Consider the following 50,529-nt stretch of genomic DNA (forward strand, 5'->3'; position numbering starts at 1 on the left):
GTCGCAGCCCGCGGCTCGGTGGCTCTCGGCGGGCTCACCTCGGCTGCGGTCGGCATCGGCAGCGCGTGCTTCGGTCCGCTGCTGGGCGCCGCTGCCGATCGCCGTGGTCAGCGGATCGTGCTCGCCGTCGTCGCTGTCGCCAACGCCGCGGCCCTCGTGGTGTTCACGTTGGTCGTCTACTCGTCCGCCGCCGAGCCGTTCGTGCTGCTCAGCGCGTTCGCGATCGGCGCCACCGCTCCGCAGGTCTCTCCGATGTCGCGGTCGCGGCTGGTCACGATCATCGCCGAGCGCGTCCCGGCCGAGCGGAGAGCGCGTACGACATCGTCGACGATGTCGTACGAGTCCGCGGCCGACGAGACGGTGTTCGTGTTCGGGCCGTTCCTGGTCGGTGTGCTGGCCACCGCGATCGCTCCGTGGATGCCGCTCGTGCTCGCCGCCGCACTCATCCTCGTGTTCGTGGGAGCGTTCGCCCTGCACCCCACCGCCGCTCATGTGTCGACGCAGCGCGGCGCCGACGGCCGCGCCACGTCGCGGGTGTCGGCGCTGTTCCGGCCCCGGCTGCTCATCGTCGTGGCCGGCATGCTCGGCGTCGGCGTGTTCTTCGGGGCGATGCTCACCTCGCTCACGGCGTTCATGACCGAGCACGGGCGCCCGGAGGAGGCGGGGCTGCTCTACGGAGCGCTCGGGGTGGGATCCGCGATCCTGGCGCTCAGCGTGGCATTGCTGCCCGCCCGGTTCTCCCTGCCTGCTCGCTGGCTGCTGTTCGCGGGCATCTTGTTCGGGGGGAGCCTGATGCTGCTCTGGGTGCGGGACCCTCTGACCATGCTCGTCGCGCTGGCCGTGATGGGCTGCGGGATCGGTCCCACTCTGGTGACCCAGTTCAGCCTGGGCGCCGCATTCGGACCCGTCGATCGGTCGGCCACCGTCATGACGATGCTCGGATCCGCGATGATCGTCGGGCAGGCCGCCGGCGCCGTGGTCACGGGCCAGGTCGCCGACGCCTCGGGGGCGCAGGCGTCCCTGCTGCTGCCGGTGATCGCGGCGGGCCTGGTGCTGCTCACGGGCCTCGTGAACGCGGTGCTGGCGCGGGGCGGACGCAGCGCTTCCTGACGCGGGACGACGTCGGGGCGCATCGGGTGACTAGCCTGGAGGAGGCATCCGCCGCTGCCGTGAGGAGCGTTCCCATGACTTCGTCCACACCCACCGCCTCGTTCGTGATCGTCGCGAACCGACTGCCGGTCGACCGTGTTCCGGGCCCCGACGGCGAGGTGATCTGGCGCCGCTCGCCGGGCGGTCTCGTCGCCGCACTCGAGCCCGTCATGCAGTCCGTCGACGGCGCCTGGGTGGGCTGGGCCGGACAGCCGGACCTCGACCTCAAGCCGTTCACCGAGGGCGGCATCCGGCTGCTGCCTGTGGCGCTCTCGACGCAGGACGTCGAGGAGTACTACGAGGGGTTCTCGAACGACACGATCTGGCCGCTCTACCACGATGTCATCTCCTCGCCGCAGTACCACCGCGAGTGGTGGGACGCGTACGTGCGGGTGAACCGGCGGTTCGCGGAGCGGGCCGCGAGCGCGGTCGCCGAGGGCGGCACGGTATGGGTGCACGACTACCAGCTGCAGCTCGTTCCCGCGATGCTGCGCGAGCGCCGTGCCGACGTCACGATCGGCTACTTCCACCACATCCCGTTCCCCGCGCACGGGCTCTACGCCCAGCTGCCCTGGCGGGACCAGGTGCTGCAGGGTCTGCTGGGCGCCGACGTCGTCGGCTTCCAGCGCGCGCAGGACGCGACGAACTTCCTCGCCGCCGTGCGCCGCCGGCTGCGGCTGGACGTCAAGGGCTCCACCGTGTCCGTGCCGTACGGCGGCCCCCGCACCACCGTCGCCCGTGCCTTCCCGATCTCGATCGACACCACGCCCTACACCGAGCTCGCCGCCAGGCCCGATGTGCGCGCCCGTGCCGCGGAGATCCGCGAGGGCCTCGGCAGCCCGAAGAAGATCCTGCTCGGGGTCGATCGGCTCGACTACACCAAGGGGATCCGGCACCGGATCAAGGCGTTCGGGGAGCTGATGGACGCCGGGCGGATCTCCGTCGAGGACGTCACCCTCGTGCAGGTTGCCAGCCCCAGCCGCGAGCGGGTGGACGCGTACGTGCAGCTGCGCGACGAGATCGAGTTGGCCGTGGCGCGCATCAACGGCGACCACGACACCATGGACCACACGGCGATCCGCTACCTGCACCAGGGGTTCCCGCGGGAGGAGATGGTAGCGCTCTACCTCGCCGCGGACGCGATGCTCGTGACGGCGCTCCGAGACGGCATGAACCTCGTGGCGAAGGAGTACGTCGCCACCCGCGGGGATCACCGCGGCGTGCTGGTGCTCAGCGAGTTCACCGGTGCCGCCGATGAGCTGCGCCAGGYCGTGCTCGTGAACCCGCACGACATCGAGGGGCTCAAGGACGCGATCATGCAGGCTGTGGAGATGCCGCCGCGGGAGCAGTCCCGGCGCATGCGGGCCCTGCGCAAGCGGGTGCTCGAGAACGATGTGAACGCCTGGTCGCGGGAGTTCCTCGCGGCCCTCGAGAACGTACGGAGTGCACGATGACCCGCGACTGGACCGCTGCCGAGACCGATCCCGCGCTCGCCGCGATCGCCCGCACCCCGCGACTGCTGGTGGCGCTCGATTTCGACGGCACCGTCTCGCCGCATGTGGTCGATCCGATGGCGGCGAGAGCGTTGCCGGCGGCCGTGGCCGCGGTGAACCGGCTCGCCGCCCTTCCGGAGACATTCGTCGCGTAYGCGTCGGGSCGSAGCCTGCACGATCTGCGGGAGATCACCGAGCACGAGGACGGATCCMGGATCCTGCTCGCCGSATCTCACGGTGCGCAGTTCTGGTTCCCCGACACRGGGGAGGAGACCGACCTCTCCACCGAACCGGGGGACCGGGACGAGGTGATCGCCGAACTGCGCGAACTGATCGGAGACCTCGACGGCGTCGTCTACGAGCCGAAGACGTTCGGGTTCGGCGTGCACACGCGTTCGGCCGCGCCCGGGCAGGAGGAGCTGGCCTTCGTGCGCGTCGAGAAATGGGCGCCCGAGCGGATCCCCTCCTGGCGGCGGCGCACCGGGCACCATCTGCGCGAATACTCCTGGCGCGACGAGGGCAAGGACGCGGCGCTCTCGCGGCTGCGCGAGCACGTCGGCGCCACCGCCGTGCTGTTCGCCGGTGACGACGTCACCGACGAGGACGGCATGCGCACGCTCGGCGGCGCGGACCTCGGCGTGCGGATCGGCGCCGGCGAGACGGCGGCGACGCTGCGGGTCGCGGATCCGGCGGCGTTCGCCGTGCTGCTCGACGCCCTGGCGGACGCCAGAGCGGCCGCGCAATAGACTGCTTCCATGCGCGCGCAGCACGGATCCGATCGTCCGTCCGTCGCGCGCCGCGCCGGCAGGAGCACGGCCGATCATGCGTTAGGCTTGATGCACGTTCGAGACGTGATCGGCACAACCGGATCCCGGGTCGGACGCAGAGCTCCGGCGGTCTTGCTGGCCGTCGGGCGCGATGGTGATCTGATTCGGGTCGATATCGCGGCTCGCGCTCTCGGCTCACGCGCCGGGACGCCTGAGCCGGGCTCATACCGCGACGGTGTTCGTCGCGACGAAGAGCCGACTTCTCCGCGCTGCACCCGAGGCGTTCCAGCCCAGCATTCCCGACCCCTGTGGTCCGCCTCGAGCGGACCGGGGCGGAGAGTTCTCCGTGGCGGGGTTCTGTCCCGCCGCTTCCGCCGATCGTCCACCACCGCAAGGAACCCAGATGACCGCTGATACCGCTCCAGCCGTCCCTCGTCCGCCCGCCCGTCCGGCGTCGGCACCCGTTCTCACCGGCGCGCAGGCCGTCGTCCGCTCCCTCGAACTGCTCGGGGTCACCGATGTGTTCGGCATCCCCGGCGGTGCGATCATGGAGGTCTACGACCCGCTGATGAGCTCGACCGAGCTCCGGCACATCCTGGTCCGCCACGAGCAGGGCGGCGGGCATGCCGCCGAGGGCTACGCCACCGCCTCCGGCAAGGTCGGCGTGACCATCGCGACCTCGGGCCCCGGTGCGACGAACCTCGTCACGGCGATCGCCGACGCGTACATGGACTCGATCCCGATCGTCGCGATCACGGGCCAGGTGTTCTCCACGCTGATGGGCACGGACGCGTTCCAGGAGGCAGACATCGTCGGCATCACGATGCCGATCACGAAGCACTCGATCCTCGTCAAACGCCCGGAGGACATCCCCGGTGCGATCGCGGCAGCGTTCGAGATTGCCTCGACCGGTCGTCCGGGTCCCGTGCTCGTGGACATCACCAAGGACGCGCAGAAGGCGACGGCGCCGTTCGTCTGGCCGCCGAAGTACGACCTGCCCGGGTACCGCCCGGTGACGAAGGCGCACGGCAAGCAGATCCAGGCCGCGGCCACGCTGCTGGCCGAGGCCAAGAAGCCCGTGCTGTACGTCGGCGGCGGCATCATCCGCGGCCGCGCCTCGGAGGAGCTGCTCGCGCTCGCCGAGCTCACCGGCGCCCCCGTCGTCACCACGCTGATGGCGCGCGGCGCGTTCCCCGACTCGCACCCGCAGCACGTCGGTATGCCCGGCATGCACGGCACGGTGCCCGCGGTGCTGGCGCTGCAGGAGGCCGACCTGCTGGTCGCGCTCGGCACGCGATTCGATGACCGCGTGACCGGCAAGGCCGAGCTGTTCGCCCCGAACGCGAAGGTCGTGCACGTCGACATCGACCCCGCCGAGATCTCCAAGATCCGCACGGCCGACGTGCCGATCGTGGGCGGCGTGCGCGAGGTCATCACCGACCTGGAGGTGGCGTTCCGCGGCATCACCGGCGGCGCCAAGGGCGACATCGAGGAGTGGTGGGCGTACCTCGACGGTCTGCGCGCCGAGTTCCCGCTCGGCTTCACGCCGCCCGAGGACGGCCTGATGTCGCCGCAGCACGTGATCCAGCGGATCGGCGAGCTGACCGGCCCTGAGGCGGTCTACGCCGCGGGCGTAGGGCAGCACCAGATGTGGGCGGCGCAGTTCATCAAGTACGAGCGCCCCAACTCCTGGCTGAACTCCGGCGGCGCCGGCACCATGGGCTACGCCGTGCCGGCCGCCATGGGCGCCAAGGTCGCCCAGCCCGAGCGCGTGGTCTGGGCGATCGACGGCGACGGCTGCTTCCAGATGACCAACCAGGAGCTTGCGACCTGCGTCATCAACGACATCCCGATCAAGGTCGCGATCATCAACAACTCCTCCCTCGGCATGGTCCGCCAGTGGCAGACGCTGTTCTACGAGGGCCGGCATTCGAACACCGACCTGAACACCGGGCACGGGACGATCCGGATCCCAGACTTCGTCAAGCTCGCGGAGGCCTACGGCTGCCTCGCGATCCGCGTGGAGAAGGAGGAGGAGATCGACGCCGCCATCAAGCTCGCGCTCGAGACGAACGATCGCCCCGTCGTGATCGACTTCGTCGTCAGCGCGGATGCCATGGTGTGGCCGATGGTGCCGCAGGGCGTCAGTAACAGCTACATCCAGTACGCGCGCGACCACGCGCCCGCCTTCGACGAGGAGGACTGATCATGTCCACGCATGTGCTGAGCCTCCTGGTGGAGGACACCCCGGGTCTGCTGACCCGTGTCGCCGGCCTGTTCGCGCGCCGCGGCTTCAACATCGAGTCTCTCGCCGTGGGCGTGACCGAGGTTCCCGGGGTCTCCCGGATCACGGTCGTCGTCGACGTCGAGGACTTCCCGCTCGAGCAGGTGACCAAGCAGCTGAACAAGCTGATCAACGTCATCAAGATCGTCGAGCTGGAGCAGAACGCGTCCGTGCAGCGCGAGCACATGCTCGTCAAGGTGCGCACCGACAACAACACCCGCTCGAACGTGCTGGAGGTCGTGAACCTCTTCCGCGCGTCCGTCGTGGACTACGCCCCCGAAGCGCTGGTGGTTGAGGTCACCGGCGACAAGGGCAAGGTCGACGCACTGCTGCGGGCGCTCGAGCCGTTCGGCATCAAGGAGCTCGCCCAGTCGGGCCTGCTCGCGATCGGCCGAGGCGGCAAGAGCATCACCGAGCGCGTGCTGCGCGGCTGACACAGAACCACGGCCGGTCCCTCGACTGCTGAGCGTGTCGAAGCAGGCGGGCGGCCCGGCATCCAGAACCCCAACAAGGAGAAAACAACAGTGAGCACCGAGATCTTCTACGACGCAGACGCGGACCTGTCGATCATCCAGAACAAGAAGGTCGCGATCGTCGGCTACGGCTCGCAGGGCCACGCGCACGCGATGAACCTGCGCGACAGCGGCGTCGAGGTCGCGATCGCCCTCAAGGAGGGCTCGAACTCGATCGCCAAGGCGACCGAGGCCGGCTTCCCGGTCAAGACCGTCGCCGAGGCGACGCAGTGGGCCGACCTCATCATGATCCTCGCGCCGGACCAGCACCAGCGCGGCATCTACAGCGAGTCGATCGCGCCGAACCTGACCGCGGGCAAGACCCTCGCCTTCGCGCACGGCTTCAACATCCGCTTCGGCTACATCGACGCGCCCGAGGGCGTCGATGTGATCCTGATCGCTCCGAAGGCCCCCGGCCACACCGTGCGCCGCGAGTTCGTGGCCGGCCGCGGCATCCCGGACATCATCGCCGTCGAGCGCGACGCCTCGGGCACCGCCTGGGCGACTGCGCTGTCCTACGCGAAGGCGATCGGCGGCACCCGCGCCGGCGTCATCAAGACGACCTTCACCGAGGAGACCGAGACCGACCTGTTCGGCGAGCAGGCCGTGCTCTGCGGTGGCATGAGCCACCTCGTGCAGGCCGGCTTCGAGGTGCTCACCGAGGCGGGCTACCAGCCGCAGATCGCCTACTTCGAGGTGCTGCACGAGCTCAAGCTGATCGTCGACCTGATGTGGGAGGGCGGCATCGCCAAGCAGCGCTGGTCGATCTCCGACACCGCCGAGTTCGGTGACTACGTCTCCGGCCCCCGCGTCATCGACGCCGGCGTCAAGCAGCGCATGCAGGAGGTCCTCGCGGACATCCAGTCCGGCGCCTTCGCGACCCGCTTCATCGAAGACCAGGACAACGGTGCCGTCGAGTTCCTCGCCCTCCGCGAGAAGGAGCAGGGGCACCCGATCGAGGCCACCGGCAAGGAGCTGCGCGCTCTGTTCGCTTGGAAGTCGCAGGACGAGGACTACGTCGAGGGCAGCGCTGCGCGCTGACCTCGCCAGCCATACGGAGCGGGCGTCCCTTTCGGGGGGCGCCCGCTCTTCGTCCACGAGCGACGGCGCGGCGCTACACCGGGAAGGCCACGCCCTCGCCGACCACACGCAGGGCGATGCGCTGGCCGGGCCGGGTCAGAGCCGCGTTCCAGTGCCGGATCGTGATCGTGGGCGGTTCCGCGGACAACCGAGGATCGGTGTCGGTGCGCGGCTCCAGGTGGATCCGCACCGACGATTCCGCGCCGAAGTACACGCCCTTCTCCACGGTCGCGCGGATGGGCGAGTCGGCGACGAGCTGCACCTGCTCCGGCCGGAGCATCAGCTGCACGTGGCCTCGCGCCGGCGGGTTGCGCACCGGCACATAGCCGAGCGCGCAGGAGGCGAGGGACCCGTCCAGCCACGCATCCAGCACGATCGCATCGCCGAGGAACTCCGCCACGCCGCGGTCCACGGGGCGCGTGTACACCACGAACGGATGCCCGGTCTGCACCAGGCGGCCGTCGCGCATGACGGCGACCTGGTCGGCGAAGCTCAGCGCTTCGGACTGGTCGTGCGTGACGAGGATGGTCGTCGTCCCGGCATCCGTCAGTATTCGCGCCACCGCCTCGCGCGTCGCGGCGCGCAGGCCGGTGTCGAGCGCGGAGAACGGCTCGTCCAACAGCATCAGCTCGGGCTCGCGCGCAAGCGCCCGGGCGATCGCGACGCGCTGCTGCTGTCCTCCGGAGAGCTGATCGGGGCGCCGGTCCGCGACGTCGCTCGGGAGCGAGACGAGGTCCAGCAGCTCGGCCACCCGGCGGTTCCGTTCGGCTCGGCTGAGATCGTCCAGCCCGAAGGAGATGTTGCGCGCGACCGTCAGGTGCGGGAAGAGCCCGCCGTCCTGCGTGACGTAGCCGATGTCTCGGCGGTGCACGGGCACCCAGGTTCCGGGCCCGACGACCGTGGCGGAGCCGAGCACGACCTCGCCCTCGTCGGGGCGCTCGAAGCCGGCGATGATCCGCAGCAGGGTGGTCTTGCCCGAGCCCGAAGCGCCGACGATGGCCGTGATGCCGCCGGTCTGCACGGCGAGATCTACGCCGTGCAGCACGCGATGGCCTCCGTAGGAGGCGGTGACGCCGGCGACCTGCAGGTGCGCGGTCGGCAGTGGGCCCGTGCCGGGGGAGGGCACGGCGCCGACGGATCCGAGATTGTGTGCGGTCATGCGGTCTCCGCGGTCGTGGGGGCGGATGTCGTGGAGCGGCCGGCCGATGCGTCCGCGGTGGAGAGCACCGTGGACTGGCGGAACAGCAGGTAGGTCATGGGGGCGGAGAGCACGATCAGCAGCGTCGCATAGGGCGCCGCGCCGGCGAAGTCGATCTCGCTCGACAGGCTCCAGAACCGCGTGGCCAGCGTCTGCACCCCGATCGGGGAGAGCAGCAGCGTGGCGGTGAGCTCCCCGGCCACGGCGAGGAACACCATCGCCAGGGCAGCGGCCGTGGCGGGGGCCACCAGGCGCAGGGTGACTCCGATGAACGCGCGCAGCGGGCGGCGCCCGAGAGCCTGCGCCGCCTCCTCCAGACTCTGCGGCGCCTGTGCGATGCCCGCCTGCAGCGGCACCAGTGCGCGGGGCAGGAACAGCAGCGCGTACGCGAGGAGCAGCAGCGCGGTGGTCTGGTACAGCGCCGGCACGAAGAAGAGCGAGACGGTGACGAGCGCGAGCGCGAGCACGATGCCCGGCATCGAGCTCGTGACGTAGTTCGTGCGCTCCAGCAGTCGGCTGAACGCGCCGGGTCGGCGCACCGCGAGCCAGGACAGGGGGAACGCGGCGAGGACCGTGACCACGCCGCCGCCGAGAGCGAGACCGAGGGTCTGCAGCAGCGTCGGCACGAGATCGGGCGCCGTCCAGACCGCCGCACCGCCGTAGGCCAGCCATCCGCCGATCACGACGGCGGGCACTCCGAGGGCGGCGATCCCGAGTGCGAGCAGGGCGACCTGCGCCGGGAGCTGCCATCCGCGCAGCCGGATCCGGCGGGGCGGTGCCGCGGAACCGGATCCGATCCGTGCGTAGCGGGCGCGTCCTCGGGCCCGGCTCTCCAGCAGGAGCAGGGCGAAGCACAGCAGCATCAGCACGCCGGAGAGCATGCTGCCCGCGGAGCCGTTGAACGTGGACCGGTACTGATCCATGATCGCGGTCGTGAAGGTGTCGAATCGGATCAGCGCGAACGCGCCGTACTCGCTCAGCAGATGGAGCCCGACGAGCAGCGCCCCACCGAGCAGCGCCAGCCGCAGCTGTGGCAGCACGGTGCCGAAGAACACGCGCACCGGTCCGCGGCCGAGGCTCGCGGCGGCCTGCTCGAGAGCGGGATCGAGTCGGGCCAGCGCCGCGCGCACCGGCAGATACACGAGGGGGAAGTACGACAGCGTCGCCAGCAGCACCCCGGATCCGAGTCCCGCGAGCGAGGGGATCGCGGAGACCCATGCGTACGAATTCACAAACGCGGGGATCGCCAGCGGCATCGCGAGCATCGCGCCCCACGCACCGGCGCCCGCGAGCGATGTGCGCTCCACGAGCCAGGCGCCGCCGACCCCGATCACGGTGCACAGCGGCACGGTGATCGCGACGAGGAGCACGGTGTTCGTGAGCAGCTCGCCGACGCGGGGCCGGAAGATGAGCGCGGCCGATTCGGCCCAGCCGATCTGCRCCGCGGTCGTCACCACGAACAACAGCGGCAGAAGCGAGAGCGCCGCCACGACGACGCCCGCCGCGATGACGACCCAGGACCCCCGGGAGACGCCGCGGGGCGGCCGGAGCTGTCGCGCTCCGGCCGCCCGTCGGGAGGTGGTCGTCGTGGTGATGTCTGCGCCTTAGAGCAGGCCCGCCTGGGTCATCAGATCGGTGACCTGCTTGGAGTTCAGCGTAGCCGGGTCGATGGTCGGCGCCTGCAGGTCCTTGAGGGGGACGAGCTTCGGGTTGGCGGCCACCCCGGATCCGACCGGGTACTCGAACGAGGTGCCGGTCTGCAGGATCTTCTGACCCTCCGAACCGGTGACGAACGCGAGGAACTTCTGCGCGGCGGCCTGGTGCTTGCTCGACTTCAGCACGCCACCGCCGGACACAGAGACGAACGCGCCCGGATCCTGGTTCTTGAAGTAGTGCAGCTGCACGTTCTTCGAGTTCTCACCGGTCTCGGCCTGGTCGCCGAACCAGTAGTAGTGGTAGATGACGGCGCCGTCGATCTCGCCGGCGTTCACGGCCTTCATCGCGGTGGAGTTGCCTTTGTAGGCGACGGAGTTCGTTTTCATGGCCTTCAGCCACTCCTCGGCGGCGTCGGCGCCCTTGAGCTGCACGAGCGCCGAGACGATGGCCTGGAAGTCGGCGCCGGACGGGGAGGCCGCCCAGCGGCCCTTCCACGACGGGTCGGCGAGATCCATGAGCGACTTCGGGAGCTGAGCCTCGGTGAGCTTCGACGTGTTGTACGCGAACACGGTCGAGCGGGCGGCGATGCCCACCCACTTGCCGGAGGACGGGCGGTACTCGGTCGGGACGTTCTTGAGCGCCTCATCGCCCGGCGAGGTGAACAGGCCGGCCTTCTCGACCGCCGACATCGACGGCGAGTTCTCGGTGAGGAACACGTCGGCGGGGGAGCGATCGCCCTCCTGGATGAGCTGCTGCGACATCTCGGTGTCGTCGCCGTTTCGCACCTGCACCTTGATGCCGGTCGCCTTCGTGAACGCGTCGGTCCACGACTTCGTGAGCTCCTCGTGCTGCGCGTTGTAGATCGTGATGGTCTGACCGGCGAGGTCGCCGCCGCCTCCTCCCGTGCTGGAGGTCGGCGCCGGGGAGCCGCTGCAGGCGGTGAGCGCGAGGGCGACAGCGGAGGCCGCGGCGGCGGCGGAGAGCAGTCGGAGGGAACGGTTCACGGAGTGTCCTTCGTGGAGGGAGAAGCGCGGGAGTCGCGAATCCAATAATAGGTAAGGCAAGCCTCACCCAACAACCTGATGACCTTCCTGTGAACGGCACGGAATCGGCGCAGAAACCCTCGGCGGGCAACCGCGCGGAGCGGGTCAGGCCACGCCGTAGAACCGCGCGGAGTTGTCCCAGAAGATCGCGTCGACGTCGAGGCCGCGCTCGCCGGCCCAGTCCGCCACGGTCCGAGCCCAGAGGTCGCGGTTTTCGGCTCGATACTCGTCAGCCGCGCCGTTGACAGCGGAGACGGGCCAGTCGCTGCCCCACAGCAACCGGTCGGATCCGAACGCCTCGGCGGCCGCATCGAGGAAGGGGATCACCTGCGCCGGGCTCCAGAAGTCGCCGGCCTCGGCGGGCAGCCCCGACAGCTTGACGGAAACCTGCGGATGCGTCGCCAGGTCCCTCAGATCGCTCAGCCAGGCCGCGGCAGGGCGGAGCGGATCCGCCGCTGTGCCGACCGCGGGCTTCCCGAGATGGTCGAGCACGATCGGCAGTGCGGGCACGGCCGCCGCGAGGTCGGAGACGTCGGGGAGCTGATGAGCGCGCACGCACGCGTCGAAGCGGAGTCCCTGCGTCGCCAGCGCCGCCGCACCGGTGCGGAACGCGTCGCTGCGCGCGGTGCCGTCCGGCTCGTCCTGCAGGTTGTGCCGCACTCCGACCACCCCGTCGAGTGCGGTCAGGGCCGAGAGATGCACAGCCGTCTGCTCGCCGCGGTCGAGCCGGGCACCTGCCACGATGCCGACGACGCCGGTGGCCGCGGCAGTCTCCGCTACCCAGCGCACCTCATCGAGGAACTGCCTCTCGACGCACTCCGCCTGCACGAAGATCGCCGCGGCGCGCTCGGCGCCGTCGATGCCCGCGTGCTCGAGCTCTTCCGCGGCGAACCGCTGTGCCAGGGAGCCCTCGAGCCACTCGTAGTCGAGGCGGGATGGATCCCACAGATGCAGATGGGAGTCGARTACGCGCATGGGCACATCCTTCCGCAGATCGACGCCGTTATGGCGCAGACATCCGATGTTCGTGAAAAGCCCCTAGGATGACGCCATGGCAGTCACCGACGAGGCGATCGAGAAGATCAAGGCGATGATCGTGTCGGGCGAACTCGGCCCGGGCGACCGGCTGCCCCCGGAGAAGGAGCTTGCCGAGCGGCTTGGCCTGAGCCGCAACTCGATGCGGGAGGCCGTCAAGGCGCTCGAGGTGATCCGCGTCCTCGATGTGCGTCGCGGCGACGGCACATACGTGACGAGTCTCGAACCGCATCTGCTGCTCGAGGCGATCAGCTTCGTCATCGACATGCACGACGACGACTCCCTGCTCGAGCTGTTCGCCGTGCGCCGCATGCTCGAATCCCAGGCCACGGGCCTTGCCGCGACGCACGGCGACGACGAGGCGATCGCCGCCCTGCAGGCCGAGATCGCCGGCGTCGACGCGGGCGTCTCGATCGACGACCTCGTCGCGCACGACATCCGCTTCCACCAGGACATCGTGCGGATGACCGGCAACGGCTACCTGGCGAGTCTCATCGACAGCCTGTCGAGTCAGACCATCCGCGCCAGGGTGTGGCGCGGCCTCACCGAGCAGGGCGCCGTCGAGCGCACGCTCTCGGAGCACCAGGCCATCGCCGACGCGATCGCGCAGCACGACCCCTCGCTCGCGACCTCCCTCGCCACCGCGCACATCGCGGGTGTGGAGCGCTGGCTGCGCCAGGCCGCCCAGGCCTGAGCTCCCGGGCGGCCGGTCCGGGGCTACTCCGCGCGCAGGCGCAGCTGCGCCATCCCGCCGTCCACCTCGATGAAGGTGCCGGTGGTGGATCCGGACGCGGGGCTGACGAGGTAGACCACGGCGCCGGCGACCTCGTCCGGCGAGACCAGACGGCCGTGCGGCTGTCGGGCGTTGAGGGCGGCGCGCTCCGCGGCGGGGTCGGCGGCGGAGTCGAGCAGACGCCCGACCCACGGAGTGTCGGCCGTTCCGGGGTTGACGGCGTTCACCCGGATGCCTTCGCGGAGGTGATCGGCTGCCATCGCCCTGGTGAGCGCCGAGACGGCGCCCTTCGACGCGGAGTAGAGCGCGCGCTGCGGCAGCCCGGTGGTCGAGGCGATCGAGGCGGTGTTGCAGATCGCCGCGGCGGGGGAGTTCCGCAGCCACGGCAGCGCTGCGGCCGAGACGCGGGCGATGCCCGTCACGTTGATCGAGAGCACGCGGGCCCACTCGTCGTCGCCGTTCGCCGTGATGTCGCCCTGAGCGCCGATCCCGGCGTTGTTCACGACGATGTCGATGCGGCCGAACCGCTCGCCGATCGCGGCGACGGCCGTGTCTACGCTCGCGCGGTCCGACACGTCGGCCGTGAAGGCGGCGAAGCGCGGATCCGCGCCGGCCACGTCGCGGTCGAGCACGGCGACCTGCGCGCCCTGATCGTGCAGCTGCGCGGCGATCGCCGCGCCGATTCCGGATGCGCCGCCCGTGATGATCGCGACGAGTCCTTCGACCTGACCGGTCATGCCTGTGCCTCCCATGCGATGAACTCCTGACGCTGGCCGCCCAACCCCTCGATGTCGATCTCCACGACGTCCCCGGCGCGCAGGTACGGGAACTTCCCGCCGAACGCGACGCCCTGCGGCGTGCCCGTGAGGATCAGGTCCCCGGGTTCGAGCGTCATGTACTGCGAGATGTGGTGCACGATCTCGGCGACCGAGAAGATCATGTCGTTCGTGTTCGAGTCCTGCCGCGGTTCGCCGTTCACGAAGCTGCGCAGCCGCAGGTTCTGCACGTCGACCTCGTCGGGCGTGACCAGCCACGGGCCGGTCGGATTGAACCCGAAAGCCGCCTTGCCCTTCGACCACTGCCCGCCGGAGACCTCCATCTGGAACGCTCGCTCGGAGACGTCGTTGCAGACGACGTAACCGGCGATGTGCGCGGCGGAATCCGCGGGGGAGTCGAGGTACGCGGTGCGGGATCCGATCACGATGCCGAGCTCGACCTCCCAGTCGGTCTTCTCACCGCCGCGCGGGATGGTCACCGCGTCGTCGGGGCCGACCACGGTATTCGGCGTCTTCAGGAACAGGATCGGGACCGTGGGCGGTTCCGCCCCCGACTCGCGGGCGTGCGCAGCGTAGTTCTGCCCCACGCAGATCACCGCGCTCGGGCGTGCGATCGGCGACCCGATGCGGAGCGTGTCCGCGTCGGCGAGCTCCGGCAGGGTGCCGGCGTCGAGCGCGGCACGCGTGCGCTCGACAGGACCCGCGGCGAGGAAATCACCGTTCACATCGGAGGTCACGGACCGAAGATCGTACGTACGGTCCTCGGCGATGACGACCGGGATCTCGGATCCGGAGTCGCCCAGACGCGCGAACTTCATGATTCTCCTGCCTTGTTACGGGGATGAGCGGATCCCCCGCCAGAACGGCGAGGGCGAACGCATCCCGCGTTGACAGTATAGACATCCGATGTTTACACTCCAACTGTCGAGAAGCGATCCGGTCGTCCGCGCCCCCGGTTCTCGACATCAGGCCCAGAACAGGAGAACCGTGAGCCGCATCGTCGCGCTGGAGACCAGCGACATCCGATTCCCCACCTCGCTCAGCCTCGACGGCTCCGACGCGATGAACCCCGACCCCGACTACTCCGCGGCATACGTCATCGTGCGCACCGACGCGGCGGACGGCATCGACGGGCACGCCTTCGTCTTCACGATCGGCCGTGGCAACGATGTGCAGGTCGCGGGGATCGACGCCCTCGCCGGGCATCTGGTCGGCCGTGAGCTGGAGCCGCTGCTCGACGACATGGGCGGGACGTTCAGAGAGCTCATCGGCGACTCGCAGCTGCGCTGGCTCGGGCCGGAAAAGGGCGTCATGCACATGGCCATCGGCGCCGTGATCAACGCCCTGTGGGACATCAAGGCCAAGCGCGCCGGGCTCCCGCTCTGGCAACTGCTCGCCCGGATGACCCCGGAGGAGCTCGTCGACCTCGTCGACTTCCGCTACCTCACCAACGCCCTCACCCGTGAGGACGCGCTGGCGATCCTCCGTGACGCCGAGTCCGGCCGTGCCGAGCGCGAGCAGCAGCTGCTCGCCACCGGCTACCCGGGCTACACCACGAGCCCCGGCTGGCTGGGCTACTCGGACGAGAAGCTCGAGCGCCTCGCCCGGGAGGCGATGGCCGACGGGTTCACACAGATCAAGCTCAAGGTCGGCGCCGACCTCGACGACGACATCCGCCGGTTCCGCAAGGCCCGCGAGGTATGCGGCCCCGACTTCCCCATCGCGATCGACGCGAACCAGCGCTGGGAGGTGTCCGAGGCCATCGTCTGGGTGAACGCTCTCGCCGAGTTCCACCCCGCCTGGATCGAGGAGCCGACCAGCCCCGACGACGTGCTCGGCCACGCCGAGATCGCGCGAGGCGTCGCGCCGATCCGCGTCGCCACGGGCGAGCACGCGCAGAACCGAATGATCTTCAAGCAGCTGCTGCAGGCGGAGGCGATCCAGGTCATGCAGATCGACGCGGTGCGCGTCGCGGGCGTGAACGAGAACATCGCGAACCTGCTGCTCGCCGCGAAGTTCGGCGTCCCGGTGTGCCCGCATGCCGGTGGCGTCGGCCTGTGCGAGGCCGTGCAGCACTTGTCCATGTTCGACTTCGTCGCCGTCTCCGCCAGCCGCGAGGGGCGCATGATCGAGTATGTGGATCACCTGCACGAGCACTTCGTGGTGCCGACCGACATCCGTGGTGGCTCGTACACCGCGCCCACCGAACCCGGCAACGGCATGGAGATGAAGGCGGCAAGCCGCGCCGAGTTCACCTGGACCGGCGAGCACCGTGAGGCGGGCGCGCATGTCTGAGCCCGTCGACACCGCCGCCCGGCCCGCGATCCCGGCTCTCGGGTACGGCGCCGCGAACGTGGGCAACCTGTTCCGCGCGCTGACCGACGACGAGGCCTGGGCGGTGCTGGATGCCGCGTGGGAGAGCGGGATCCGGCTCTACGACACGGCGCCGCACTACGGGCTCGGCCTCTCCGAGCGTCGGCTCGGCGCGTTCCTGAGGACGAAGCCGCGCGACGAGTACGTGCTCTCCACCAAGGCGGGCCGGCTGCTGCGTCCTAATCCCGAGCACGCCGCGGGCGGACTCGACACCGCCAACGACTTCTTCGTCCCGGACGACCTGCAGCGGGTGTGGGACTTCTCGGAGACGGGGATCCGCGCCAGCCTCGACGAGTCTCGCGAGCGCCTCGGCATCGAACGCATCGACATCCTCTACCTGCACGACCCCGAACGGCACGACCTGGATCTCGCGCTCGCCGAGGCGTTCCCCGCGCTCGAGTCGCTCCGTGCGGAAGGGCAGGTCGGGCGGATCGGCATCGGATCCATGACCGCCGACGCGCTCACCGCTGCGGTGCGCTCCGCCGACCTCGACACGATCATGGTGGCCGGGCGATACACGCTGCTCGAGCAGCCGGCGGCGGTCGACGTGCTTCCGGCCTGCGCCGAGCACGGCACGGACATCGTCGCCGCCTCGGTGTTCAACTCCGGGCTGCTCGCGCAGAGCGAGCCGCGCCGTGACGGACGCTACGAGTACGGGGCGCTGCCGGAGGAGCTCTGGCAGCGGCTCACCCGGATCGCCGAGATCTGCCGCGCGCACGACGTGCCGCTGCCGGCTGCCGCGATACAGTACCCGCTGCAGTCCCCGGTCGTGACCTCGGTCGTGGTCGGCGGAAGCCGTCCGGAGCAGCTCCGCCAGAACGCGCAGCTCGCCACGATCGACATCCCCGCGGAGCTCTGGGGAGAGCTCGCGGCCGAGACGCTCATCCCGGCTTGAGCGGCGACCGGCGCAACGGCCACGACGAAGGGAACGACATGCTCGAAGGAATCGACCCGCTGCTCACCGGTGAGCTGCTGCTGCACCTCGATCGGATGGGCCACTCGGACGCGGTCGTCATCGCCGACGCGCATTTCCCGGCGTGGGCGCTCGGCGCGCGCGTCGTCGATCTGCCTGGCACGACGACGCCCGCTGTGGTCGCGGCGATCCGCTCGGTGCTGCCGCTCGACGACGCCCCCGGCATGGACCTCATGGAGTCCGCCGACGGGTCCGTGCTCGACGTGCAGCGCGAGCTCATGACCGCGGCCGGCACCGAGGAGCGGACCACGCGCTTCGTGGAGCGCTTCGCGTACTACGACGTCGCGAAGGGCGCCTACCTCATGGTGCGCACGGGGGAGACCCGCAAATACGGCAACGCGCTGCTGCGCAAGGGCGTCGTCGGGCACCCCTCCGCCTGAGCCGCACCACCCAGGAACGAGAAGGAGGCAGGGATGCGACAGCAGTGGTTCGACGATGCCCGGTTCGGGATGTTCGTGCACTTCGGCCTGTACAGCGGAGCCGCGCGGCACGAGTGGGTGCAGAACTACGAGCGCCTGACCGCCGAGGAGTACCGGGTCTACTTCGACCACTTCGACCCCGATCTCTTCGACGCCGCCGCGCTCGCCCGCCGCGCGAAGGCGACGGGGATGGGATACGTGGTGCTCACCACGAAGCACCACGACGGCTTCTGCCTGTGGGATTCGGCGCTCACCGACTACACCTCGGTCACCGCGTGCGGGCGGGATCTCGTCCGCGAGTACGTCGACGCGCTGCGGGCGGAGGGCCTGCGTGTGGGCCTGTACCACTCGCTGATCGACTGGCACCACCCCGACTTCACCGTCGACGCCAACCACCCGCGCCGCGACGACGCGATCGAGCTCGATCGCAACCGCGAGCGCGACATGGACCGCTACCGGGCGTATCTGCACGGACAGGTGCGCGAGCTGCTCACGCAGTACGGCGACATCGACTACCTGTTCTTCGACTTCACCTACCCCGAGGCGAAGGACGGCTGGGAAGGCAAGGGGCCGCGCGACTGGGACGCGGAGGCGCTCCTCGCTCTCTGCCGCGAACTGCAGCCGCAGATGCTCGTGAACGACCGCCTCGGGATCCCCGGCGACTTCGTGACCCCGGAGCAGTATCAGCCGACCGCGCCGATCGTGGTCGACGGCCAGCCGCAGGTCTGGGAGGCGTGCCAGACGATCAACGGCTCCTGGGGCTACCATCGCGACAACCACGACCAGAAGTCGGCTGTGCTGCTCGCGCAGATGCTCGCCGACTCCGTGTCGATGGACGGCAACATGCTGCTCAACGTCGGGCCGGACGGCCGGGGGAGCATCGCCCCCCGCGATGAGCGGGTGCTCGCCGAGCTCGGCGAGTGGATGCGGCTGCACCGCCGCGCGATCGTCGGTGCCGGGCACGCTGCCTTCGCCGCTCCCCGCGAGGGCGTCTACACCCGGCGCGGCGACCGTCTCTACCTGCACCTGTTCTCGTGGCCGCTCGGATACGTGCACCTCGAGGGCCTCGCCGACCGGGTGACCTACGCGCGGCTGCTGAACGATGGATCCTGGCTGAAGACGTCGGTCACCGATCCTGACCAGGAGGCGACTCTCATGACGCCGGCGGGGGAGGCCGAGGGCACTCTGACGGTACATCTGCCCGTGCAGCGCCCCGACGTGCTGATCCCCGTCATCGAGCTGACGCTCGCACCGGGCGCCTGACCGGCGCGGCCTCGAGGCTCACGCCACGGGGTCGACGAGCTCCATCGCCAGCCGGGCCGCGCCGTACAGCGCCGCATCCGGCCCCGTCTGGGCGGACTCGATCCGCAGGGTCTGGGTGGCGAGGGGATGGCAGGCCTCGTACACGCGGCTGCGCACGGCGGCGAGGAAGGGCTCGCTCGCGCTCATGCTGCCGGTGAGGAACACGGCGTGCGGGTTGAAGAAGTTCACGACTCCGGACAGCACCTGACCGAGGTGCGTGCCGGCCGTGCGCACGAGTGTGGTCGCGATCGGGTCGCCGTTGCGTGCGAGTTCCAGCACCTCCGCGGCGCCGGAGACGGCAACGCCGCGCTCGCGCATCTGGCGGACGAGACCTGCACCGCTCGCGATGGTCTCGAGGCAGCCGTGGTTGCCGCAGGAGCACGCGATGTCCGCGGCCTCGGCGACGCGGGTGTGCGTGATGTCGCCGGCCGCCGCGGTGGCGCCGCGGTGCACGGAACCGGCGACGATGATGCCGGATCCGATCGCCGTACCGGCTTTGACCGTGATGCTGTGCTGATCCCGGTGGAGACTGCGATGGTGCTCGCCCAGCGCCATGAGATTCGCGTCGTTGTCGACGGCGGCGGGGACGCCGAAGCATTCGGTCAGAGCCTCGCCGACGCGGAACCCGGGCCACCCGGGCATCCGTGAGGGCTGGTCCACGCTGCCGGTCTCGAAGTTGACGGGCCCGGGGAGCGCGATGCCCACAGCTCGGATGTCTGCCCCCTCCGCGAGCTCGCGAAGACCAGCCTCGACGAGGGCGAGCGTCGCCTCAGGGCCGTCTGCGATCGTGATCGGGATCGTGGCTGTCCGGTGCAGATGACCGCCGAGGTCGAGGACGCCCAATCGGGCGTGCTCGCCCCCGAGTTCCGCGGCGAGCACGCGGTGCGGCGTGCCGCCCAGGGAGAGGCGGCGGGCGCGCCGCCCGCCGGAGGACTGCGCCTGACCGTTCTCTCGCAGGATTCCGGCGTCGACGAGCTCCTGCACGCGCAGGGAGGCGGTCGACGGTGCGATGCCGAGCAGGCGCGCGAGATCCGAGCGGGACGATGCCTCCCCGCGCGTCACCAGCTCGACGATCTGCCGTGCGTGGTCACCGGACGCGGGTGTCTCACGACGGTCGGGGGACCGGTCTGCCGAACGTGCCATGACACTTCCTTCGAGGTCGAATGAAGATCACTCTAGTGCGGAAGCCGCCGGACTTCCGGAATCATCACGGAATTCTCACAATCCGACGCAGACATCCGATGTTCGGCTGGRGTTTCCCGGGAGCCTCTGACAAGATGAGGGCATAACCCCGAACTACTTCGTTCGACATCGAATGAAGCAAGGATCTGTTCGTGCCTGAGGAGGCATTTCAATGAAGAAGACTCACCTCGTCCCCGTGGCGGCGTTCACGGTGGGCGCCGCGCTCGCGCTGACCGGCTGCGGCGGCTCGAGCAGCAGCGCCGGCGCCGACGACAAGACCGTCGTGGTGGACATGTGGGCGGGATCCGCCGACGACACCAAGGCGCTCCAGGCGCAGATCGACGTCGCCAAGAAGCAGAACCCCGACCTGAAGATCGAACTGCGCACCGCGCCGTGGAACGACTTCTTCACGAAGCTGACCACGAACATGGCCTCCGGCAACATGGCGTGCGTCACCGGCATGAACAGCGGCATGCTGTCCGGCTACACCTCGGGCTTCCAGAAGCTCACCGCGGACGACCTGAAGACCGCGGGCCTCAAGGAGGACGACTTCGCCTCGGGCACGACCGAGATCCTGAAGAACAAGGGCGACCTGTACGGCCTCCCCTTCGACACCGCCACGATGCTCGTCTACTACAACGCCGACCAGCTCAAGGCCGCCGGCGCCGCAGACCCGAAGCCGGGCTGGACGTTCGATGATTTCGAGAAGACCGCCAAGGCAGCCACCCGCGACGGCAAGCAGGGCTTCGCCGTCGGCATGGGCGACTTCCAGTGGCAGGCCCTGCCGATCGCGAAGGCGGGCGTGCAGCCGGCGTCGCAGGACGGCAAGCTGCAGCTCACCGACAAGAAGTTCTCCGACGCCGCGACCTGGTACGCGGGGCTCGTCAGGGACCAGAAGGTCGCTCTGCCGGTCGCCAGCGCCTCGGACGGCGGCTGGGGCGAGGATCAGTACTCCAACGGCAACGCCGCGATGGCGGTCGACGGCACCTGGAACGCCGTCAGCTACCTGAAGAACGAGGCGGGCTTCACCGCCGGCATGGCGCCGCTGCCGGGTGAGGGCAAGGACTCGCTGAGCCTCATCCTCGGCTCCGGCTACGGCATCTCCAAGACCTGCAAGAACAAGGACGCCGCGCTCAAGGTGCTCGGCTCGCTGCTCAGCAAGGACTCGCAGGACTACATCGCCTCCTCGGGCCGCAGCTACCCGGCGCGTGCGGAGAGCCAGCCGCTGTACTTCCAGTCCATCGACGAGAAGTTCCGTCCGCAGGTCGAAGAGGTCTTCAAGGCCGCCTTCGCGAACGTGCAGGGTCAGTACGTCACCGACAACTGGTCGAAGGTCGGCAGCTACATCCAGCCGCAGCTGGTGAGCGTCTACAACGGCCAGACCCCCATGGCCGAGGTGCTCAAGAGCGCTCAGCAGCAGTTCGGCAAGTGATCGACTCCCGGTCCGGCGGATCCGTCCGCCGGACCGGGACACCAATCTGGAAGAAGGAGGAACGGTGACCATCGCCGCATCCCGCCGCCGCGCGTCGCAGAGCCGACGCGGTGCTCCGCCCCGTCGCGGATCCCTCACGCGCGCGGAGGGCCGTCAGGCGCTCGGCTTCGCGAGTCCCGCCCTGATCGGCCTCGCCGTGTTCACCGTCGTGCCGGTCGTGCTCTCCATCGTGATGAGCTTCTACAACTGGCCCACGTTCGGCGACAAGACGTTCAACGGCGTCGGCAACTACATCAAGCTCTTCACGTCGAGCCCGGACTTCTGGCCGGCGATGCGCAACACCGCSGTCTTCACGATCGTCTACGTGCCGCTCAGCATCGTCTGCTCSCTGATCCTSGCGATGTCCCTCGGCCCGCGGATCCGCGGGCGTGGCGCGCTGCGCGTGCTGTTCTTCATCCCGGTCGTCACGCCGATGGTGGCGAGCGTCCTGGTCTGGAAGATGATGCTGCAGCCCCAGGGCCTGTTCAACGGGATCGCGCAGGGCTGGTTCGGCATGAAGCTGCCGAACTTCCTCGCCGACCCGTTCTGGGCCATGGCGATGGTCATCATCATGAGCGTGTGGCAGGGCCTCGGCTACAACATGCTGATCTTCTCCGCCGCGCTCGAGCAGCTGCCGGAGTCGGTGATCGAGGCGGCGCGCATCGACGGGGCCTCCGGCTTCCGGATGCAGTGGAGCGTCGTCGTCCCGATGATCTCGCCGTCGATCTTCTTCGCGACGATCATGACCATGATCACGTCGTTGCAGGTGTTCGCGCAGCCGCAGCTGCTCACCGGAGGCGGCCCGGGCAACGCGACGCAGCCTCTGGTCCAGTTCATCTACAACCAGGGCTTCAAGTTCCAGGATCTCGGCATCGCCGCCGCCGGCGCGTGGATCCTGTTCGCGCTCATCATCATCATCACCGCGCTGCAGTTCGGGGCGCAGAAGAAGTGGGTGCACTATGAGCACTGATCTGCAGCAGGCGGCCMTCSKSGAGTCCGCCGAGWCGGTSGAGGTCGCGGYYGAGGACCGCGGSAAGCGCTCGAAGGCGCCGCTGTCCGGCGGCGAGCGGACGCGACTCATCATCGCTCACGTCTTCGTCTACCTCGCGGCGCTCATCTTCGTCTCCCCGCTGATCTATTCGTTCTTCTCGGCGCTGAAGCCCAACAACGAGATGTTCTCGATGCCGCCGAAGCTCGTCGGATCCGAGGTGCGCTGGTCGAACTTCGCCGACGTGTTCGCGTACGGTCCGTTCCTCACCTACATCGGCAACTCGTTCTTCGTGGCCATCGCCGGAACCCTCGTCGTCCTCATCGTCTCGACGACCGCGGGGTACGCCTTCGGCCGGCTGCGCTGGCGTGGACGCGACGCGGTGTTCGTGCTGTTCCTCGCGACCCTCATGGTCCCGGCCGAGGTGCTGGTCATCCCGATGTTCCAGGTGATGCAGTGGCTGAACTGGGTGGACACCTACCAGGCGCTGATCTTCCCGTTCGCGTTCACCGCTTTCGGCACGTTCCTCATGCGGCAGTTCTTCCGCGGGATCCCGTACGAGCTCGAGGAGGCGGCCCGTGTCGACGGGGCGGGACCCCTGCGCTCCTTCCTCCAGATCATCCTGCCGCTGGCGAAGTCCGCGGTCGCGGTGCTCTCCGTCTTCACCTTCCTCTCGTTCTGGAACAGCTACCTGTGGCCGCTGATCGTGACGGTCGACTACAACGCGCATGGCACGCTCCCGGTGGGCCTGGCGACCTTCTCCGGTCTCACCGGCACGCGCTGGGATCTGCAGATGGCGGCGGCGATCATCTCGATGGTGCCGACGACGGTCCTCGTGATCGTGCTGCAGAAGCACCTGGTCAAGGGCATCGCGATGGCTGGACTCGGCGGACGATGACTCACGATGCAGGATCCGGTGTCGCGCAGCACCGGGATACGAGAGCGCCCGTGATCGCGGGCGTCGACATCGGCGGGACGAAGATCTCCGCCGTGCTGACCGACGAGTCCGGCGCGGTCCTGGCGAAAGGCGTCGTGCCTGCGCCCGCCGCGGAGGGCGGTCCCGCGATGGCGGACGCCGCCGCCGATCTCGTCCTGCGGCTGTGCGACGCGCTAGGCGCTTCCCTGGCCGGGGCCGGCGTCGGTGCGGCAGGCGTGATCGACCAGGAGCGCGGCGTCGTCGTCGCCGCCTCCGCCACGTTCACCGATTGGAGCGGCTTCCCGCTCGCCGACGAGCTCGCGCTGCGCCTCGGCGTGCCCGTGTGGGTCGAGAACGACGTGAACGCCTTCCTGCTCGGCGAACTGCGCTGGGGCGCGGCCCGCGGGGAGAGCGACGTGCTCGGCATCATGCTCGGCACCGGGGTCGGCGGCGCGATCGCCCTCGACGGCGCGGTGCACCACGGCGTGCACGGCGCGGCGGGGGAGATCGGGCACACGCCGGGCTTCAGCGACCTGGTGTGCACCTGCGGGCAGACCGGACATCTGGAGACGCTCGCTTCCGGCACCTCGATCGCCCGTCGCTACCGCGCGGCCACCGGATCCGATGCCTCCGCCCCGGAGATCGCCGACCGCGCGAGGGCGGGGGAAGCCGCCGCGCTGGCCGTGTTCACGGACGCGGCGCGGGCGACGGCTCTGGCCGCCTCCGTCGCGTCCTCCCTGCTCGATCTCGGCATGGTCGTGATCGGCGGAGGGGTGCGTGAGGCCTGGGACCTGCTCGAGCCCGGCATCCTCGATGCGCTGCGCACCGACGCCCCGGTCTCGGGGTTCGCACTCCGCATCGTGYCCGCCGAGATCTCCGCTGACGCCGTCGCGCGAGGAGCCGCGGCGCTCGCCTCCGCGCGACTCGCCGATCCCATCCCCGCCACCGTCTGAACCACCCGCACTGCCTGAGAAGGAACGAACGCCGCCATGACAGCGCCCACCCCGAACATCCGCCCCGAGGCCGACACGGTCTGGATGGGCCCTCTTCCGGCCGTCGAGGACGGGGGACTCACCCGTCCCCGGATCGGCATCGCCGGGATCTCGATCGAGTCCAGCACGTTCTCGCCGCACATCTCCGGCGACGAGGCGTTCACCATCCGCGAGGGGGCGGACCTCCTGCGGTACTACCCGTTCCTCGACGAGGGCCGTGAGCTGCGCGAGGCGGCCGAGTGGGTCCCGATCCACCACGGGCGCTCGCTGCCGGGCGGAGCCGTGGCGCCGGCCACCTACCAGCGGATGAAGGAGGCGATCGTGCGCGGCATCCGCGCCGAGATCGCCGCGGGCGGTCCGTTCGACGGATTCTTCTTCGACATCCACGGCGCCATGAGCGTCGTCGGCATGCAGGACGCGGAGGGCGAYCTSGCGGCGGCCGTGCGCGCCGMRCTCGGCGACGACGCGCTCGTGTCGACCTCGATGGACCTGCACGGCAACGTGTCGGAGGTGCTGCGCGACGCGCTGGATCTGCTCACTTGCTACCGGATGGCGCCGCACGAGGACTGGATGAACACCAAGGAGCGCGCGGTGTGGAACCTGCTCGCACGCCTGCGCGGTCCGCACGGATCCCACCCGATGCAACGCCGTCCTTACAAGGCATGGGTGCCGGTGCCCGTGCTGCTGCCGGGGGAGAAGACGAGCACACGGCTGGAGCCGGCGCGCGGCATCTACGCGCAGGTGCCTGAGGTGGAGGAGCTCGACGGCGTCGTGGACGCGGCGATCTGGGTCGGCTACGCCTGGGCCGATGAGCCGCGCAACATGGCGATCGTGATGGTGACCGGTGACGACCGGGCCGTCATCGCGCGGGAGGCCGAGCGCCTTGCCCGGCAGTACTGGGACGCGCGCGCCGACTTCGTCTTCGTGGGGCCGACCGCCGGCCTCGATGAGGCGCTCGACCGGGCGCTCGCCCCGGGAGCCGCGCGCCCGTATGTGATCTCCGATTCGGGCGACAATCCCACCGCGGGCGGGGCGGGCGACGTCTCCTGGACCCTCGGCGAGCTGCTCGCGCGCCCCGAGCTCGCGGAGCCCGAACTCGTCGTGGTGCACGCCTCCGTGTTCGACCCCGCGGCGGTGGCGCAGGTAGTGGCCGCCGGCGTCGGTGCGACCGCGACCCTCGAGGTCGGCGGACGGGTGGATCCCGGCCCGCGCGGCCCTGTCGCGCTCTCGGGCGAGGTGTTCTCGATCACCGAGGGCGACCCCGACGCCGGCACACAGGTCGTGATCCGCTCCGGCAGCGTCCACGCGATCATCACCGAGCGCCGCAAGCCCTTCCACCACCTGGACGACTTCCGCATGCTGGGGCTGGATCCCGAGAGCGCCGACATCGTGATCGTCAAGATCGGCTACCTCGAGCCCGAGCTCTACGACCTCGCCGCCGATTGGACCCTCGCCCTCACACCAGGAGGAGTGGACCAGGATCTGCTCCGCCTCGGGCACCACCGGCTCGCGCCCGGCGTCTTCCCGTTCGACGCCGACGGCACGCCGGCCCTGACCGCGCACGTGAGCCGTCGTGGAGAGGAGCTGTCCGCATGATGAACTTCGAGACGCGCACCGGACCCGACTTCGGATCCGAAGCTCCGGCGTATCCTGCCGCCCGGGTGCCGGACTGGTACCGCGACGCCAAGCTGGGATTCTTCGTGCACTGGGGGCTGTACTCGGTGCCGGCCTGGGCCGTGCAGCACGGCGAGGGCGTGAACATCCCGACCGAGGACGCGTACGCTTGGCACCAGTACGCGGAGTGGTACGGCAACACCGTGCGGATCGCCGGGAGCCCGACCTGGCAGCGGCACCAGGAGCTCTACGGACCCGGCACGTCGTACGAGGACCTCGCAGACCTCTGGGACACGTCGTCCTTCGACGCCGACGCCTTCATCGGCGAGCTCGTGGACGCGGGTGCCCGCTACGTCATCCCGACGACCAAGCACCACGAGGGCTTCTGCCTCTGGGGCACCGGCACGACCGGCTTCAACGCGGTGGCCCGCGGGCCCCGGCGCGACCTGATCGCGGAGCTCCATGACGCCACGCGACGTGCCGGCGCACGCTTCGGGGTGTACTTCTCCGGCGCGCTGGACTGGCACGCGAGCGACTTCCCGGCGATCGAGTCGGACACCGACCTGTTCCGCTACCGCCGCAACGACGAGCACTTCTCGCGCTACGCGGCCGCGCAGCTCGACGAGCTCGTCGAGCGGTTCTCGCCGGACGTGCTCTGGAACGACATCGAATGGCCCGACGGCGGCAAGGGCCACGACGACTTCGCGGTCGCCGCGCTGCTGCGCCGCTACTTCGAGCGAGTGCCGCACGGCGTCGTGAACGACCGCTGGGGCGTGCCGCACCATGGCTTCCTCACGCGCGAGTACACGCACATCCCCGGCATCCTCGAGGCGCCGTGGGAATCGACGCGCGGCCTCGGCTACTCGTTCGGGTACAACCAGGCCGAGGACGAGCGGCAGACGCTGTCCGGGCCGGACCTGATCCGGATGCTCGTCGACGTGGTCTCCAAGAACGGGAACCTGCTCATCAACGTCGGTCCAGACGCGGCCGGGCGGATCCCGGAGCTGCAGCGCCGCACGATGCAGGATCTCGGCGCATGGATGCGCGTGAACGGCGATGCGATCCACGGGACGCGTCCCTGGGTGCGCTTCGGCGAGGAGATCGGCGAGCCGCGCCGCTACACGCGGTCCGCGGAGGGGGTGCACGTGCACGCCCTCGACCCGAGCACGGGGGAGGTCCGCCTCCCCGCCGAACTGGCCGACGGTGCGGCGCGCTGGGCGGACGGTTCCGCCGCGGAATCGGAGGCATCCGGCGACGGCACGCGGATCGTGCGCATCCCCGCGGGGCTGCGGGCCGAGCCCGTCGCCACCCTCACGGTCGCGCCGTGACGCGCATCGCGCTCGAGATCGCCGTCGACGGGCCGACCGGAGCGCAGACGGCGTTCGCGGGCGGCGCGGATCGCGTCGAGCTCTGCCAGGCGCTCGCCGCGACCGGCGGCCTGACGCCTTCGGGGGCGACGGTCGACGCGGTCCTCGCCGTCGCCGGCGATCCGGAGCGCATCGCCGTGCTCGTTCGGCCGCGCGTCGGCGGATTCGTCTACAGCGCCGAGGAGGTCGACCGCGTGGCCGCCGACATCGCCGATCTCGTCCGTCGCGGCGCGGGAGCGGTCGTGGTCGGCGCGCTGACCGCCGACGGCGCCGTGGACCGTGGCGCTCTCGAGCGCTGGAGGAGCGCCGCAGGCGCCGCGGATCTGGTCTTCCACCGGGCGATCGACACGGTGCCGGAGCCCGCGGCCCTCGTCGACGATCTCGTGTCGAGCGGGGTACGGCGCGTCCTGACGAGCGGAGGGGCCGCCCGCAGCATCGACGGTCGCGACACCCTGCGCGCCCTCGTCGCGGAGGCGGACGGCAGGCTCGAGATCATGGCCGGGGGAGGCGTGCGCATCGAGGACATCCCCCGGCTCGTCGCCTGCGGCGTCGACGCGATCCACCTCTCGGCACGCCGGCCCTCCGGGGACACCGCGCCGAGCGGTCCCGGCGGCGGGGATCCCGGCTTCGATGTGACCGACGGCGGCATCGTGCGCCACGCCGCTGCCGCATTGCGCGTGCGACTCTGACCCGCTGCCCCTGACTGTGGCCACCTCCGATCCGTCGGTCCCTCTGACGCGGAAGAGCGCGACGCCCTCTCGGGAGCGTCGCGCTCTTCGCAGCGGTCGCGGCGGGGCCGCTCGGTTCAGGGCGTGCTGGTCGGCGAGGGCTCAGAGCCGTTCGACGCCGCGTCCGGCACCGTCAGGGGAGCCTGGACTCCTGCGCCCCATACCGGAGCGGGAAGGGTGACGGTCTGCCCGCCCTGGATCTGACGCAGTGCGTCGGCGATCGCCGTGGCGTTCTCCGGCACCGGCAGGCCGCACTTCTCCAGCTCCGAGGCGAACTTCAGCGTGAGGCGCTCCTTGCCCGCCGCGACGGCATCGCCGGTGGTCCCGGTCTGGATCGCGCTGCCGGTCTGGATGTCCGAGACCTTGTCGCACACGTGGTAGACGGCGCCGCCGGCGACCCAGGTCACCTGGTCCTTGCCGAGCAGCTGGATGACCGTGGACTGGTCCGCGGTGTACTGCTCGACGGACGCCGGCTTGAAGTCGATGCCGAGCACCACGGCGAGCGCGGCGAGCGCGATGCCGACGATGCCCGCGATCGTCTTCTGCCCCTTGTCCATGTCCTTGTTCAGGAACACCATGATGATGAGCGGCACGAACGCGATGATCGCGATGATCGCGCCGAGCTGGTTCTGCACGAAGAAGCGGATGGTGTCGGAGCGGCGGGCCGGATCCAGATGATTCGCCTTCTTCCACAGGAAGGATCCGGTGATCGAGAGCGCGGCGATCACCACGAACAGCACGATGAGCGTGATGAACGCCCACTGCGGGAAGGTGACGGTCGCGCCCTGCTGCTCGAGCAAGCCTGTGTCGGGGTTGCGGACGAGCTTGCCGTCCTCGCCGACCACCTGGCGCTGACGCAGCAGCCAGAAGATGCCGACGGCCTCGGCGGCGATGGCGACGGCCCAGAGCACGCCCGCGATCCAGCGGAACCGGGTCGCGGTCGCCTTTGCCTCCGGGGTGGGCACCCAGCCGGCGGGCGGATCCGCGGGGCCGTTGGCGGCCGCGGCGTTCCCTGCGGCGGAAGCGCTCTTGCTCGCTGCGGTGCGGGCGGGTCTCTTGCTGCTGTTCTCGGGCACGGTGGTCCTTTCCCTTCCCCCTGATGCTGGACCTGAGCCTAGCGGCGGCGAAGCCGCACGCGTGGGATATCGGTCGCTACGCTGGACACATGACAACCGACCCGGACGACGCGCTGCGCTGGGAGGGCGACGAGCCCGATGCGCCGGACGCTGCCGCGAAGAATGCGCCCCCTGCAGTGCCGCGGGCACAGACCTCCGCGGGCGACGCTCAGAAGGCGGAGCGGGTCGGAGAGAGCGCAGCCGGTACTCCGGTGGCGCGCGCCGCGACGGGCGGGGCGACGTCGGCTGCAGAGGTCGAGACCGACGCCGACGACGAACCGGCGGGGATCGGCAACGCAGCCCTGGTCTTCTACGGGATCATCGGCGGCGTGTACCTGCTCTTCGCGGTCGGCTGGATCGTGGGCGGTTTCCGGCTGCGTCCGCGCGCGTCCCTGCTGCTCGTGGACTGGATGTACTTCCCCTGGATGTGGCTCGCAGCGCTCGCCCCGGTGCTCTGGTTCGCCACGGCCTGGGTGCTCACCCGCGGCAGGGCGACCTGGATCCGGATCGTGGCGCTGATCGCCGGCGCCGCGCTGCTGGTGCCGTGGCCCTTCGTGATGTTCGGGACGGTGGGAGCATGAGCGCCGAGTCTATGTCGACCGCACCGCAGACCGATCCGCGGCGTCCGCGCTGGATCTTCTACACACTGCTGGGCGTGTTCGGCCTGCTGTACGCCTACGCGATCTGGAACGCGATCGCGTACATGATCCCGCTCGTGGGCCTCGCCGTCGGAGCGACGACCTGGGTGGCACTGATCCTGGCGATCATCCTGCCGGCCGTCATCTACGTCGTCGCGATCGCGCTGACCCGGCGGCGCCGGCTCGGCACGGTAGCGCTCGTGCTGCTCGCGGGCCTGGGCCTGGTCGCCGTGTTCTGGCTCGACGTGGTCGGTTACACGCTCTCCGGCACGCACTGACCGCCCCGGTCTCTCGCCGTCACACGGTCGGGGCGGCTCTGGCGCCTCGGGTAGAGTGTGGGCACTATCGCGCCCCGACGGTGCGGCGCGTCCGGATCCCCCTTCCCAGCCCCGAAGGATCTCTCTGTGCCCGAGAATGCCGTGAACACGTCCGCCCGCAAACCCATCGTCCTGCTCGCGGAGACGCTGTCTCCCGCCACGGTGGACGCGCTCGGCCCCGACTTCGACATCCGCTCGGTGGACGGCACGGATCGCGAGGCGCTCTTCGCTGCCCTCGCCGACGCCGATGCCGTGCTGATCCGCTCGGCCACGAAGATCGACGCGGAGGCGCTCTCGCACGCCCCCGTGCTGAAGGTCGTCGCCCGCGCCGGYGTGGGCCTCGACAACGTCGACATCAAGGCGGCGACGGCCGCCGGCGTCATGGTCGTCAACGCCCCCACGTCAAACATCGTCTCGGCCGCCGAGCTCACGGTCGGTCACATCCTCAGCCTCGCCCGGCGCATCCCGGCGGCACACGCCTCGTTGTCGGCGGGGGAGTGGAAGCGCAGCTCCTACACCGGCGCCGAGCTGTTCGAGAAGACCGTCGGCATCGTCGGCCTCGGCCGGATCGGCGCGCTCGTCGCGGCGCGCCTGGCGGCGTTCGACATGCGCGTCGTCGCCTACGACCCCTACGTCACGAGCGCCCGCGCCCAGCAGCTCGGCGTGYAGCTGCTCAGCCTCGAGGACCTCGTCGCCGAGAGCGACTTCCTCACGATCCACATGCCGAAGACGCCGGAGACCACGGGCATGATCGGCGCAGACCAGTTCCGCGCGATGAAGAAGACCGCGTACGTCGTCAACGTCGCGCGCGGCGGGCTCATCGACGAGGAGGCGCTGCTGGTCGCCCTGCAGAACGGCGAGATCGCCGGTGCCGGCCTGGACGTCTTCACGTCCGAGCCGCCCGTCGAGGGCAGCGCCGCGCGCGCACTCACCGCGCAGCCGAACGTGGTGGTCACGCCGCACCTGGGTGCGTCGACCGACGAGGCGCAGGAGAAGGCCGGCGTCTCCGTCGCGCGCTCGGTGCGCCTCGCCCTCGGCGGGGACCTGGTCCCCGACGCCGTCAACGTGGCCGGCGGCGTCATCGACCCGTACGTGCGCCCCGGCATCCCGCTCACCGAGAAGCTCGGCCAGATCCTCTCCGGYCTCGCGCAGTCCCCGCTCACGAGCCTCGACGTCGAGGTGCACGGCGAGCTCAACGGCTACGAGGTCAGCGTGCTGCGCCTCGCCGCGCTCAAGGGCGTCTTCACTCCGATCGTCAGCGAGACGGTGTCGTACGTGAACGCGCCGCTGCTCGCCGAGCAGCGCGGCGTCGCCGTGCGCCTCGTGCAGGACGACGTCAGCGAGGAGTACCGCAACGTCATCACGCTGCGCGGCGCGCTCGCCGACGGCAGCCAGGTCTCGGTGTCCGGCACCCTGACCGGCCCGAAGCAGATCGAGAAGCTCGTCGCGATCAACGGCCACGCGGTCGAGCTGCCGATCGAGAAGCACCATGTCGTCATGCTCTACACCGACCGCCCCGGCATCGTCGCGGTCTACGGGCAGCGCTTCGGCGACGCGGGCATCAACATCGCCGGCATGCAGATCGCGCGCGAGACGGCCGGCGGCCAGGCGCTGTCCGTGCTCACGCTCGACTCGCCGATCCCGGAGACCCTCCTCGACGAGGTGCGCGAGGCGATCGACGCCGACCTGTTCCGTCAGATCGAGCTCGTCGAGGCCTGACCCGGCTCACGAAGAACCGCCGCCCCCGAACGATCGGGGTGGCGGTTCTTCGCGTCGGGACGGCGTCAGTTCTCGACGGACCGCCGCACCAGGGTGACGAGCGCGTCGAGACCGGCCCCGGCGGGCACGACTCCGTCGGATCCGGCCGCGTCCAGCGCATTGTTGAAGAACAGGCCGTCGCTGAGCAGCAGCACGAGGTCGAGCGCCGCCTGATCGCGCACGTGCGGGCGGATCCCCTCCGCGAAGCGATCGCGCATTCGGTGCAGAGCCTCCGCCGCAGACGAGCTGCCGCCCTGCGCCAGCCGGGATGCGGCGATGATCGCGCGGTCGAGCGAGTCGTCCATCATCACCGACGTACGCAGGTAGTACTCGACGGGGCCTTCCGGCGCCTGGACCATCGTCGCGACGTCCTCCTCGACGAGACGGTCCAGGCGCCCGATCATCGCGCTCGCGAGCTCGTCCTTCGACGCGAAGTGATAGAGCAGGCCGCCTTTGGAGACGCCGGCGGCGCGTGCCACGGCGTCGAGGGTCGCGGTGCGCTCTCCCGCGGAGATGAGCAGGGCCTCGTAGGCATCGAGAACGCGCTCACGGGCATGCGGAGGTCTGGCCATGTCTGTTACTATACCAGCTGGACGGTTAAGTAACTCGTCCTTCCGCGATGAATCCGAGAGGTGCACCATGTCCGCAACAGCGTCGATCTCCCTGCCGGGGACCGAGGACGGCCCCCGCGTCGGTGCACGCGGCTGGGCGGCGCTGGTCGTGCTCATGCTGCCCGTGCTGCTGGTCTCCGTCGACAACACCGTGCTGTCCTTCGCTCTGCCGGAGATCTCGACCGCGCTGAGCCCCAATGGCGTCGAGCAGCTCTGGATCATCGATGTCTACCCGCTCGTGCTCGCGGGACTCCTGGTGACGATGGGCACGCTCGGCGACCGTTTCGGGCGACGGAAGATGCTGCTCATCGGCGCCACCGGGTTCGCGCTCGTCTCCGCGCTCGCCGCGTTCGCACCCACGGCGGCGCTGCTGATCGCCGCCCGCGCTCTGCTCGGGTTCTTCGGCGCGATGCTCATGCCGTCGACGCTCTCGCTGCTGCGCTCGGTGTTCCAGAACCGCGAGCAGCGACGGCTCGCGATCGCCGTGTGGGCGGCCGCGTTCTCCGCCGGCTCCGCACTCGGGCCGATCGTCGGGGGAGTGCTGCTCGAGCACTTCGCGTGGGGGTCCGTGTTCCTCGTCGCCGTGCCCGTGCTCATCCCGCTGCTGATCCTCGCACCGATCCTGGTGCCGGAGAGCCGGGATCCGAAGCCGGGCCGGATCGACCTGCTCAGCATCCTSATGTCGATGGCCACCATGGTGCCCGTGGTCTATGCGATCAAGGAGTTCGCCGTCGATGGCATCACCCCGCTCGTCGTGATCCTGATCATCGTCGGCGTCGGCATGGGCGTGCTGTTCGTGCGCCGGCAGCTGCGCGCGGAGGTCCCGATGCTGGACATGGCGCTCTTCCGCCGCGGGATGTTCAGCGGCGCGATCCTGGTGAACCTGCTCAGCGTGGTCGCGCTCGTCGGCTTCCTCTACTACGTGTCGCAGCACCTGCAGCTGGTGCTCGGGCTCAAGCCCGTCGAGGCAGGCCTCGCGCTCATCCCGGGCATGGCCATGATGATCGTCTCGGGCCTCGTGGTCGTGCCGATCGCGCGCCGCGTGCGCCCCGAGATCCTCGTCCCTGCCGCCCTGGTGTTCTCGCTCGCGGGCTACCTCGTGGTGGCCTTCACCACGCATGCGCACGGCGTGGCACCGCTGATCGTCGCGTTCATGCTGCTCGGCATCGGCATCGGCGCAGCGGAGACCGTCTCCAACGAGCTCATCCTCGCCGCGGCCCCGCCGGAGAAGGCGGGTGCGGCCAGTGCCGTGTCCGAGACGGCGTACGAGCTGGGCGCCGTGCTCGGCACCACGATCCTCGGCGGCATCATCACCGCGTTCTACCGCACCTCGCTGGTGGTGCCGGCGGGTGTACCCGAGGCACTGGCCGACCGCGCGAAGGAGACTCTCGCAGGAGCGTTCTCCGTGGCCGAGCAGCTGCCGGGAGCGCTCGGACAGGCGCTGCAGCAGGCCGCATCCGAGGCGTTCGGCACCGGCGTCATGGTGACCTCGCTCATCGGAGGCTTCCTGGTGGTCTGTGCCGCGACGATCGCCGCGCTCACCCTCGGGCGCCGGCTCGGCAACTGACCGCCATTCTCGAGTCGTCCCCCTCAGCACGGTCTATAGGTCGCGCGGAGGGGGCCCGTGAAGCTGGCTGTYATCCCSGGTGACGGCATCGGTCCCGAGGTCGTCACCGAGGCGGAGAAGGTGCTCGACGCCGTCACCGCCTTGAGCCCCGTGACGTTCGAGAAGACCCGGTTCTCGCTCGGCGCCGCGCGCTTCCTGGAGACGGGCGAGACGCTGACCGATGAGGATCTGGATGCGATCCGCGCGCACGACGCGATCCTGCTCGGCGCCGTCGGCGGGCAGCCGGGGGATCCGCGCCTGAAGGACGCGAACATCGAGCGCGGGCTGTTGCTGAAGCTCCGTTTCGAGCTCGACCACTACGTCAACCTGCGCCCGTCCAAGCTCTACCCGGGTGCGCCCGGACCGCTCGCGGACCCGGGCGAGATCGACTTCGTCGTCGTCCGCGAGGGCACCGAGGGGCCATATGTCGGCAACGGCGGCGCCATCCGCAAGGGCACCCCGCACGAGGTCGCGAACGAGACCAGCGTGAACACCGCATTCGGTGTGGAGCGGGTGGTACGCTACGCCTTCGCGCTCGCGGAGAAGCGCCGCAAGAAGCTCACCCTCGTGCACAAGACCAATGTGCTGGTGCACGCCGGCGCGATCTGGAAGCGCATCGTCGACGAGGTGGCGCAGGAGCACCCCGACGTGGCCGTAGACTACCTGCACGTCGATGCGGCCACGATCTTCCTGGTCACCCACCCTTCGCGCTTCGACGTGATCGTCACCGACAACCTCTTCGGGGACATCCTCACGGATCTGGCCGGCGCCGTCACCGGTGGCATCGGCCTCGCCGCCTCGGGCAACATCAACCCCGACGGCGCGTTCCCGTCGATGTTCGAGCCCGTGCACGGCTCGGCACCCGACATCGCGGGCCAGCAGAAGGCCGACCCCACCGCAGCGATCCTCTCGGTCGCCCTGCTCCTGGACCACCTAGGGCTGAGCGACGAAGCCGCACGCGTACAGCGTGCCGTCGAAGAGGACATCGCCGCGCGGGACGGCGCCCGCACCACCGAACAGACCGGCGCGGCGATCATCGCCCGACTCCAGGCGTAACCTGAAGTCAGCGCACGACGCCGCACCCTTCGACCTGTCAGGACGCATTCATGACCATCGAACTCCCTCTTCAGGCTCCGTCACCCGCCGGACTCATCTGGCGCGTCACCCGTAACGAGGACGCGCGCTCCGACGCCGACCGCGAGGAGATCCTCGCCGCGCCCGGCTTCGGGCAGCACTTCACCGACCACATGGTCGATCTGTGCTGGTCGGACAAGGGCGGCTGGCACCGTCCTCGCGTCTCGCCGTACGGCCCCATCGAGCTCGACCCGGCCGCCGCCGTGCTGCATTACTCGCAGGAGATCTTCGAGGGCCTCAAGGCCTACCGGCACGCGGACGGATCCGTGTGGACCTTCCGCCCCGACCGCAACGCCGCCCGCCTGCAGCGTTCTGCGCGGCGCCTGGCTCTTCCCGAGCTGCCGACCGAGTTGTTCATCGAGTCGCTCAAGCAGCTCGTCGCCGTCGACTCCTCCTGGGTGCCCAGCAACCCCGAGGAGAGCCTCTACTTCCGCCCGTTCATGTTCGCCAAGGAGGCCTTCCTCGGTGTGCGCGCCGCGAAGAAGGTGGCCTACTACCTCATCGCGAGCCCGGCCGGTGCGTACTTCCCTGGCGGCGTGCAGCCGGTGAACATCTGGCTGTCCCGTGACTACGCCCGCGCCGGYCACGGCGGMACGGGCGCSGCCAAGACCGGCGGCAACTACGCCTCGAGCCTGCTYCCGCAGGAGGAGGCGTACAAGAAGGGCTGCCAGCAGGTCCTGTTCCTCGACGGCGAGTACATCGAGGAGCTCGGCGGCATGAACCTCGTGCTCGTCACCCGCGACAACAAGCTGATCACCCCGGCCAGCGACTCCATCCTCGAGGGCATCACGCTCGCGTCGATCCTGCAGCTCGCGAAGGACCGCGGGCTGGAGGTCGAGCAGCGCAAGGTCTCCATCCAGGAGTGGCGCGACGGTGCCGCGTCCGGCGAGATCGTCGGCGCATTCGCCTGCGGCACCGCCGCGGTCGTGGTGCCGATCGGCACGCTCATGGCGGACGACTTCGAGATCGTGCACGCGGGCCCCGCGTCGACCGAGCTCGCGATGTCGCTGCGCGAGGAGCTCACCGACATCCAATACGGCCGTCGTGAGGACACCCACGGCTGGCTCGTCCGKCTGGACGSCTGACCCGCCGCACGATCCACGCCGTCTCCGACACGGAGGCGGCGCATGAACTGCGATCCCTGACAGGAGAGGACCCCGCTATGAAGCTGGCCATGGTCGGACTCGGACGGATGGGGGCGAACATCGTGCGCCGCCTCATGCGCGGAGGGCACGAGTGCGTCGTCTACGACGTCAACCCGGATGCTGTCGCCGCACTCGTGGCGGAGGGGGCGATCGGCGCGACCGATTACGCCGACCTGGCGGCCAAGCTCGACGGGCCGCGCGTCGTCTGGCTGATGATCCCTGCCGGGCTCACCGGGCGCGTCGTCGACGAGCTCAGCGAGGTGCTGCAGCCCGGCGACATCCTCATCGACGGCGGCAACTCGAACTACCGCGACGACGTGCGCCGCGCCAAGGCGCTGCGGGAGAAGGGCCTGAACTACGTCGACGTCGGCACCAGCGGCGGGGTCTTCGGCCTGGAGCGCGGCTACTGCCTCATGGTCGGCGGGCCCGACGAGGCGTTCGCGACGATCACCCCGATCCTGAAGACCATCGCCCCTGGCGTGGGCGAGATCGAGCGCACCCCGGGCCGTACCGGTGAGCTCGGCGACGAGGAGCTCGGATTCCTGCACTGCGGGCCGTCCGGTGCCGGTCACTTCGTGAAGATGGTGCACAACGGCATCGAGTACGGCGTGATGGCGGCGCTGGCCGAGGGGCTGAACCTGCTCGAGAACGCCGACGCGGGGATCCGCGAGGCCGAGCACTCCGCCGAGGTCGCACCTCTCGAGGAGCCCGAGTACTACCAGTTCGACATCGACACCCCGAAGGTCGCGGAACTGTGGCGGCGCGGATCCGTCATCTCGTCGTGGCTGCTCGACCTCACCGCCGCGGCTCTGCAGGGCAACCCAACACTCGACGGTCTCGCCGGCCGGGTGTCCGACTCGGGCGAGGGCCGCTGGACGGTCAAGGCCGCCGTCGACGTGGGCGTGCCGGTGCCGGTGCTCGCCGCCTCGCTGTTCGAGCGCTTCGCGTCACGGGACGAGGACCTGTACGCGAACAAGGTGCTCTCCGCGATGCGCCTGCAGTTCGGCGGGCACAAGGAGCTGCCCGCGGGCGACGTGCTCGAGGCCGGCGGCAACAAGGCCGAGACGACGGGCTGATCGCGCGTCTGGATAGGCTGAGCGTGTGAAGATCGCTCGGTTCAGCCACAACGACGGCATCAAGTACGGGATCCTCGACGAGGGCGAGCTGGTCGTGCTGGCCGGCGACCCGATGTTCGCGGGCTACGAGACGACGGGGGAGCGGGTGCCGCTGGCCGATGTGGCGCTGCTCGCCCCGGTCATCCCGCGCTCGAAGGTGGTCTGCGTCGGCAAGAACTACCACGACCATGCCGCGGAGATGGGCGGCGAGGCGCCGGCGGAGCCGTTGCTCTTCCTCAAGCCGAACACCGCGGTGATCGGCCCCGGTGACACCATCGTGCGCCCGAACGCGCTCTCGGAGCGCACCGAGCACGAGGGCGAGCTCGTGGTCGTGATCGGGCGCATCGCCAAGAACGTCGCCGCGGAGAACGCGCAGCAGTACGTGTTCGGATACACGGTCGGCAACGATGTCACGGCTCGCGACCTGCAGCGCAAGGACGGCCAGTGGTCGCGCGCCAAGGGCTTCGACACGTTCTGCCCGCTGGGACCGTGGATCGAGACCGATGTCGACCTGGACGCCGCGGAGCTCACCACCCGGGTGAACGGCGAGGTGCGCCAGCACGCCCCGCTCACCGACATGATCCACTCCGTCGCCGACATCATCGCGTATGCCTCGGCCGTCTTCACGCTGCTGCCGGGCGACGTGATCATGACCGGCACTCCGGCCGGCGTGGGCGCCTTCGAAGCCGGTGACGCGGTCGAGGTCGAGATCTCCGGAATCGGGACGCTGCGCAACGCTGTGCGCGACGCCGTGCCCGCGTCGTGACCGCGGCGATCCTGACCGAACAGGAGCGCACCAGGATCCAGCGTCGCACCGTCGGAATCCTCTCGCTCGGTCAGGTCCTCGGCGGGATCGCCTTCGGCGCGACGGTCTCGCTGGGCGCGCTGCTCGCGGCGGACATCTCGGGAAGCGACGCGCTCTCCGGCCTCGCCACCGCCTCTGTGACGCTCGGTGCGGCCGTCGCCGCGATCCCGCTGGCGCGCCTTGCCGGGTTGCGCGGCCGCCGCCTCGCGCTGACGGCGGGCAACCTGCTCGCCCTGGTCGGCATCGTGGTGGTGATCGGCGCGGCGGCGATCCGCGTGTTCCCGCTGCTGCTGGTCGGGATCATCATGATCGGCATGGGCAACGCCGGGAACCTGCAGTCCCGGTTCGCCGCGACCGATCTCGCCCAGCCGCAGCATCGCGGTCGGGATCTGTCGGTCGTCGTGTGGGCGACCACGATCGGAGGGGTCGCCGGGCCCCTGCTGCTCGGACCGGGCGAGCAACTCGGCCGGGTGATCGGCATGCCGGAGCACACCGGCTCCTACCTGTTCTCGCTGGTGGCGCAGGTCGCGGCGTTCGCCCTGTACCTGATCGCCCTCCGGCCGGATCCGCTGCTCACCTCGCGCATGCTGCCCGAGACCGGATCCGTCGCGGCCGGCATCGAGCGCGTCGACCGCCCGGTCGCCGCCCGCTACGCGATCTTCGCGATCGCCGGCTCGCACGTCACGATGGCCTCGGTCATGGCGATGACCCCGGTGCATCTGTCGCACATGGCCATGTCCGGCGGCTCGATGGGGGGCATGCACGACGGGATGTCGATGGAACTCGACGTCACGGTGCTCGTCGGCGTGACCATCGCCATGCACGTGGCCGGGATGTACGGACTGTCTCCGGTGTTCGGCATCCTCTCCGACCGCTGGGGCCGGCTGCGCACCGTGCTGCTCGGGCAGGCGCTGCTCGTCGTATCGCTGTGCTTCGCGATGTTCGCGGGGGAGACGCCGTGGGGCGTCATGGTCGCGCTCATCCTGCTGGGCCTGGGCTGGAGCGCCGCGACCGTCGCCGGTGCGGCTCTGCTCACCGAGGCGTCGGCGCCCGCGCTGCGCACGCGCCGCCAGGGGCGCAGCGACTCGATCATGAGCCTGAGCGCGGCCGGCGGTGCGGTGCTGGCGGGCGTCATCCTGCAGTCGTTCTCCTACGCGGGCCTCGCCATCGCCGCCCTCGTCGTGGTCGCCGCGATCGTCGTGCTGTCGCCCTTCGGAAAGCGCTGACGGTCGGTCCCGGCACTGAGGGCGATGAGCCGGGATCCGTCCTTATGAGACCGCTGAACATCCGGTATTAGAGCGCTGACCCGGGTGTAGCGTCGGGGGCGGTCCCGCACCGCTGACCCGGCGGTCCGGGTGATCCGTCAACAAGGAGGTTGGCATGTCACGTACCAGGACCCTCTTCGTCGCACTCGGCGTCACGGCGATGGCGGGAGCAACCGCGCTCGCTCTGGCCCCGGTCTCATCGCCGCCGCCGTCCGCAGCAACCGTCAGGCCGTTCGCCGCGCAGGCACCCGACAGCGCGTTCACCTCGCAGGCCGATTCCGACGGCGGGGCCATCGCCTGCCAGCGCCCCGCGCCGGACAACCGCGTCTCCACCACGATCCACTGCTACACGCCGGATCAGCTGCGTGCGCACTACGGCCTCGGCCCGCTCGCGTCCAGCAACGACGGCGCCGGGCAGACGATCGTGCTCGTGGACGCCTACGGCAGTCCGACCGCCGCCGATGACCTGAACTTCTTCGCCCAGACGTTCGGCGGACCTGCCCCGGACTTCGAGGCGGTCTCGCCTCTCGGCACGCCCGACTACAAGAACCCGACCGGCAAGGGCGTCGGGCAGTCCGGCCCGAACTCCGCCGCCGGCTGGGCCGGAGAGGCCAACCTCGACGTGCAGTGGGCCTACGCGATGGCCCCGAAGGCGCACATCGTGCTGCTGTCCACCCCGCCAGCCGAGACGCAGGGCGTACAGGGCGTCCCCAACCTGATGAAGGCGATCGACTGGGCGATCCAGAAGTACCCGTCGGGGACGGTGTTCTCCATGTCGTTCGGCACCGACGAGCAGACCTTCGGATCCGCTTCCGCGGCGAAGACGCAGTTCACGAAGTTCGACCAGACCTTCCAGCGCGGCATCGCGAAGGGCGACACGTTCTTCGCGTCGTCCGGCGATGACGGATCCACCGGATACGTCCGTTCGCACCGCGCCGGCACGGTCGGATCCACGCCCGAGGTCAGCTACCCCAACGTCTCGCCGTACGTGACCTCTGTCGGCGGTACCCAGGTGCAGGACGGCTGGACGTGGAACCCCACCCAGGATGTGCCGTATCTCGCGAGCGGCGCCCGCAACCCGGCGTACTGGGCGTGGAACTCGGGCGGCAACACCGAGCCCGTGTGGAACGAGGGCGGCTTCCAGATCGGCACAGGCGGCGGCCTGTCGACCGTGTACTCGCGGCCGGCGTACCAAGACGGCGTCTCCGGCGTCGTCGGCGGTGCGCGCGGCGTGCCGGACCTCGCGTGGAACGCGGCGGTGAACGGAGGCGTGCTGGTCTACCACACGTACTTCCCGAGCACCGAGGGTCCCGCGGCGTGGGGCGTCTTCGGCGGCACCTCGGCGGCGTCCCCGCAGGCGGCCGCGGCGACCGCGATCGCGAACCAGGCGCGGGCCGCCGCGGGCAAGGGCCCGATCGGCGATCTGAACAAGGCGCTGTACAGCGCGTCGTTCGACCACTCGTCGGCGTTCAACGACATCGTTCCGCGCACCTACGGGACAACGCCGAGCGGGGTGCTCGACAGCAACCGGATGTGGGCGCTCGCCGATGACGGCTCGCTCACGCCGAACGCCGTGCCGGGCTACGCCACGACGGACGGTTACGACCTGACCACCGGATGGGGCGCGCCCATGGTGCCGGGRTACGTCGCACAGCTCGTCGCRCAGTRAKTCCACGATCCGGGGCCGGGCGGGGTTCTCCCGTCCGGCCCCGGACCCTGCTCGGGAGGCAGGCCGCCCGCAACTAGAATCAAAGGGCTATGGCTACTCCCGATCCCCGCACCACGACCGCGTCCGGTGCTGACGTCCGCGTCCGCTTCTGCCCCTCGCCGACGGGTCTGCCGCACGTCGGCATGGTCCGCACGGCGCTCTACAACTGGGCCTACGCCCGGCACACCGGCGGCAAGATGGTGTTCCGCATCGAGGACACCGAYGCSGCGCGSGACAGCGAGGAGAGCTTCCGCCAACTCGTCGACGCGCTGACCTGGCTSAAGATCGACTGGGACGAGGGCGTCGAGGTCGGCGGCCCGCACGRGCCGTAYCGCCAGTCGCAGCGCGGTGACATCTACCAGGGCGTGATCGAGAAGCTCAAGGCCGCCGGATCCGTGTACGAGAGCTACTCGACGGCGGAGGAGATCGACGCCCGCAACGAGGCGAACGGCCGCGCGAAGCAGCTCGGCTACGACAACTTCGACCGCGACCTCACCGAGGAGCAGCGGGCCGCGTTCCGCGCCGAGGGTCGCCAGCCGGCGCTGCGCCTGCGGGTTCCCGACGAGGACCTGACCTACGTCGACCTCATCCGCGGCGAGGTGACCTTCCCCGCGGGATCCTTCCCCGACTTCGTGGTCGTGCGTCCGAACGGCGCTCCGCTGTACACGCTCGTGAACCCGGTCGACGACGCGCTCATGGGCATCACGCACGTGCTGCGCGGCGAGGATCTGATGCCGTCGACAGCGCGTCAGCTCGCGCTCTACGGTGCGCTCATCGACGCCGGCGTGACGACCTTCGTGCCGCGCTTCGCGCACATGCCGCTCGTGCTGGGGGAGACCGGCAACAAGAAGCTCAGCAAGCGCGACCCGCAGGCCGATCTGTTCCTGCACCGGGAGCGCGGCTTCATCCACGAGGGCCTGCTGAACTACCTCGCGCTGCTCGGCTGGTCGATCGGCCCCGACCGCGACGTGTTCTCGCTCGAGGAGTTCACTGCCGCGTTCGACATCGTGAACGTCAACCCGAACCCTGCCCGCTTCGACCAGAAGAAGGCCGAGTCGATCAACGGCGACCACATCCGCAAGCTCGAGGCGAAGGACTTCGCCGAGCGGATCCTGCCCTACCTCGCCGCCGCCGACGTGTTCGACGGGGAGCCGACGCACGAGCAGCTCGTGCTGGCCTTCCGTGCGGCGCCGCTCGTGCAGGAGCGCGTGCAGCTGCTCGGCGAGGTGCCTGGTCTGCTGGGCTTCCTGTTCTCCGACCAGGTCTCGTACGACGAGGACGCGCTCAAGGGGCTGCCGGCGAACGCCGCCGAGGTGCTCACGGCATCCGCCGCGGCGCTCGAGCCGCTCGACACGTTCACGCCGGAGGCGATCCAGGATGCCCTGGCGGCCGCGCTGATCGACGGCCTCGGTCTCAAGCCCCGCGTCGCCTATGGCCCGCCGCGCGTCGCCCTGAGCGGACGCCGGGTGTCGCCGCCGCTGTTCGAGTCGATGGAGCTGCTCGGCAAGGACGAGACGCTCCGCCGCCTCCGCGCGCTGGCCGAGTTCCTGGGCTGACCCGATCCCGGGCCGGGGCGGGGGAGCGCGACGCGCGCGGGATCTCGCCCCGGTTTGGATCCCGGGATCAGCTCGGGTAAGCTTGACTCTCGGTGCGAGGCTCCGGTTTCGCCCTTGGGGTATGGTGTAATTGGCAACACGGCTGATTCTGGTTCAGTTGTTCTTGGTTCGAGTCCAGGTACCCCAGCCATACGGACGTTACTCGAACCATGGTCAAATGAACTGGCCATGGTTCCTTGATTTTCTGAGCTCCTCGCGATTTCGCGGGGAGTTTTTCCGTTCTCCGAGCCCTGTGTGCCCGGTGCGGGCTGAAGCTGCCGCACGCCGACGTTCGCGGCGTTTGGCTCACCTACGACCCGGATCTTGTTGCCTTCCACACGAAGCACGAGACGCTCGAAGTAGGCGGTCAGCAGGTCGCGGCGCACGGTGTCCGAGGCGCGCTGGTAGAGATTCCCAGGATCCTGAAGAAGGTCGATGTAAGCCATTGCTGTATCGGCGCTGTACTGCAGCCGGTCGATCGTGACGTCGAGCTTCTCGCGGATCGCTTCTTTCTGGAGCGTGGTGTGCTCGATGCGTTCGCGGACCTTCGCGATTGGGAGGGGACTGCTGCACGAGTAGGTGACAGGTTCTAGTCACGCCGCGAGGGCGGCTGGCGTCTTCATGATTGCTTCGAATTCGACCGGGGTCAAACGGCCCAGTCTGGGCTGCCGGCGGCGACGGTGGTAGGTCCGCTCGATCCAGGTCACGATCGCGATCCGCAGTTCCTCGCGGGTGGCCCAGGAGCGGCGGTTGAGCACGTTCTTCTGCAGCAGCGCGAAGAAGCTCTCCATGGCGGCGTTGTCGCCGGCGGCGCCGACGCGACCCATGGATCCGACCATCCGGTGATGGCTGATCTCGCGGACGAACTTCCGGCTGCGAAACTGTGATCCTCTGTCGCTGTGGATCACGCAGCCGGCGACGTTCCTGCGTATCGCTACCGCGTTGCGCAGTGCGTTCACGGCCAGGTGTGACTTCATCCTGGAGTCGATGGAATAGCCGACGATCTTGCCGGAGAACACGTCCTTGATCGCGCAGAGGTAGAGCTTGCCCTCGCCGGTCGGGTGCTCGGTGATGTCGGTCAGCCATAGCTGGTTCGGACCGGTGGCGGTGAAGTCGCGCTCGAGGAGGTCGTCGTGCACCGGCGGGCCGACCTTCCCGCCCTTGCCGCGGCGACGTTTCCCGAATGTGCTCCACCAGCCGTTGCCCGAGGTGATCCGCCACGCGGTGCGGTCCGCCATCGGCTGGCCCGCGTCGCGGGCCTCGTCGGCGAGCAGCCGATGCCCGAACTCCGGGTCATCGCGGTGCGCGTCGAACAACGCGTTCGCGCGATACGCCTCCACAACCTCCGCAGTGGTGATCGGGCCGGCCAGCCACCGGTAGTAGGGCTGGCGGGAGAGCTTGAGCACCCGGCACGTCACCGCGACGGGGATCCAGTCGGCGGCGAGCTCGGTCACGAGCGGGTAGAGCCTTTTCCCGGCAGGTTCGCCTGCGACAGATACGCCGCCGCCCGCCGCAGCACCTCGTTCTCCTGCTCCAGCAGCCGGATCCGCTTGCGCGCCTCCCGCAGCTCCGCGGACTCGGTGCGACTCTGGCCCGGCTTGGCGCCCTCGTCGATATCGGCACGACGCATCCACTTCGGCAGCGTCATCGGGCGAACCCCGAAGTCCTTCGCGATCTGCTCGATCGTCACTCCAGGCTCGCGGTTCCTCGCGACGCGCACGACGTCGTCACGGAACTCGCTCGGGTACGGCTTGGGCACAGCAACATCCTTCCAGGCCAGCCCTCCCGGGCAAGCCAGATCAGATGTCACCTACTCGTGCAGCAGTCCCTCTCGTATCGGCCACGCTAGCGGAGGGAACAGACACAGCCCGGTGCGAGCCAGCACTGGTGAGCCGACGGTGCAGGCGGGGTTCGGTAGCGTCTCACCATGCGCCCGCTCTCGTCCACGCAATTGGCGGCTCTCCGCGAGATTCAGCTTCACGGCCTGATCGTCCCCTCTGTTAGCTTGGACGGTCCGTTGGCGATGGCGCTTCTTGATTTGCCCGCCCCGGCTCACGATGTCGTCCGAGTTGCTACGGCAAGGCGGCTGGCTCGCGAAGGTCTGATCGCGCCGCTGAACTATTCACCACCGCCGGGCGAAGTTGTCATCGAATGGAAGATTACTTCTGAGGGTCTGGCGTTGCTTCAACGGCATGAGTCGCAGGCGCGCAGTGTAGGGCTGACGGCGAAAGAGGATCCAGCAGGGCCTGCAGGACGGTGACTGCCCAGCTTGGAGCGCTGTTGCTGCCTGGGACGACCTACGCCCAACTCGTTTCTGTGCGAATGTAACAAACCCGAGTATGGGAGGTTGCTCTTCACGAAAATGCCTGGTTATGAGATAATATCGTGGATAGATGTCGGCCGGATTCGAGCGTCTCAGGCTCTCCGCCACATCGGCCCGCTGCAGTGGTGCGCGGCCTGGCATAGGCGCCAGTCGCCTTTGCGTCGCTACCTTGTTCTTGAGGCCAATAGCAATCACAAACGTTCCACCTCGGAGTGGAGGAGGAGCACAGCAACGATGAGACGTACAGTCGCCGCAACTCTCGGCCGCATGGACCAGGTGGCCCGGGCTTCCAGCCGTGGGGGCCTGAACTCGTGATCGTACCGCTCACTGACTATCAAACGAAGTACTACGCGCACGAGCTGCGGCGTAGCTACGCAAGCGACCACGTCGGCAAGCTGGCTGGTCTACTCTTCGATGCTCAGGTCGAACCGAAACCACATCAGATCGATGCGGCGCTCTTCGCGCTCCAGACGCCGTTCCTTCCAGGTGTGATTCTGGCCGATGAGGTTGGACTCGGGAAGACGATCGAGGCAGGCATCGTCATCACTCAGTACTGGGCCGAGCGCAAGCGCAGCATCCTCATCGTCGCGCCGTCGAGTCTGCGCCAGCAGTGGAAGCAGGAGCTCTATGAGAAGTTCCTCATCCCGGCGAGCATTCTCGATCCGAAGTCGAAGGATTCTCTCCTTGCCCGAACGGCTGTCCACCAAGCGGAAGTCCTGATCTGTTCGTATGAGTTCGCTCAGCGCCACGAACAGTCGTTACTGCGTGCGTGGGATCTAATCGTTGCTGACGAGGCACACCGTCTGCGTAACCACTGGACGGGCAAGGGCAAGACCGCAGAGGCGTTTAGCCACATTGCGGGCGGAGCCCACAAAACTGTTCTGCTGACGGCGACGCCCCTGCAGAACAAGCTCGAGGAGCTCTATGGCTTGGTGTCCGTCTTCGACCCGGGCTACTTCTACTCGCTCGACGCGTTCCGGGAGCGGTACGTCAAAGGGGGTGGGGAACTCCGCGAGTCGGAAGACCTGGCAGAGCGTGTGGCGACCCTTGCTAAGCGCACGTTGCGACGTGACGCAGACAAGTACATCCACTTCACGAAGCGCATGCCACTCACTGTGGAATTCACGCCGAGCGATGACGAGCGGCGACTCTACGATCTTGTCAACGAGTATCTGCAGCGCGATGAGCTCTTCGCGTTCGCAGGTAGTCAGCGTCACCTGTCTGCGCTGATCATCCGAAAGCGCCTCGGGTCATCGACCCATGCAGTGGTGAGCACTCTCGAGCGCATCGCTGATCGCCTCGAACGCGAGATCCGCGAAGGCACCGTTCGTGACGCGACCGGTCGACGATGGGTTGTCGATTTCGATGCGGATGACCTTACAGACGAAGAACTCGAAGAGGCGGAAGAGGCCAACCACGTCGACGATCGCGAGTTCGGACGATCTGGCGCGCTTCCTGCTGAGATCGTCGAGGCCATCCGAGACGAAGTAGCCGAGCTTCGCGAGTACGCCGCACTTGGGCGTTCGATTCGAGTGAACCAGAAGGCAGCGATGCTGTCCGATGCCATCGATCGCGGCTTCGCACGCCTCCGGGAGCTTGGTGCACCCGAGAAGGCCATCATCTTCACGGACTCCACTAAGACGCAGGAGTACCTCGCGGCGGCCCTCAAAGAAGCGGGCAAGGGCGACGGACTTGTACTCTTCAACGGGTCGAACGACGGCCCCGAGCAGACAGCCATCTATCGTGGCTGGCTCGAGGCGAACCGAGACGGCGACCTCATTACGGGCATTCCTGCGGCGGACCGCCGCAAGGCACTCGTCGACTACTTCCGCGACGAAGGCTCGATCATGATCGCCACAGAGGCGGCCGCGGAAGGCATCAATCTCCAGTTCTGCTCAATGCTCGTCAACTATGACCTCCCGTGGAACCCGCAGCGCGTGGAGCAGCGCATCGGCCGTGTCCACCGGTTCGGGCAGAAGTACGACGTGGTCGTCGTGAACTTCAGTAACAAGGGGAACATTGCTGAGCAGCGCATCCTCGAGTTGCTCACCAACAAGTTCAAGCTCTTCTCGAGCGTGTTCGGCGCTTCAGACGAGGTGCTTGGCGCAATCGAGGATGGCCTCAACTTCGAGAAGCGCATCAGCGACATCCTCAACTCGAGCCGCACCGACGCTCAGATCGATCGGGCCTTCAAAGAACTCGAGGACGAGTACGCCGACGACATCTTCGCCGAAATGGCTAACGCCAAGGCGAAGGTCTTCGACAACCTCGACCCTCATGTCCAAGACCGGCTGAAGGCATACGATGCCCAGTCCGGCGAAGTCCTCAACAAGTTCGAGCGACTCCTCCTCGGAGTCACTCGCCACGAGCTGGCCGACCGTGCGACCTTCGAGGGCGATGGTCGCACGTTCGTGTTGAGTGAGTCACCCGTTGCCGATGCGCCGGCCGGCCGGTATTACTTCAAGAGCAAGCCGCTCGACAACGCGCATCAGTACCGGTACTCCGGCCCGCTCGCTCAGCACGTCATTCAGGAGGCGAGCGCTCACGAGGCGCCGCCCCGTGAGCTGACCTTCTCGCTCTCCGCCTCCGAACGCGCCAGCGGTGCGGTCAAGGAGCTTGTGGGGGCTTCGGGCACGATGACCGTCAACGTGGTCACCTACTCGATGAAGGCTCGCGACCAGGACCTGTCAGAGAGTTACCTGCTGGCCGGTGCGATCACCGATGTCGGAGCCTGGCTCGATGATGAGTATGTTGCTGATCTTCTCGAGCTCGCGTGTGTGCACGTTGGGGACGAGCCCGTAGCTATCGACGAGTCGACGTTCGCGCCGCACCTCGAATCGCGTCGGGCGGAACTTGAGAAAGAGGTACAGGGCAGGAACTCCCGCTACTACGACCAGCAGGAGGAACTGATCTACCGCAACCAGCAGGACCGCAAGGCTGAGCACGAGGGCAAGATCCGCGAGTACCGGGCGAAGGAGAAGGATGCGCGCAGAGCCGCGCGCCAGGCCGACGATCCCATCGAACAGCTTCGTCTTAAGAAGGAAGCTCGGCGGTGGGAGCAACGTGCGGAGGACGCTGATGAGCAGTTCCGCGACGCGCGTCGCAAGCTTCGCGATGAGGCGGACCGATTCCTTGACCTCATCGAACAGTCCCTCCACGGCACCCAGAGCATTGAGCACCTCTTCACGATCCGATGGCGGATCGCCGAATGAGCAGTGGCTCACCCGAACGAATCAAACGTAATCAGAGAGAACATCCATGAGCGACGACATCCACGAGACATCACCAACCACACCGAACTTCCAGACAGAGCTGGCCGCCCAGCTGGCTGACCTCGTGCCCGAGGCGGTCGCGGACGGCAAGATTGACGTCGTCAAGCTGCAGGAGCTCCTCGCCGCGGACGCCGCCGATGGCAACGAGCGCTTCGGCCTTTTCTGGCCGGGTAAGAAGCGTGCCCTCCGTGCGGCGCAGGAGCCGACGGCGGCGACGCTGCGTCCCGATCCCGCCAACTCCAAGGACTGGGACATGACCAAGAACATCTTCATCGAGGGCGACAACCTCGAGGTGCTCAAAGTCCTGCAGAAGCATTATCACAATAAGGTCAAGCTGATCTACATCGATCCGCCGTACAACACCGGCGGCGATTTCATCTACCCGGACGACTTCCGTGAGGGTGTCGACAGCTACCTCGAATGGTCGCGACAGGTGAACGAGGAGGGCAAGCCCGTTACGAGCAACGTTGAGACCGAAGGGCGCTTCCACAGCAACTGGCTCAACATGATGTACCCCCGCTTGAAGCTCGCACGGAACCTCCTGACTGATGATGGCGTCATCCTGATCTCGATCAATGACAAAGAGCAGGCTCAGTTGCGTCGACTCTGCGACGAGGTCTTCGGCGAGAACAATCTGGTCGCCCAGTTCATCTGGGTGAACGAAGGCAACGTCGACCAGCAGAGCAAGGTCAAGGGCGTCCACGAGTACGTGATGGCTTACGCCCGGACTGCTGCAGAGGTGAAGCGTCCGTCTGTCATCGATCCGAATATCGATGATGACAGCAAGCTCTTCCGTGAGCTCATCGAGAACTCCATCACAAAGAACGGCCCCGCGAACCCGCCATCTGAGGTTGAGCTGCCCATCGGCTTCCCGGCGAACTTCGATTCGGGCGTGATCGGCGTTCGTGACGATAGCTACCCTCATGTGCTTGACGAACTTGTTGTCGCGGATGGCAAAGTTGCCGTGCCTGCGCGCGTCCGGAGTGGGTGGAGCTCACGTAATCTCCTCGACCTATTCATCCGGAACGGGTGCGTGCCGATTGAAGACTCAGAGGGGCGTGAGACATGGTTTGAGCTTCGGGACACCGGCGCGATCTACATGCTCAAGCGGCGCGCAGAAGATCAAGGCCACGTGCTGTCGGTGCTTCGGAACTTCGGCACCACCAAACAGAACAGCTCCGTTCTGGCGTCCTGGGGACTGAAGTTCTCATACCCGAAGCCGGTAGGACTGATCGAGTATCTGGTCACGGTCTTCACACGCCCCGATGAGGAGGCGACGATTCTGGACTTCTTCTCGGGCTCTGCGACGACGGCGCACGCTGTGATGGCCGCCAATGTTCGAGACGGAGGTCGACGCCGACACATTCAGGTTCAACTTCCCGAGCCCGCGACCGTCGCGGACCAGCGGACGACCCTTGCCGAGCTCGCCCGGCGCCGGATTGCGAAGGCGGGCGAGTCACTCGGCGGCACTCGGAAGAATCAATTGAGCATCGGCAGCGAACACGAGATTGATCTCGGCTTCCGTGCGTACACGCTGTCCGACACCAACTTCTCGAAGTGGCGCGTCACGAGCGACGTCGAGGCGAACGCGCTTGAGCAACACCTGCTCGACCTTCGTGACAGCAGTAGCAACGACGACGCGACCGCCGACGACCTCCTCACCGAGATTCTGCTCAAGCAGGGCTACTCGCTGACCGAGAAGATCGGACCGGTCGAGATCGAGGGCCTAGACCTCCGCGCCGTCTATGACGCCGACGGTGACTTCGGTGTCTTGGCCTACCTCAACGAGCACGTCAAGCCGACGCTCGAGCAGCTGCGAGGCGTGGTTGAGTCAGGCCCCACCCGCATGATCATCCTTGAAGATGCGTTCCACGGCGACGATGAGCTGAAGACGAACCTTGTCCAGCTCGCGAAGTCGAAGAGCGTGGAGCTCTGGACGGCGTAATGGGTAGTTCAGCATTCCAGTTTGATCCGAGTCAGCCGTATCAGCTCGACGCAGTTGGTGCGGTCGTCGACCTCTTCGACGGTCAGCCGAAGGACGCCGAGAAGCTGGAAATCACGCTTCGTGGCC

General features: G+C 68.9%; 42 protein-coding genes and 1 tRNA gene. 33 read left to right on the top strand and 10 right to left on the bottom strand.

Annotated elements, in window-relative coordinates:
* The 6 genes from AC1DMN_RS16070 to ilvC all read left to right on the top strand — a co-directional run.
* On the top strand, positions 1–1,110 hold a 1,110-nt coding region (locus AC1DMN_RS16070), incomplete at its 5' end, for an MFS transporter (protein WP_477384575.1).
* A gap of 74 nt (positions 1,111–1,184) precedes the next feature.
* A complete protein-coding gene (locus AC1DMN_RS16075) occupies positions 1,185–2,603 on the top strand; it encodes an alpha,alpha-trehalose-phosphate synthase (UDP-forming) (RefSeq protein ID WP_477384577.1) in 1,419 nt (472 codons plus the stop codon).
* A complete protein-coding gene (otsB, locus tag AC1DMN_RS16080) occupies positions 2,600–3,388 on the top strand; it encodes a trehalose-phosphatase (protein ID WP_477384579.1) in 789 nt (262 codons plus the stop codon). Before AC1DMN_RS16075 ends, otsB begins: the two co-directional genes overlap by 4 nt.
* Positions 3,389–3,812: 424 nt before the next feature.
* Complete coding sequence (locus AC1DMN_RS16085) at positions 3,813–5,615, top strand: acetolactate synthase large subunit (protein WP_440732070.1); 1,803 nt, start codon at positions 3,813–3,815, stop codon at positions 5,613–5,615.
* A gap of 2 nt (positions 5,616–5,617) precedes the next feature.
* Complete coding sequence (ilvN, locus tag AC1DMN_RS16090) at positions 5,618–6,127, top strand: acetolactate synthase small subunit (RefSeq protein WP_440732069.1); 510 nt, start codon at positions 5,618–5,620, stop codon at positions 6,125–6,127.
* A 90-nt stretch (positions 6,128–6,217) separates the two neighbouring features.
* Complete coding sequence (ilvC, locus tag AC1DMN_RS16095; RefSeq protein ID WP_440732068.1) at positions 6,218–7,246, top strand: ketol-acid reductoisomerase; 1,029 nt, start codon at positions 6,218–6,220, stop codon at positions 7,244–7,246.
* Positions 7,247–7,319: 73 nt separating this feature from the next.
* Here ilvC and AC1DMN_RS16100 read toward each other — a convergent pair whose 3' ends face one another.
* The 4 genes from AC1DMN_RS16100 to AC1DMN_RS16115 form a co-directional block, all read right to left on the bottom strand.
* Positions 7,320–8,444 carry an ABC transporter ATP-binding protein gene (locus AC1DMN_RS16100; RefSeq protein ID WP_440732067.1) on the bottom strand — a complete coding sequence of 375 codons (1,125 nt, stop codon included), beginning with the start codon at positions 8,442–8,444 and terminating at the stop codon, positions 7,320–7,322.
* Positions 8,441–9,973 (bottom strand): ABC transporter permease, encoded by a 1,533-nt coding sequence (locus tag AC1DMN_RS16105; RefSeq protein WP_477384581.1) that lies wholly within the window; start codon positions 9,971–9,973, stop codon positions 8,441–8,443. Before AC1DMN_RS16105 ends, AC1DMN_RS16100 begins: the two co-directional genes overlap by 4 nt.
* 114 nt (positions 9,974–10,087) lie before the next feature.
* Entirely contained in the window at positions 10,088–11,143 is a 1,056-nt protein-coding gene (locus AC1DMN_RS16110) for an iron ABC transporter substrate-binding protein (RefSeq protein WP_477230628.1), read from the bottom strand.
* A gap of 144 nt (positions 11,144–11,287) precedes the next feature.
* Positions 11,288–12,157 (bottom strand): amidohydrolase family protein, encoded by an 870-nt coding sequence (locus AC1DMN_RS16115; RefSeq protein WP_477384583.1) that lies wholly within the window; start codon positions 12,155–12,157, stop codon positions 11,288–11,290.
* 76 nt (positions 12,158–12,233) lie between these two features.
* Here AC1DMN_RS16115 and AC1DMN_RS16120 point away from each other — a divergent pair, with 76 nt between their 5' ends.
* Positions 12,234–12,911, top strand: a complete 678-nt coding sequence (locus AC1DMN_RS16120) for a FadR/GntR family transcriptional regulator (RefSeq protein WP_477230626.1) — start codon at positions 12,234–12,236, stop codon at positions 12,909–12,911.
* 23 nt (positions 12,912–12,934) lie between these two features.
* On the opposite strand, the gene AC1DMN_RS16125 is transcribed toward AC1DMN_RS16120, so the two are convergent.
* Together AC1DMN_RS16125 and AC1DMN_RS16130 are read right to left on the bottom strand one after the other, a co-directional pair.
* Positions 12,935–13,687: an SDR family NAD(P)-dependent oxidoreductase gene (locus tag AC1DMN_RS16125; protein ID WP_477230625.1), complete on the bottom strand. Its 753-nt coding sequence runs from the start codon at positions 13,685–13,687 to the stop codon at positions 12,935–12,937.
* Positions 13,684–14,544, bottom strand: a complete 861-nt coding sequence (locus tag AC1DMN_RS16130; RefSeq protein ID WP_477230624.1) for a fumarylacetoacetate hydrolase family protein — start codon at positions 14,542–14,544, stop codon at positions 13,684–13,686. Before AC1DMN_RS16130 ends, AC1DMN_RS16125 begins: the two co-directional genes overlap by 4 nt.
* Before the next feature lie 169 nt (positions 14,545–14,713).
* On the opposite strand from AC1DMN_RS16130, the gene AC1DMN_RS16135 reads away from it, so the two are divergent.
* The 4 genes from AC1DMN_RS16135 to AC1DMN_RS16150 are packed head-to-tail and all read left to right on the top strand — an operon-like array spanning position 14,714 to position 18,754.
* Positions 14,714–16,021 (top strand): L-fuconate dehydratase, encoded by a 1,308-nt coding sequence (locus AC1DMN_RS16135; RefSeq protein WP_477230623.1) that lies wholly within the window; start codon positions 14,714–14,716, stop codon positions 16,019–16,021.
* Entirely contained in the window at positions 16,014–16,994 is a 981-nt protein-coding gene (locus AC1DMN_RS16140; protein ID WP_477230622.1) for an aldo/keto reductase, read from the top strand. The genes AC1DMN_RS16135 and AC1DMN_RS16140 overlap by 8 nt, the downstream gene beginning before the upstream one ends.
* Positions 16,995–17,032: 38 nt before the next feature.
* Positions 17,033–17,452, top strand: coding sequence for an RbsD/FucU family protein (locus AC1DMN_RS16145; RefSeq protein WP_477230621.1), 420 nt, complete (start codon positions 17,033–17,035; stop codon positions 17,450–17,452).
* A 33-nt stretch (positions 17,453–17,485) separates the two neighbouring features.
* Entirely contained in the window at positions 17,486–18,754 is a 1,269-nt protein-coding gene (locus tag AC1DMN_RS16150) for an alpha-L-fucosidase (protein ID WP_477230620.1), read from the top strand.
* A gap of 18 nt (positions 18,755–18,772) precedes the next feature.
* On the opposite strand, the gene AC1DMN_RS16155 is transcribed toward AC1DMN_RS16150, so the two are convergent.
* Positions 18,773–19,936, bottom strand: coding sequence for an ROK family protein (locus tag AC1DMN_RS16155; RefSeq protein WP_477230619.1), 1,164 nt, complete (start codon positions 19,934–19,936; stop codon positions 18,773–18,775).
* Positions 19,937–20,147: 211 nt separating this feature from the next.
* Between AC1DMN_RS16155 and AC1DMN_RS16160 the strand changes: the two genes are divergently transcribed.
* The 7 genes from AC1DMN_RS16160 to AC1DMN_RS16190 all read left to right on the top strand — a co-directional run bounded on the left by AC1DMN_RS16160 (position 20,148) and on the right by AC1DMN_RS16190 (position 28,012).
* Entirely contained in the window at positions 20,148–21,407 is a 1,260-nt protein-coding gene (locus AC1DMN_RS16160) for an ABC transporter substrate-binding protein (protein ID WP_477230618.1), read from the top strand.
* Positions 21,408–21,471: 64 nt separating this feature from the next.
* Entirely contained in the window at positions 21,472–22,416 is a 945-nt protein-coding gene (locus AC1DMN_RS16165) for a carbohydrate ABC transporter permease (protein WP_477230617.1), read from the top strand.
* On the top strand, positions 22,406–23,332 hold the full coding sequence (locus AC1DMN_RS16170) for a carbohydrate ABC transporter permease (RefSeq protein WP_477384585.1): 927 nt from the start codon (positions 22,406–22,408) through the stop codon (positions 23,330–23,332). The genes AC1DMN_RS16165 and AC1DMN_RS16170 overlap by 11 nt, the downstream gene beginning before the upstream one ends.
* On the top strand, positions 23,329–24,303 hold the full coding sequence (locus AC1DMN_RS16175; protein WP_477384587.1) for an ROK family protein: 975 nt from the start codon (positions 23,329–23,331) through the stop codon (positions 24,301–24,303). Before AC1DMN_RS16170 ends, AC1DMN_RS16175 begins: the two co-directional genes overlap by 4 nt.
* Before the next feature lie 84 nt (positions 24,304–24,387).
* Positions 24,388–25,938 carry a M81 family metallopeptidase gene (locus AC1DMN_RS16180; RefSeq protein ID WP_477384599.1) on the top strand — a complete coding sequence of 517 codons (1,551 nt, stop codon included), beginning with the start codon at positions 24,388–24,390 and terminating at the stop codon, positions 25,936–25,938.
* On the top strand, positions 25,935–27,284 hold the full coding sequence (locus AC1DMN_RS16185) for an alpha-L-fucosidase (RefSeq protein WP_477230614.1): 1,350 nt from the start codon (positions 25,935–25,937) through the stop codon (positions 27,282–27,284). Before AC1DMN_RS16180 ends, AC1DMN_RS16185 begins: the two co-directional genes overlap by 4 nt.
* Positions 27,281–28,012: a copper homeostasis protein CutC gene (locus AC1DMN_RS16190; protein ID WP_477230613.1), complete on the top strand. Its 732-nt coding sequence runs from the start codon at positions 27,281–27,283 to the stop codon at positions 28,010–28,012. Before AC1DMN_RS16185 ends, AC1DMN_RS16190 begins: the two co-directional genes overlap by 4 nt.
* Before the next feature lie 116 nt (positions 28,013–28,128).
* On the opposite strand, the gene AC1DMN_RS16195 is transcribed toward AC1DMN_RS16190, so the two are convergent.
* Entirely contained in the window at positions 28,129–29,127 is a 999-nt protein-coding gene (locus tag AC1DMN_RS16195) for a hypothetical protein (protein WP_477230612.1), read from the bottom strand.
* An 89-nt stretch (positions 29,128–29,216) separates the two neighbouring features.
* Between AC1DMN_RS16195 and AC1DMN_RS16200 the strand changes: the two genes are divergently transcribed.
* The 3 genes from AC1DMN_RS16200 to serA all read left to right on the top strand — a co-directional run bounded on the left by AC1DMN_RS16200 (position 29,217) and on the right by serA (position 31,840).
* On the top strand, positions 29,217–29,747 hold the full coding sequence (locus AC1DMN_RS16200; RefSeq protein WP_441976093.1) for a hypothetical protein: 531 nt from the start codon (positions 29,217–29,219) through the stop codon (positions 29,745–29,747).
* Positions 29,744–30,082 carry a hypothetical protein gene (locus AC1DMN_RS16205; protein ID WP_440732047.1) on the top strand — a complete coding sequence of 113 codons (339 nt, stop codon included), beginning with the start codon at positions 29,744–29,746 and terminating at the stop codon, positions 30,080–30,082. The genes AC1DMN_RS16200 and AC1DMN_RS16205 overlap by 4 nt, the downstream gene beginning before the upstream one ends.
* 126 nt (positions 30,083–30,208) lie before the next feature.
* The gene (serA, locus tag AC1DMN_RS16210; RefSeq protein WP_477384589.1) at positions 30,209–31,840 is read left to right on the top strand and encodes a phosphoglycerate dehydrogenase; all 1,632 of its coding nucleotides are present in this window, start codon (positions 30,209–30,211) and stop codon (positions 31,838–31,840) included.
* Between the two features lie 65 nt (positions 31,841–31,905).
* Here the strand turns inward: serA and AC1DMN_RS16215 are convergent, their stop codons facing one another.
* On the bottom strand, positions 31,906–32,451 hold the full coding sequence (locus AC1DMN_RS16215; protein ID WP_477230610.1) for a TetR/AcrR family transcriptional regulator: 546 nt from the start codon (positions 32,449–32,451) through the stop codon (positions 31,906–31,908).
* Between the two features lie 67 nt (positions 32,452–32,518).
* Here AC1DMN_RS16215 and AC1DMN_RS16220 point away from each other — a divergent pair, with 67 nt between their 5' ends.
* The 9 genes from AC1DMN_RS16220 to AC1DMN_RS16260 all read left to right on the top strand — a co-directional run bounded on the left by AC1DMN_RS16220 (position 32,519) and on the right by AC1DMN_RS16260 (position 43,014).
* Positions 32,519–34,057: an MFS transporter gene (locus tag AC1DMN_RS16220; RefSeq protein ID WP_477384591.1), complete on the top strand. Its 1,539-nt coding sequence runs from the start codon at positions 32,519–32,521 to the stop codon at positions 34,055–34,057.
* A 57-nt stretch (positions 34,058–34,114) separates the two neighbouring features.
* Complete coding sequence (locus AC1DMN_RS16225) at positions 34,115–35,152, top strand: 3-isopropylmalate dehydrogenase (RefSeq protein ID WP_477384593.1); 1,038 nt, start codon at positions 34,115–34,117, stop codon at positions 35,150–35,152.
* 50 nt (positions 35,153–35,202) lie between these two features.
* A complete protein-coding gene (locus AC1DMN_RS16230) occupies positions 35,203–36,315 on the top strand; it encodes a branched-chain amino acid aminotransferase (RefSeq protein WP_477384595.1) in 1,113 nt (370 codons plus the stop codon).
* 77 nt (positions 36,316–36,392) lie between these two features.
* Positions 36,393–37,451 carry a phosphogluconate dehydrogenase (NAD(+)-dependent, decarboxylating) gene (gene gnd, locus AC1DMN_RS16235; RefSeq protein ID WP_441976098.1) on the top strand — a complete coding sequence of 353 codons (1,059 nt, stop codon included), beginning with the start codon at positions 36,393–36,395 and terminating at the stop codon, positions 37,449–37,451.
* Positions 37,452–37,476: 25 nt separating this feature from the next.
* On the top strand, positions 37,477–38,256 hold the full coding sequence (locus AC1DMN_RS16240) for a fumarylacetoacetate hydrolase family protein (RefSeq protein WP_477230607.1): 780 nt from the start codon (positions 37,477–37,479) through the stop codon (positions 38,254–38,256).
* Entirely contained in the window at positions 38,253–39,521 is a 1,269-nt protein-coding gene (locus AC1DMN_RS16245) for an MFS transporter (RefSeq protein WP_477230606.1), read from the top strand. Before AC1DMN_RS16240 ends, AC1DMN_RS16245 begins: the two co-directional genes overlap by 4 nt.
* Before the next feature lie 679 nt (positions 39,522–40,200).
* The gene (locus AC1DMN_RS16250) at positions 40,201–41,229 is read left to right on the top strand and encodes a S8 family serine peptidase (protein WP_477384600.1); all 1,029 of its coding nucleotides are present in this window, start codon (positions 40,201–40,203) and stop codon (positions 41,227–41,229) included.
* An 89-nt stretch (positions 41,230–41,318) separates the two neighbouring features.
* Positions 41,319–42,824 carry a glutamate--tRNA ligase gene (gltX, locus tag AC1DMN_RS16255; RefSeq protein WP_477384597.1) on the top strand — a complete coding sequence of 502 codons (1,506 nt, stop codon included), beginning with the start codon at positions 41,319–41,321 and terminating at the stop codon, positions 42,822–42,824.
* A 115-nt stretch (positions 42,825–42,939) separates the two neighbouring features.
* Positions 42,940–43,014 (top strand) — tRNA-Gln (locus AC1DMN_RS16260).
* 442 nt (positions 43,015–43,456) lie between these two features.
* Here AC1DMN_RS16260 and AC1DMN_RS16265 read toward each other — a convergent pair.
* Positions 43,457–44,622, bottom strand: a protein-coding gene (locus AC1DMN_RS16265) for an IS3 family transposase (RefSeq protein ID WP_477230603.1) whose coding sequence is annotated in 2 segments (ribosomal slippage) — positions 43,457–44,335 and positions 44,338–44,622 — 1,164 coding nt in all. Because the reading frame shifts where the segments join, the coding sequence is not laid out codon by codon here.
* 168 nt (positions 44,623–44,790) lie between these two features.
* On the opposite strand from AC1DMN_RS16265, the gene AC1DMN_RS16270 reads away from it, so the two are divergent.
* The 3 genes from AC1DMN_RS16270 to AC1DMN_RS16280 all read left to right on the top strand — a co-directional run bounded on the left by AC1DMN_RS16270 (position 44,791) and on the right by AC1DMN_RS16280 (position 50,403).
* Positions 44,791–45,123, top strand: a complete 333-nt coding sequence (locus tag AC1DMN_RS16270) for a hypothetical protein (protein WP_477230602.1) — start codon at positions 44,791–44,793, stop codon at positions 45,121–45,123.
* 374 nt (positions 45,124–45,497) lie between these two features.
* Positions 45,498–48,398, top strand: coding sequence for an SNF2-related protein (locus AC1DMN_RS16275; RefSeq protein WP_477230601.1), 2,901 nt, complete (start codon positions 45,498–45,500; stop codon positions 48,396–48,398).
* Positions 48,399–48,444: 46 nt separating this feature from the next.
* The gene (locus tag AC1DMN_RS16280) at positions 48,445–50,403 is read left to right on the top strand and encodes a site-specific DNA-methyltransferase (protein WP_477230600.1); all 1,959 of its coding nucleotides are present in this window, start codon (positions 48,445–48,447) and stop codon (positions 50,401–50,403) included.
* The last annotated feature ends 126 nt before the right edge of the window (positions 50,404–50,529 follow it).

The sequence above is a fragment of the Microbacterium sp. 01T413_2 genome (genome assembly GCF_056398985.1).

Coding starts and splice junctions, on each gene's coding strand:
- AC1DMN_RS16085 (WP_440732070.1), top strand. CDS start 3,813: ATGACCGCTGATACCGCTCCAGCCGTCCCTCGTCCGCCCGCCCGTCCG.
- ilvN (WP_440732069.1), top strand. CDS start 5,618: ATGTCCACGCATGTGCTGAGCCTCCTGGTGGAGGACACCCCGGGTCTG.
- AC1DMN_RS16100 (WP_440732067.1), bottom strand. CDS start 8,444: ATGACCGCACACAATCTCGGATCCGTCGGCGCCGTGCCCTCCCCCGGC.
- AC1DMN_RS16120 (WP_477230626.1), top strand. CDS start 12,234: ATGGCAGTCACCGACGAGGCGATCGAGAAGATCAAGGCGATGATCGTG.
- AC1DMN_RS16125 (WP_477230625.1), bottom strand. CDS start 13,687: ATGACCGGTCAGGTCGAAGGACTCGTCGCGATCATCACGGGCGGCGCA.
- AC1DMN_RS16130 (WP_477230624.1), bottom strand. CDS start 14,544: ATGAAGTTCGCGCGTCTGGGCGACTCCGGATCCGAGATCCCGGTCGTC.
- AC1DMN_RS16140 (WP_477230622.1), top strand. CDS start 16,014: ATGTCTGAGCCCGTCGACACCGCCGCCCGGCCCGCGATCCCGGCTCTC.
- AC1DMN_RS16145 (WP_477230621.1), top strand. CDS start 17,033: ATGCTCGAAGGAATCGACCCGCTGCTCACCGGTGAGCTGCTGCTGCAC.
- AC1DMN_RS16150 (WP_477230620.1), top strand. CDS start 17,486: ATGCGACAGCAGTGGTTCGACGATGCCCGGTTCGGGATGTTCGTGCAC.
- AC1DMN_RS16155 (WP_477230619.1), bottom strand. CDS start 19,936: ATGGCACGTTCGGCAGACCGGTCCCCCGACCGTCGTGAGACACCCGCG.
- AC1DMN_RS16160 (WP_477230618.1), top strand. CDS start 20,148: ATGAAGAAGACTCACCTCGTCCCCGTGGCGGCGTTCACGGTGGGCGCC.
- AC1DMN_RS16185 (WP_477230614.1), top strand. CDS start 25,935: ATGATGAACTTCGAGACGCGCACCGGACCCGACTTCGGATCCGAAGCT.
- AC1DMN_RS16200 (WP_441976093.1), top strand. CDS start 29,217: ATGACAACCGACCCGGACGACGCGCTGCGCTGGGAGGGCGACGAGCCC.
- AC1DMN_RS16205 (WP_440732047.1), top strand. CDS start 29,744: ATGAGCGCCGAGTCTATGTCGACCGCACCGCAGACCGATCCGCGGCGT.
- AC1DMN_RS16215 (WP_477230610.1), bottom strand. CDS start 32,451: ATGGCCAGACCTCCGCATGCCCGTGAGCGCGTTCTCGATGCCTACGAG.
- gnd (WP_441976098.1), top strand. CDS start 36,393: ATGAAGCTGGCCATGGTCGGACTCGGACGGATGGGGGCGAACATCGTG.
- AC1DMN_RS16270 (WP_477230602.1), top strand. CDS start 44,791: ATGCGCCCGCTCTCGTCCACGCAATTGGCGGCTCTCCGCGAGATTCAG.
- AC1DMN_RS16280 (WP_477230600.1), top strand. CDS start 48,445: ATGAGCGACGACATCCACGAGACATCACCAACCACACCGAACTTCCAG.